This is a genomic window from Burkholderia ambifaria AMMD, assembly GCF_000203915.1.
GTDB classification, from domain to species: Bacteria; Pseudomonadota; Gammaproteobacteria; order Burkholderiales; family Burkholderiaceae; genus Burkholderia; species Burkholderia ambifaria.
This window is the reverse complement of the sequence record NC_008390.1, coordinates 1-57,671: the sequence shown is the minus strand read 5'-3', so window position 1 is coordinate 57,671 and position 57,671 is coordinate 1. Positions and strand designations below refer to the sequence as shown.

Annotated in this window: 48 protein-coding genes, 1 tRNA gene and 3 rRNA genes (1 of these 52 running past the window's edge); 36 read left to right on the top strand and 16 right to left on the bottom strand. The window is 64.6% G+C overall.

The features are described from left to right. Positions 1 to 117 carry the 5' end (the start) of a hypothetical protein gene (locus BAMB_RS00255; RefSeq protein ID WP_006759195.1) on the bottom strand. It extends 294 nt beyond the left edge of the window, so the window shows 117 of its 411 coding nt (coding positions 1–117); it begins with the start codon at positions 115 to 117; its stop codon lies beyond the left edge, outside the window. A 177-nt stretch (positions 118 to 294) separates the two neighbouring features. Here BAMB_RS00255 and gspG point away from each other — a divergent pair, with 177 nt between their 5' ends. From gspG to BAMB_RS00215, 8 genes are read left to right on the top strand one after another with little or no spacing between them, the layout of a single operon-like run. After that, on the top strand, positions 295 to 747 hold the full coding sequence (gene gspG / locus BAMB_RS00250; RefSeq protein WP_006751354.1) for a type II secretion system major pseudopilin GspG: 453 nt from the start codon (positions 295 to 297) through the stop codon (positions 745 to 747). 43 nt (positions 748 to 790) lie between these two features. Then, on the top strand, positions 791 to 1,339 hold the full coding sequence (locus tag BAMB_RS00245) for a GspH/FimT family pseudopilin (protein WP_011655583.1): 549 nt from the start codon (positions 791 to 793) through the stop codon (positions 1,337 to 1,339). Further along, positions 1,336 to 1,743 carry a type II secretion system minor pseudopilin GspI gene (gene gspI, locus BAMB_RS00240; protein WP_082089598.1) on the top strand — a complete coding sequence of 136 codons (408 nt, stop codon included), beginning with the start codon at positions 1,336 to 1,338 and terminating at the stop codon, positions 1,741 to 1,743. Before BAMB_RS00245 ends, gspI begins: the two co-directional genes overlap by 4 nt. After that, positions 1,721 to 2,425 (top strand): PulJ/GspJ family protein, encoded by a 705-nt coding sequence (locus BAMB_RS00235; protein ID WP_011655581.1) that lies wholly within the window; start codon positions 1,721 to 1,723, stop codon positions 2,423 to 2,425. Before gspI ends, BAMB_RS00235 begins: the two co-directional genes overlap by 23 nt. 2 nt (positions 2,426 to 2,427) lie before the next feature. Next, positions 2,428 to 3,549 carry a type II secretion system minor pseudopilin GspK gene (gene gspK / locus BAMB_RS00230; protein WP_011655580.1) on the top strand — a complete coding sequence of 374 codons (1,122 nt, stop codon included), beginning with the start codon at positions 2,428 to 2,430 and terminating at the stop codon, positions 3,547 to 3,549. Positions 3,550 to 3,573: 24 nt separating this feature from the next. Next, entirely contained in the window at positions 3,574 to 4,944 is a 1,371-nt protein-coding gene (gene gspL, locus BAMB_RS00225; RefSeq protein WP_011655579.1) for a type II secretion system protein GspL, read from the top strand. After that, entirely contained in the window at positions 4,941 to 5,447 is a 507-nt protein-coding gene (gene gspM, locus BAMB_RS00220) for a type II secretion system protein GspM (protein ID WP_011655578.1), read from the top strand. The genes gspL and gspM overlap by 4 nt, the downstream gene beginning before the upstream one ends. Positions 5,448 to 5,478: 31 nt before the next feature. Beyond that, complete coding sequence (locus BAMB_RS00215; protein WP_011655577.1) at positions 5,479 to 6,267, top strand: type II secretion system protein N; 789 nt, start codon at positions 5,479 to 5,481, stop codon at positions 6,265 to 6,267. Between the two features lie 30 nt (positions 6,268 to 6,297). Here BAMB_RS00215 and BAMB_RS00210 read toward each other — a convergent pair whose 3' ends face one another. Next, on the bottom strand, positions 6,298 to 7,860 hold the full coding sequence (locus tag BAMB_RS00210; protein ID WP_011655576.1) for an efflux transporter outer membrane subunit: 1,563 nt from the start codon (positions 7,858 to 7,860) through the stop codon (positions 6,298 to 6,300). A 281-nt stretch (positions 7,861 to 8,141) separates the two neighbouring features. Next, positions 8,142 to 8,426, bottom strand: coding sequence for a multidrug ABC transporter ATPase (locus BAMB_RS00205; protein WP_011655575.1), 285 nt, complete (start codon positions 8,424 to 8,426; stop codon positions 8,142 to 8,144). Between the two features lie 175 nt (positions 8,427 to 8,601). On the opposite strand from BAMB_RS00205, the gene BAMB_RS00200 reads away from it, so the two are divergent. After that, positions 8,602 to 9,090: a MarR family winged helix-turn-helix transcriptional regulator gene (locus BAMB_RS00200; RefSeq protein ID WP_006750437.1), complete on the top strand. Its 489-nt coding sequence runs from the start codon at positions 8,602 to 8,604 to the stop codon at positions 9,088 to 9,090. Positions 9,091 to 9,265: 175 nt separating this feature from the next. Next, positions 9,266 to 10,828: a DHA2 family efflux MFS transporter permease subunit gene (locus BAMB_RS00195; RefSeq protein ID WP_011655574.1), complete on the top strand. Its 1,563-nt coding sequence runs from the start codon at positions 9,266 to 9,268 to the stop codon at positions 10,826 to 10,828. 51 nt (positions 10,829 to 10,879) lie between these two features. On the opposite strand, the gene BAMB_RS00190 is transcribed toward BAMB_RS00195, so the two are convergent. Beyond that, positions 10,880 to 11,806 (bottom strand): LysR family transcriptional regulator, encoded by a 927-nt coding sequence (locus tag BAMB_RS00190; protein WP_006750435.1) that lies wholly within the window; start codon positions 11,804 to 11,806, stop codon positions 10,880 to 10,882. 140 nt (positions 11,807 to 11,946) lie between these two features. Between BAMB_RS00190 and BAMB_RS00185 the strand changes: the two genes are divergently transcribed. The 17 genes from BAMB_RS00185 to BAMB_RS00105 all read left to right on the top strand — a co-directional run bounded on the left by BAMB_RS00185 (position 11,947) and on the right by BAMB_RS00105 (position 29,760). Further along, on the top strand, positions 11,947 to 12,423 hold the full coding sequence (locus tag BAMB_RS00185; RefSeq protein WP_006750434.1) for a CidA/LrgA family protein: 477 nt from the start codon (positions 11,947 to 11,949) through the stop codon (positions 12,421 to 12,423). A 13-nt stretch (positions 12,424 to 12,436) separates the two neighbouring features. After that, positions 12,437 to 13,159: an LrgB family protein gene (locus tag BAMB_RS00180; protein WP_011655573.1), complete on the top strand. Its 723-nt coding sequence runs from the start codon at positions 12,437 to 12,439 to the stop codon at positions 13,157 to 13,159. Positions 13,160 to 13,332: 173 nt separating this feature from the next. Further along, entirely contained in the window at positions 13,333 to 13,869 is a 537-nt protein-coding gene (gene fliL, locus BAMB_RS00175; protein ID WP_011655572.1) for a flagellar basal body-associated protein FliL, read from the top strand. 22 nt (positions 13,870 to 13,891) lie between these two features. Beyond that, positions 13,892 to 14,890 carry a flagellar motor switch protein FliM gene (gene fliM, locus BAMB_RS00170; RefSeq protein ID WP_011655571.1) on the top strand — a complete coding sequence of 333 codons (999 nt, stop codon included), beginning with the start codon at positions 13,892 to 13,894 and terminating at the stop codon, positions 14,888 to 14,890. Next, positions 14,883 to 15,368, top strand: coding sequence for a flagellar motor switch protein FliN (fliN, locus tag BAMB_RS00165; RefSeq protein WP_011655570.1), 486 nt, complete (start codon positions 14,883 to 14,885; stop codon positions 15,366 to 15,368). Before fliM ends, fliN begins: the two co-directional genes overlap by 8 nt. Next, entirely contained in the window at positions 15,365 to 15,931 is a 567-nt protein-coding gene (fliO, locus tag BAMB_RS00160; protein WP_011655569.1) for a flagellar biosynthetic protein FliO, read from the top strand. Before fliN ends, fliO begins: the two co-directional genes overlap by 4 nt. Before the next feature lie 36 nt (positions 15,932 to 15,967). Continuing rightward, positions 15,968 to 16,729, top strand: coding sequence for a flagellar type III secretion system pore protein FliP (gene fliP / locus BAMB_RS00155; protein WP_011655568.1), 762 nt, complete (start codon positions 15,968 to 15,970; stop codon positions 16,727 to 16,729). A gap of 16 nt (positions 16,730 to 16,745) precedes the next feature. After that, positions 16,746 to 17,018 (top strand): flagellar biosynthesis protein FliQ, encoded by a 273-nt coding sequence (gene fliQ / locus BAMB_RS00150; RefSeq protein WP_006750427.1) that lies wholly within the window; start codon positions 16,746 to 16,748, stop codon positions 17,016 to 17,018. Positions 17,019 to 17,046: 28 nt separating this feature from the next. Then, positions 17,047 to 17,829, top strand: coding sequence for a flagellar biosynthetic protein FliR (fliR, locus tag BAMB_RS00145; protein ID WP_011655567.1), 783 nt, complete (start codon positions 17,047 to 17,049; stop codon positions 17,827 to 17,829). Between the two features lie 143 nt (positions 17,830 to 17,972). After that, a complete protein-coding gene (locus BAMB_RS00140; protein WP_006757432.1) occupies positions 17,973 to 18,977 on the top strand; it encodes an ABC transporter substrate-binding protein in 1,005 nt (334 codons plus the stop codon). A 121-nt stretch (positions 18,978 to 19,098) separates the two neighbouring features. Beyond that, positions 19,099 to 19,896, top strand: a complete 798-nt coding sequence (locus BAMB_RS00135) for an ABC transporter ATP-binding protein (RefSeq protein ID WP_011655566.1) — start codon at positions 19,099 to 19,101, stop codon at positions 19,894 to 19,896. Positions 19,897 to 19,945: 49 nt separating this feature from the next. Beyond that, a complete protein-coding gene (locus BAMB_RS00130; RefSeq protein WP_041491301.1) occupies positions 19,946 to 20,794 on the top strand; it encodes an ABC transporter permease in 849 nt (282 codons plus the stop codon). 73 nt (positions 20,795 to 20,867) lie between these two features. Next, positions 20,868 to 22,235, top strand: a complete 1,368-nt coding sequence (locus BAMB_RS00125; RefSeq protein ID WP_011655564.1) for a sensor histidine kinase — start codon at positions 20,868 to 20,870, stop codon at positions 22,233 to 22,235. Positions 22,236 to 22,247: 12 nt separating this feature from the next. Next, positions 22,248 to 22,925, top strand: a complete 678-nt coding sequence (locus BAMB_RS00120; RefSeq protein ID WP_011655563.1) for a response regulator — start codon at positions 22,248 to 22,250, stop codon at positions 22,923 to 22,925. 290 nt (positions 22,926 to 23,215) lie between these two features. After that, positions 23,216 to 24,346 (top strand): porin, encoded by a 1,131-nt coding sequence (locus tag BAMB_RS00115; protein ID WP_041491051.1) that lies wholly within the window; start codon positions 23,216 to 23,218, stop codon positions 24,344 to 24,346. A 372-nt stretch (positions 24,347 to 24,718) separates the two neighbouring features. Then, positions 24,719 to 26,725 carry a site-specific DNA-methyltransferase gene (locus BAMB_RS00110; RefSeq protein WP_227739470.1) on the top strand — a complete coding sequence of 669 codons (2,007 nt, stop codon included), beginning with the start codon at positions 24,719 to 24,721 and terminating at the stop codon, positions 26,723 to 26,725. Continuing rightward, entirely contained in the window at positions 26,725 to 29,760 is a 3,036-nt protein-coding gene (locus BAMB_RS00105) for a type III restriction-modification system endonuclease (RefSeq protein WP_011655560.1), read from the top strand. Before BAMB_RS00110 ends, BAMB_RS00105 begins: the two co-directional genes overlap by 1 nt. A 223-nt stretch (positions 29,761 to 29,983) precedes the next feature. Here the strand turns inward: BAMB_RS00105 and BAMB_RS00100 are convergent, their stop codons facing one another. The 4 genes from BAMB_RS00100 to egtB form a co-directional block, all read right to left on the bottom strand. Next, on the bottom strand, positions 29,984 to 30,358 hold the full coding sequence (locus tag BAMB_RS00100; RefSeq protein ID WP_011655559.1) for a hypothetical protein: 375 nt from the start codon (positions 30,356 to 30,358) through the stop codon (positions 29,984 to 29,986). Between the two features lie 237 nt (positions 30,359 to 30,595). After that, a complete protein-coding gene (locus tag BAMB_RS00095) occupies positions 30,596 to 30,898 on the bottom strand; it encodes a hypothetical protein (RefSeq protein ID WP_011655558.1) in 303 nt (100 codons plus the stop codon). 296 nt (positions 30,899 to 31,194) lie between these two features. Next, positions 31,195 to 32,208: an L-histidine N(alpha)-methyltransferase gene (egtD, locus tag BAMB_RS00090; RefSeq protein ID WP_011655557.1), complete on the bottom strand. Its 1,014-nt coding sequence runs from the start codon at positions 32,206 to 32,208 to the stop codon at positions 31,195 to 31,197. Further along, a complete protein-coding gene (gene egtB, locus BAMB_RS00085) occupies positions 32,192 to 33,421 on the bottom strand; it encodes an ergothioneine biosynthesis protein EgtB (protein WP_041491050.1) in 1,230 nt (409 codons plus the stop codon). The genes egtD and egtB overlap by 17 nt, the downstream gene beginning before the upstream one ends. A gap of 577 nt (positions 33,422 to 33,998) precedes the next feature. On the opposite strand from egtB, the gene BAMB_RS00080 reads away from it, so the two are divergent. Together BAMB_RS00080 and BAMB_RS00075 are read left to right on the top strand one after the other, a co-directional pair. Continuing rightward, positions 33,999 to 34,475: a carboxymuconolactone decarboxylase family protein gene (locus BAMB_RS00080; protein ID WP_006750405.1), complete on the top strand. Its 477-nt coding sequence runs from the start codon at positions 33,999 to 34,001 to the stop codon at positions 34,473 to 34,475. Further along, a complete protein-coding gene (locus tag BAMB_RS00075; RefSeq protein WP_011655554.1) occupies positions 34,475 to 35,356 on the top strand; it encodes a sigma-70 family RNA polymerase sigma factor in 882 nt (293 codons plus the stop codon). The genes BAMB_RS00080 and BAMB_RS00075 overlap by 1 nt, the downstream gene beginning before the upstream one ends. Positions 35,357 to 35,573: 217 nt before the next feature. On the opposite strand, the gene BAMB_RS00070 is transcribed toward BAMB_RS00075, so the two are convergent. Continuing rightward, positions 35,574 to 35,650, bottom strand: a tRNA-Val gene (locus BAMB_RS00070). Positions 35,651 to 36,222: 572 nt separating this feature from the next. Here BAMB_RS00070 and BAMB_RS00065 point away from each other — a divergent pair. Beyond that, positions 36,223 to 36,663: a hypothetical protein gene (locus BAMB_RS00065; protein WP_041491049.1), complete on the top strand. Its 441-nt coding sequence runs from the start codon at positions 36,223 to 36,225 to the stop codon at positions 36,661 to 36,663. Positions 36,664 to 36,758: 95 nt separating this feature from the next. After that, positions 36,759 to 37,118 (top strand): hypothetical protein, encoded by a 360-nt coding sequence (locus BAMB_RS00060; RefSeq protein ID WP_227739471.1) that lies wholly within the window; start codon positions 36,759 to 36,761, stop codon positions 37,116 to 37,118. Positions 37,119 to 37,588: 470 nt separating this feature from the next. On the opposite strand, the gene BAMB_RS00055 is transcribed toward BAMB_RS00060, so the two are convergent. Next, positions 37,589 to 38,350 (bottom strand): anti-sigma factor family protein, encoded by a 762-nt coding sequence (locus BAMB_RS00055; protein WP_011655551.1) that lies wholly within the window; start codon positions 38,348 to 38,350, stop codon positions 37,589 to 37,591. Then, on the bottom strand, positions 38,347 to 38,865 hold the full coding sequence (locus tag BAMB_RS00050) for a sigma-70 family RNA polymerase sigma factor (protein WP_011655550.1): 519 nt from the start codon (positions 38,863 to 38,865) through the stop codon (positions 38,347 to 38,349). The genes BAMB_RS00055 and BAMB_RS00050 overlap by 4 nt, the downstream gene beginning before the upstream one ends. 157 nt (positions 38,866 to 39,022) lie before the next feature. Here BAMB_RS00050 and BAMB_RS00045 point away from each other — a divergent pair, with 157 nt between their 5' ends. From BAMB_RS00045 to rrf, 5 genes are all read left to right on the top strand, one after another. After that, a complete protein-coding gene (locus BAMB_RS00045) occupies positions 39,023 to 40,114 on the top strand; it encodes a catalase family peroxidase (RefSeq protein ID WP_011655549.1) in 1,092 nt (363 codons plus the stop codon). Then, positions 40,114 to 40,644, top strand: coding sequence for a cytochrome b (locus BAMB_RS00040; protein WP_011655548.1), 531 nt, complete (start codon positions 40,114 to 40,116; stop codon positions 40,642 to 40,644). Before BAMB_RS00045 ends, BAMB_RS00040 begins: the two co-directional genes overlap by 1 nt. Positions 40,645 to 41,221: 577 nt before the next feature. Beyond that, positions 41,222 to 42,754 (top strand): 16S ribosomal RNA (locus BAMB_RS00035). A 399-nt stretch (positions 42,755 to 43,153) separates the two neighbouring features. Further along, positions 43,154 to 46,035 (top strand): 23S ribosomal RNA (locus BAMB_RS00030). A gap of 151 nt (positions 46,036 to 46,186) precedes the next feature. After that, a 5S ribosomal RNA gene (rrf, locus tag BAMB_RS00025) occupies positions 46,187 to 46,299 on the top strand. The 16S, 23S and 5S rRNA genes sit together here, the layout of an rRNA operon. A gap of 238 nt (positions 46,300 to 46,537) precedes the next feature. On the opposite strand, the gene BAMB_RS33025 is transcribed toward rrf, so the two are convergent. The 5 genes from BAMB_RS33025 to dnaA all read right to left on the bottom strand — a co-directional run bounded on the left by BAMB_RS33025 (position 46,538) and on the right by dnaA (position 57,469). Continuing rightward, a complete protein-coding gene (locus BAMB_RS33025) occupies positions 46,538 to 48,826 on the bottom strand; it encodes a DUF2357 domain-containing protein (RefSeq protein WP_011655547.1) in 2,289 nt (762 codons plus the stop codon). A 3-nt stretch (positions 48,827 to 48,829) separates the two neighbouring features. After that, on the bottom strand, positions 48,830 to 51,442 hold the full coding sequence (locus tag BAMB_RS00020; RefSeq protein WP_227739472.1) for an McrB family protein: 2,613 nt from the start codon (positions 51,440 to 51,442) through the stop codon (positions 48,830 to 48,832). A 493-nt stretch (positions 51,443 to 51,935) separates the two neighbouring features. Then, positions 51,936 to 54,410, bottom strand: a complete 2,475-nt coding sequence (gyrB, locus tag BAMB_RS00015; RefSeq protein WP_011655545.1) for a DNA topoisomerase (ATP-hydrolyzing) subunit B — start codon at positions 54,408 to 54,410, stop codon at positions 51,936 to 51,938. A gap of 206 nt (positions 54,411 to 54,616) precedes the next feature. Further along, the gene (dnaN, locus tag BAMB_RS00010; RefSeq protein WP_006750113.1) at positions 54,617 to 55,723 is read right to left on the bottom strand and encodes a DNA polymerase III subunit beta; all 1,107 of its coding nucleotides are present in this window, start codon (positions 55,721 to 55,723) and stop codon (positions 54,617 to 54,619) included. 168 nt (positions 55,724 to 55,891) lie between these two features. Further along, the gene (gene dnaA, locus BAMB_RS00005; protein ID WP_011655544.1) at positions 55,892 to 57,469 is read right to left on the bottom strand and encodes a chromosomal replication initiator protein DnaA; all 1,578 of its coding nucleotides are present in this window, start codon (positions 57,467 to 57,469) and stop codon (positions 55,892 to 55,894) included. Positions 57,470 to 57,671: the final 202 nt, after the last annotated feature.

Genomic DNA, 57,671 nt, shown 5'->3' with positions numbered 1-57,671 from the left:
GGCGGCGGCGGGCAGCGGCGCTTCGCGGGCCGACAGCGTGACGACCCAGTAGGTGGCCGTCGCGCACAAACCCGCGAAGAGGGCGAGGGAGAGGATCCGGATCGAGAGCGCGTTCATGCGCGCTATTGTACGGATGTATATGAAATTTGCGTTGGGTGAAAGCCCTCGGCAATGCGCGCCTTACAATGCGTGCTCCGCGCCCGGGGAATCGGAAGCTTGCCGTCAGGCAAACGTTCGCGATGCGCCGGGTGCGTCACTCAATCGACGATATTTTTTGGAAAGAGGTAGTCAGTCATGCAAACGTGGATCACTCGCCGTAATGCGGCCGTGCGCCGTCAGCGCGGTTTCACGCTGATCGAGATCATGGTGGTGGTCGCGATCCTCGGGATCCTGGCGGCACTGATCGTGCCGAAGATCATGAGCCGTCCCGATGAGGCGCGCCGTATCGCCGCGAAGCAGGACATCGGCACGATCATGCAGGCGCTCAAGCTGTACCGTCTCGACAACGGCCGCTATCCGACCCAGGAGCAGGGCCTGAACGCGCTGATCCAGAAGCCGTCCACCGATCCGATCCCGAACAACTGGAAGGACGGCGGCTATCTCGAGCGCCTGCCGAACGATCCGTGGGGCAACGGGTACAAGTACCTGAACCCGGGCGTGCACGGCGAGATCGACGTGTTCAGCTACGGCGCCGACGGCAAGGAAGGCGGCGAAAGCAACGATTCCGATATCGGTTCGTGGCAGTAAGTCGGCATCGACCGATCCGACGATCGTCCCCGTTCTTCATTTCATGCCCGCCCTTCGCACGCCCCTGCGCTCCGCTCGCGCTCGCCGCGCTGCCCGCGACCGCCGCGTGCGTCGCGGCGCGGCCGTGACCGCGGCACGCACGCGTGCACGCGGCTTCACGCTGCTCGAGATGCTGGTCGTGCTCGTGATCGCGGGCCTGCTGGTGTCGCTCGCGTCGCTGTCGCTCACGCGCAATCCGCGCACCGACCTGCGCGAGGAAGCGCAGCGCATCGCGCTGCTGTTCGAGACGGCGGGCGACGAAGCGCAGGTGCGCGCGCGCCCGATCGCGTGGCAGCCGACCGCGCACGGCTTTCGTTTCGACGTGAGTTCGCCCGACGGCTGGCGCACGCTGCGTGACGACCTGCTGCGCCCGCGCGACTGGGACGGTGGCGTCACGGGCGCCGAAATCGATTATCCGGGGTCGGACACGCACGCGAGCACCGTGGTGTTCGGCACCGAAAGCGTCGACATGCCGGTGCGCGTGACGCTGCATTCGGCGGTCGGCAGCGCGACGATCGTCGGCACCGGCAACGGCCGGTACGAGGTGCAATGACGATGCGTCGTCGCCCGCCCTTCCCGGCTTCCGGCTCCCGAGGCTTCACGATGATCGAGGTGCTGGTCGCGCTCGCGATCATCGCGGTCGCGCTCGCCGCGTCGATCCGCGCGGTCGGCACGATGGCGAACAACGCATCCGATCTCCACCACCGGCTGCTGGCCGGGTGGAGCGCCGACAACGCGCTCGCGCAGCTGCGGCTCACGCATGCGTGGCCGGAAGTCGGCGAGCAGAGTTTCGATTGTTCGCAAGGCAACGTGCAGATGGTCTGCACGCAGCGCGTGCGCACGACGCCGAACCCGGTGTTCCGGCGCGTGCAGATTTCGGTGAGCATGCCGGGGCATCCCGGCGTGCTCGCGCAAATGGTGACGGTGGTCGCGAATGAAACCAGCCGTCCGCTCTGACGCGCCGATGCGGCGTCGGCCCATGCGTTTCGCCGGCTCGCGCCGCGTGCGCGGCTTCACGCTGATCGAACTGATGATCGCGATCGCGATCCTCGCGGTGGTCGCGATCCTCGCGTGGCGCGGGCTCGACCAGATCATGCGCGGCCGCGACAAGGTCGCGTCCGCGATGGAAGACGAGCGTGTGTTCGCGCAGATGTTCGACCAGATGCGCATCGACGCGCGGCTCGCCGCGACCGACGACGAAGCCGGCCAGCCGGCGATCGGCGTCGCCGGCAATACGCTGCAGATCGTCCGCACGCTCGACTTGGCCGGCGCCGCGCCGCGGCTGCAGGTGGTCCGCTACCGGATCGCCGGCGGGCGCGTCGTGCGCTATGCATCGCCGCCGCTCGCCGATGCGAACCGCTTGCGCGACGTGCTGAAGGACAGCGGCGTCGACGGCTGGAGCTGGGTCGCGCTGATGGGCGGCGTCGGTGCGATCGACGCGAAGCTGTACGTGCCGCGCGTCGGCTGGACTACCAACCTGCAGACGGCCAACGACGCGCTGGCGCAGAACAACGATGCGCTGAAGGTGCCGCAGATCGGCAACGCGCCGCCGACACGCGCGGTGACGGGGCTGCAGGTCAGCATCGGCGCGACGTCGCTGCGCGTGCCCGTCACGCGCATCTTCCTCGTCGGGGAATGACGATGCGCGCGCGCCCTCCCCGTTCCCGCTTCGCCGGCCGCCCGCCCGCAAGCACGCCCGCCCGCCGCGAGCGCGGCGCGGCGATCATCACCGCGCTGCTCGTCGTCGCGCTGTCGGCGATCCTCGTGTCGGGGATGCTGTGGCGCCAGCAGGTGCAGATTCGCCGGATCGAGAACCAGCGCGTGATCGCGCAGGCGCAGTGGGTCGCGCGCGGCGCGCTCGACTGGACGCGCATGATCCTGCGCTCCGAGGGCGACACGGCGCCCGGCATCACCTATCTGGGCGGCATCTGGGCCGTGCCGATCGCGAAGACCAAGCTGTCGGACTTCCTCGGCCGGATCGGCGCGCCGAACGACAACGGCGGCGAAGACACCTACCTGTCCGGCTCGATCGAGGACGCGCAGGCGAAGTACAACCTGCGCAATCTCGTGTCGTCGCCGGCGCCCGGCGTGCTGCAGCTCAACGTGATGCAGCTGCAGGCGTTCCAGCGGCTGCTGACGACGCTCGGCTACGACGGCGCGTTCGCGAAGCGGATCGCGCTGCACATGCGCGCGGGCCTGATGCATTCGGCGACGCGCTTCCAGACGCCGACGCTGCCCGGCGCCGGTACGGCCGCGACCGCGCCGGTGGCCGGCGGCGACATGCAGGCCGGCAACTTCACCGACGAGCCGGGGATGTCGGACGGCGAGCGCGGCCCTGCGCCGCTCGTGATGTCGGGCGTCGACAACCTGCTCGACGTCGACGGTGTGACGCCCGAGATGGTCGCGCGGCTGCGCCCGTTCGTCACCGTGCTGCCGACCACGACGCCGGTGAATATGAACACCGCGCCGGCCGAGGTGATCGCGGCGCTGGTGCCGGGGATGAGCGTGTCGTCCGCGCAGGCGCTCGTGTCGCGCCGCGAGACCGTGTTCTTCCGCAACGTCGGCGACGTGCAGCTCGCGCTGCGCGGTGCCGGCGCGCCGAACGTGACGATCGACTCGAGCCTCGTCGACGTCAATTCCAGCTATTTCATCGTGCATGGCCGGATCCAGCACGATCGCGCGGAGGTGGATCGCACCTCGCTCGTGTATCGTGATCCGACCACGCACTCGACGCGGGTCGTGCGCGTCCGCGACCAGCTATAACGACGCCATCCGGGAGAGGAGCTCTTGAGCACGCTGATTGTTTCTTTGCCGCCGCGCGAGCCGGCCGTGCCGTTGCAGGAATGGCAGTGGCCCGAGCTGCCGTTCACGCTCGTGGACAAGGCCGGCCAGGTGCAGCGCGCGGGCCACGCCGCGCTCGCGCTGCTGCCGCGCGCGAACGAGACGCGGCTGATCGTCGCCGCGCGCGACGTGCTGCTGCTCGCCACGACCGTGCCGCCGCTCAAGGGGCCGAAGCTGCGCCAGGCGCTGCCCAACATCGTCGAGGATCAGCTGATCCAGGATCCGCTCGGCTGCCATATCGCGCTCGACCCGGTCGCGCTGCCCGATGGCCGTCGCGTGCTGGCCGTCGTCGACCGCGCGTGGTTCCGTACGATCTGCGACGCGTTCGCCGCGGCCGGCCATCGGCGCCTGAGCGCGGTACCCGCGACGCGCTGCCTGCCGGCGCCGCGCGAGCCGGCGCAAGCGCCGCTCGACGCGCCTGTCGACGGTGAGGCCGCCAAGGCCGACGCGATCACGCTCGCGACCGCACCGGCCGGCCGCCCGACGGCCGTGGCCGCGGTGCTCGGGCTGGCGACCACGGTCGAACCGGCGCTCGTCGAAGCCGGCGCGCTGCCGGTCGCGGCCGGTGCGCCGCGTCTCGAACTCGCGATCGCGCGCGGCGCGCTCGGCGAGGGTTTCGCGGCGCCCGCGTCGCGGGCCGCCGGCACGCTGGCCGCGCTCGCGGGCGGCGGCGACGTCGAACTGTACGAACTCGGCGAGCCGGGCGCGGAGCCGCGGCTCGCGTCGGTCGGCCGCACCGACGGCCCGCTGCTGCCGGGTGCGCAGCCGCTGCCGTTCGATACGTTCGCGCGGCGTGCGCTCGCCGAGCGCTTCGATCTCTGCCAGTTCGAATTCGAGTCGCAGCCGTGGCGCTTCGACCGCGCGACGATGAAGCGCCTGCGCGTGCCGATCGCCCTCGTCGCGGCAACGCTCGGCGTCGCGGTGATCGGGATGAACCTGCACTGGTGGAAGCTGTCGCGCGAGCGCGATGCGCTGTCCGCGCAGATCACCGAGACGCTCCTGTCCGCCTTCCCGAAGACCACGACTGTGCTCGATCCGCCCGCGCAGATGCAGCGCCAGCTCGATCAGCTGCGCCTCGCGGCGGGCGAGCTGTCGCCGAACGACTTCCTCGCGCTGTCGAGCGGGCTGTCGCGTTCGATGGGCGCGCTGCCGCTGAACGGCATCGCGTCGCTCGATTATCACGACCGGCGGCTCGACGTCGGCTTCAAGCCGGAGGTCAAGGTCGACCCCGATTTCCCGCAGCGTCTCGCGCGCAACGGGCTCGCTGGCGAAGTCGACAGCAGCACCGGCAAATGGACCATCCGGAGCCGCCCATGAAGACCGAACAACTGACCCAGACGCTGGCCCAGTTCTGGGGCGAGCGCTCGCAGCGCGAGCGGACGCTGCTCGGCTGGGGCGGTGCCGTGCTGGCCGTCGCGATCGCGTATTCGGTGCTGTGGTCGCCCGCGCAGGAAGGCCGCGCGCGCATCCGGCGCGAGCTGCCGACGATGCGCAGCGAACTCGCGCAGATGACCGCGCAGGCCAACGAAGCGAAATCGCTGACGGCCGCCGCGCAAGGCGTCGCGCCGACCGGCCTCGCGCTGAAGGATGCGCTCACCGCGTCGCTGTCCGATCACGGGCTGCAGGGCGCGCAGGTGCAGGTCGTCGGCAACGGCGTGCAGATCCAGTTGAAGAACGTGCCGTTCCCGGTGTGGACGCAGTGGCTCGACGACGCGCGCCGGCAGTTCAAGGTGCAGGTCGGCGAAGCCCACGTGACCGGGCTGAAGGAAGACGGCCAGGTCGACCTGACGGCCGTGATGCAACCCTCGACGCAGAAATGACGCAGTGGATGAAACCAGCGACGGTCGGCCGATGAGGCCGGGGATCAGGCGGCTTGCCGCCGCGGTGCCGTGGGTGGTGGCAGGCGGGCTCGCGACGGCGCTGACGCTCGTCGCGCTCGCGCCGGCCGCGTGGATCGCGCCGCAGGTCGCGCGTGCGACCGGTGCTCACGTGAACCTCGTCGATCCGGAAGGCTCGCTGTGGCACGGCTCGGGCACGCTGATGCTCGCGCCGGGCGCGGACCAGAGCGCGGCGACGCTGCTGCCCGGGCGGGTCCAGTGGACCACGCGCTTCTGGCCGCTGCTGACCGGCCGCGTGCAGATGCATATGCGGCAGACCGAGGCGATGCCCGACGCCGTCACGCTCGATGCGACGTGGCGCGGCGCGGTACTGTCGGCGGGCTCGATGGCCGTGCCGGCGTCGCTGCTCGCGGGGCTCGGCACGCCGTTCAACACGCTCGACTTGCAGGGCGACGTGCGGCTCGGCTGGACCGACTGGCGGATGATCGGCAACAACGCGTTCGGCCAGCTGACGGTGACGATCGATTCGATGAGTTCGCGTGTGTCTCGCGTGAAGCCGCTCGGGTCGTACCGCGCGGTGCTGCAGGCGAAGGGGGCGGACGCCGATCTCGACCTGTCGACCACGCAGGGCCCGCTGTTCCTCGACGGGCACGGCAGCTTCGGCCCCGGCCGCAGATCGTTTCGCGGCACCGCGCACGCGGCGCCCGAGCAGCAGGCGAACCTCGCGGGGCTGTTGAACCTGCTTGGCCGTCCGATCGGCAACAACCAGGTGTCGCTGATCTTCGGCGACGCGACGCGCTGAACGCGCGCGGCGCCCTCTCCTTTTCCCCGATTACTTCTGCGCGAGCGGCGCGGCGGCTGACGGTGAGGTCGCGGCCGGCGCCGCCGCACCGGACGCCGGCACCGGCACCGGCGCCGCCACGTCGCCCGTCTCGCGCGCCATGTCCGACGCATCCCACCCGCCGCCCAGCGCCTTCACGAGCCCGACGGACGACACCATCCGCTGGCCGGCGATCGTCGCGAGCTTCTGCTGCGCGGTAAACGCGGTGGTCTGCGCGCTCAGCACGTTCAGGTAGGCGACCGTGCCCGCCTTGTACTGGTTCGTGACGATCGCGAGCGCTTGCTCGGCGCTGTCGACGGCCTGCCGCTGCACGTCGACTTCCTGCGCGAGGATGCGCTGCGACGCGAGGTTGTCCTCGACGTCCTGGAACGCGGTGAGCACCGCGAGACGATATGCGGCGACGTCCTGGTCGTAGGTTGCGCGGGCGGCATCGGTCTGCGCGGCGCGCAGGCCGGCGTCGAACAGCGTGGCCGCGAGTTGCGGGCCGACCGTCCAGAACCGCGCGGGCAAGGTGAACAATTGCGACCACACCGAGCTCTGGAAGCCGCCGGTGGCGGACAGCGTGAGCGTCGGGAAGAACGCGGCGATCGCCACGCCGATCTGCTCGTTCGCGGAAGCTGCGCGGCGCTCGGCCGCCGCGATGTCCGGCCGCCGCTCGAGCAGCGCGGACGGCACGTCGACCGGCGTGATCGGCGGTTGCGCGGTGAGCGGGTTCGGCGGCAGCGAGAACGTCGATGCCGGCTCGCCGATCAGCGTCGCGATCGCATGCTCGTACTGCGCGCGCGCGACGCCGTTGTCGATCGCCGCGGCCTGCGCGCTCTGCAGCTGCGTCTGCGCCTGGATCACGTCCGCGCGCGCGGCGACGCCCTGCGCGTACTGATTCTGCGTGAGCCTCAGCGAGTCGCCGTACGACTTCACGGTGTCGTCGAGCAGTTTCTGCAGCGCATCGGACGTGCGCAGCTGGAAGTAGGTCTGCGCGAGCAGCGCTTGCTGCGACAGCCGCGCATTCGCGAGATCGGCCGCGGCGGCCGCTTCGCCGGCGCGCTGCGCGCTGACGCTGCGGCTCACCTTGCCCCACAGGTCGGGCTCCCAGCTCGCATCGAGACCGACGCTGTAGCTGTTGCTGATCGACGAACTGCTGCCGAAGCCCGACGCGCCCGACGACGTGGGCGTGCGCCCCGAGCGTGCGCGCGAGCCCGACGCGGTCAGCCCGACGGTCGGGAAATACGCGGCGCGCGCTTCGGCGACGAGCGCGCGGGCCTGCCGGTACGCGGCGGCCGATTGCGCGATGGTCTGGTTCGATGCGTTGAGCTTGCCGATCAGCGCGTCGAGCTGCGGATCGTTGTAGACGCTCCACCACGGGCCGCGGTCGGCCCGGTCGGCCGGCTGCGCGACCTTCCAGCCGGCCGGCGCTTCCTTGAAGGCGGCGGGGATCGACGTGTCGGGCCGGTGATAGTCGGGCCCGACGGCGCAGCCGGCGAGCAGCACGGCCGTCGCAACGGCGACGGCGGCGCTCAGCGGGCGAAAGGCGCGCGGGAGGGGGGCGTACGGCATCGTGGTTTTCCTGTCTGGGCGCGACGGCCGGCGAGCGGCGCCGCGCGATGCGGTCGTTGTGCCGCTGGCGGACAAATGGTAACTGACGGCGGGAAAGCCGCGCAGCCCTAAGGGTACGGCGCGCGGCGGCACGCATGTGTTACCGGCGCGGCCGGCCGGTTTACCGGCCATTACCATTACGGACTGCTTGCGGACGAAACAGGCAGGCGATGCGGCGCGCGCCAACCGGGCCGCGACGGGCGCGGCCGGCGTTCAGTCGGGATGGCGAAAGCGGCGTGGCTTCAGTGGCAGCGCACGGGCACCGCAACGGGATCGGCGGCGGACCGCCATGTCGACGGCTCCGTTGCCGCCGGCTGGCCCGTGCGGCGGGCGGCGTCCTTCGCGTTGCGCTGCCGGCGATGATCGAACCATGCGAACCCGAGCGCCGCGAGCGATCCGCCCGGTACCACCAGCATCGTCACGTACAGCGCGATCTTCCAGCCGCGGTGCGGCCCGGAGAACACATGATGAGCGGTATCGGTCAGGTTGCGGCGCAGCGCGCCGGCGGCATTTTTCAGGAACAGCATCGCGAACATCCTCGGGGGCCCGGCAGCGCGGGCAAAGCGGTCAGAACATAGTCTCCGGCAGTGCAACATGCACGTCGTAACTGGTTGACTGAAATAATATTGACTAAGCAATCATTTTTCAAGATACTGGGCGCGTTTTGACCTGAAACGCACTGTTTGCGGCGTGCGCAATCGCATGAACGGCGGCCTCTACGATCCCGACACCATCGCGCTGGAAACGAGCCTCGGTTATTACCTGACCAAGGCCCGGCAGGCGCTCGTCGAGCGAATGGACCGCGCGCTCGAGCCGCACGACCTCACTGCGCAGCAGATCGGCGTGATCCTGCTGCTGTCGCGCGGCTATGCGCGCACGCCGTTCGAGCTGTCGCGCAAGATGTCGTATGACAGCGGCTCGATGACGCGCATGCTCGACCGTCTCGAGCGCAAGGGCCTGGTCGCGCGCTCGCGCAGCGAGCAGGACCGCCGGATGATCGAGCTGACGCTGACCGAGCGCGGCGCCGAGGCGGCCCGCGCGCTGCCATCGCTGATCGCGACCGCGCTGAACGCGCAGCTCGCCGGCTTCTCGGCCGACGAACTCGCGACGCTCACCGGCCTGCTGCAACGGTTCATCGCCAACGGGCCCGGTGACGCCGGCTGCCCGAAACCCGACGAACCGGACTGCTGAGCGCGGGAGGCCCGATGTCTAGGTTAAGCATTCGCTTATTTCTCTGTCTGGGCAGAAGATGACAAGACACATGCTCCGTCTCTCCCCTCACCCGTTCCACCCGGCCGGGCCGCGCGGTATCGCGCGCCCGTGCGTTGTGCCGGCGCGTCGCGCGCGCCGCGTCTAGGAGATTCCGATGTCCGCCACCACGGCATCCGCCACGCCGCCTGCCGCCCAACCCGCGCCGCTCACCGGCGGCGCGCTTGCGCTCCTGACCGTCGGGCTCGCGCTCGGCACCTTCATGGAAGTGCTCGATACGTCGATCGCGAACGTCGCGGTGCCGACCATCTCGGGCAGCCTCGGCGTCGCGACGAGCGAAGGCACGTGGGTGATCTCGTCGTATTCGGTCGCATCCGCGATCGCGGTGCCGCTGACCGGCTGGCTCGCGCGGCGGGTCGGCGAGGTGCGCCTGTTCACGCTGTCGGTGCTCGCGTTCACGATCGCGTCGGCGCTGTGCGGCCTCGCGTCGAACTTCGAGACGCTGATCGCGTTCCGGCTGCTGCAGGGCCTCGTGTCGGGCCCGATGGTGCCGCTGTCGCAGACGATCCTGATGCGCAGCTACCCGCCGGCGAAGCGCGGGCTCGCGCTCGGGCTATGGGCGATGACGGTGATCGTCGCGCCGATCTTCGGCCCGTTGCTGGGCGGCTGGATCAGCGACAACTACACGTGGCCGTGGATCTTCTACATCAACCTGCCGATCGGCATCTTCTCGGCGGCCTGCGCGTACTTCCTGCTGCGCGGCCGCGAGACGAAGACGAGCCGGCAACGGATCGACGCGGTCGGCCTCGCGCTGCTCGTGATCGGCGTGTCGTGCCTGCAGATGATGCTCGACCTCGGCAAGGACCGCGACTGGTTCAACTCGACCTTCATCGTCGCGCTCGCGCTGATCGCGGTCGTGTCGCTCGCGTTCATGCTCGTGTGGGAGGCGACCGAGAAGGAACCGGTGGTCGACCTGTCGCTGTTCAAGGACCGCAACTTCGCGCTCGGCGCGCTGATCATCTCGTTCGGCTTCATGGCGTTCTTCGGCTCGGTCGTGATCTTCCCGCTGTGGCTGCAGACGGTGATGGGCTACACGGCCGGCAAAGCCGGCCTCGCGACCGCGCCGGTCGGGCTGCTCGCGCTCGTGCTGTCGCCGCTGATCGGGCGCAACATGCACCGGCTCGATCTGCGGATGGTCGCGAGCTTCGCGTTCATCGTGTTCGCGGGCGTGTCGGTCTGGAATTCGACGTTCACGCTCGACGTGCCGTTCAACCACGTGATCCTGCCGCGGCTCGTGCAGGGGATCGGCGTCGCGTGTTTCTTCGTGCCGATGACGACGATCACGCTGTCGAGCATTTCCGACGAGCGGCTCGCGAGCGCGTCGGGGCTGTCGAACTTCCTGCGCACGCTGTCCGGCGCGATCGGCACCGCGGCCAGCTCGACGTTCTGGGAAAACGATGCGATCTACCACCACGCGCGGCTGTCGGAATCGGTGAGCGTCTACGCGCAGAACACGACCGAATACCAGGGCGCGCTCGCGCAGCTCGGGATCGTCGGACAGACGGCCAATGCGCAGCTCAACCAGTTGGTCACGCAGCAGGGCTTCATGATGGCGACCAACGACTTCTTCCACCTGTCGGCCGGCGTGTTCATCGCGCTCGCGGCGCTGGTGTGGATCACGAAGCCGAGGAAGGGCGCGGGGCCGGCGATGGGGCATTGAGGGCGGCGCCCGATTCAGCACATCTGATTACGCCGAGCATCGCCCCGGCCTTCACTCCCGTGCCCGCAGCCCCCCGAAGGCCAGGTCGTCGCCCGACGCGATCGGCAGCGTCGCCCGCGCGACGTCGAGCCAGGCCCGTGCCGCGTGCGACAGGTAGCCCTTCTTCAGCCAGCCGAGCGCGATCGCCCACGTGATCTCCGGCTCGACGATCGGCCGGCACGTGAACTGCCGCGCATCGAGCCGCCGGCAGTATGGCTCCGGCAACAGCGCGATGCCCACGCCCGCGTGCACCAGCGCGGCCATGAAGTCCCAATGACCGCTGCGGCTCACGATCGACGGCGTGAAGCCGACCTGCCGGCACGCGTCGAGCACCGCATCGTGCAGCGCGAGGCTTTCCGCATAGAACACGAATGACTCGCGTGCGAGATCGGCGAGCGGCACGGCCGCGTCATCCTCCCAGCGTGACTCGCGCGGCGCGACGAGCCACAGCGGCGCGCGCACCATCGGCAGCCGCTCGAACGTGCCGGGATCGACCGGCTCCAGCAGCCCACCGAGTTCCAGTTCGCCCGACATCAGCGCGGCCTCGATCATCCGCGCGCCCTGCTCGAACAGCTTCAGCTCGATGTTTGGATAGCGCTGCTTGTACGCGGCGATGATCGGCGTGAACAGCGAGCCGCCGAGCGGCGGAATGCCGATCGTCAGCTCGCCGCGCCCGAGCGTGCCGAGATCGTTCAGCTCCGACTGCAGCTGTGCCTGCGCGGCGAGCACGTCCTGGCCGCGCTGGAACACGATCCGCCCCGCGTCGGTTAGCACCATCTGCCGGCCGTCGCGCAGCAGCAGCGGCGAGCCGATCTCGTCCTCGAGCGCCTTCACCATCTTGCTGATGGTCGGCTGCGTGACGAACAGCCGGTCCGCGGCCGCGGTGAAGCTCTGCTGACGCACGACCTCGACGAAGTACCGCAGTGCGCGCAATTCCATCGATTACTCCCCAGTTTGGTGCGGCGAACCCAAAGCGAATTCCGAATTGGAATGACAAGGATAGAGACAAGTCATTTTATTTATGGTTAGGGGAAACCCTATACTCACACCATCAACGGAACATCTGTATGGAGCCTGCCATGACCCACCCGACTACCACTGCCGCCGCCCGCCCCGCCGCCGCGGGCAACGTTGCGCGCACGGGCCGGATCGTGCTGCAGGCCGCCGCGCTCGGCGTGCTGTGGATGGCGGTCGACTGGGCCGTGCGCGCGGTCGGTCTGCCGGTGCCGTCCGGCGTGATCGGCCTCGCGGTGCTGCTCGTGCTGCTGTTCTCGGGCCGCGTCGCGCCCGCCTGGGTCAAGGACGGCGCGAACTGGCTGCTGTCCGACATGCTGCTGTTCTTCGTGCCGGCCGCCGTCGCGGCGGTCCAGTACGGCGGGCTGTTCCGCGAGGACGGCTGGCGCATCGCGCTGGTCATGCTCGCCGGCACCGCGTTCGTGATGGTCGCGGTGGCCGTCGCCGTCGACCTCGCCGCGAAGCTCGAACGCCGGCTGGCCGCGCAGCGCGTGTTCGCCCAACGCCGCCGCGCGCGCCTCGCCACCGTGTCCGCCCACTGAGCCGGAGCCCGCGATGCCTGCGCTATTGTCCAGCCTGTCCGTCGACCACGTGAATACGGCGATTTCCGTCGGCTGCTTCGTGCTGACGGTCGTCCTGTATTTCGCGTCGAAGCGGCTCTACGCGTACAAGAAGACGCTGCTGTTCTCGCCGCTCGTGTTCGTGCCGGGCGTGCTGGTGCTGCTCGTGTTGCTGACCGGCATCCCGTATTCGGTCTACTTCCGCGACACGCGCTGGCTGATGTGGCTGCTCGGCCCGGCGACGATCGCGTTCGCGGTGCCGATCTACGAATATCGCGAGCTGATCCGTCGCCACTGGCTGTCGCTGTCGGTCGGCGTGGCGGTCGGGATCGGCGCGGGCGTGTGCGGATCGCTGCTGCTCGCGAAGCTGCTGCACCTGTCGCCCGAACTGCAGCGCTCGCTGATGACGCGCTCGGTGTCGACCCCGTTTGCGCTCGCCGTGTCCGACAAGATCCATGCGCCGAAAGACCTCACCGCGCTCTTCGTGATCGCGACCGGCATCTGCGGGATGCTGCTCGGCGAGATCGTGCTCGCGCTGGTGCCGATGCGCACACGGCTCGCGCGCGGCGCGCTGTTCGGCGCGGCCGCCCACGGCGTGGGCACCGCGAAGGCGCGCGAGATCGGCAATGAGGAAGGCGTCGTGTCGAGCCTCACGATGATGATCGCGGGCGTCGCGATGGTGCTGATCGCGCCGCTGCTGTCGCTGCTGCCGATCTGACACCGTACGGGCGGGCGCCGCAGCCCGCCCTCCCCATGCACCGCAGCCGCGCGGGCCAGTCGTCGCCCCGCCATTCCAGCCCTGCCGCGCGCCCGCACCCGCCGACAATCGGCTGAGATAGCCGCAATTCCCCCCTCTTTTCCGCCCATCGGGCTCGGCCCGGATGCCGAACAATGCATGCTACGAGACATCACGCACGCATTCACATGGCCTCCACGACTGCAAACCCGACTGCCGACAAGCCGGCTTCCTCCGGCAAGTTCAAGCGCATCGCGCTCATCGCCGTCATCGCGCTGGGCGCGGCCGCCGCCGCCGCGGGCGGCATGTACGTGTTTCTGAGCAAGGCAGGCGTCGGCCACGCGAGCGCGCCCGCCGAACCGGCGCCGCTCGCCGCGCCGGTGTTCTTCCCGCTCGACCCGCTGACCGTGAACCTGCAGTCCGACGACGGCGTGCAGCATTACCTGCGTGTCGGCCTGTCGCTGAAGCTCACCGACCCGAAGGCGCAGGAGCAGCTGACCGCGCGCATGCCGGAGATCCGCAGCCGGATCCTGCTCGCGCTGTCGAACAAGCATCCCGAGGATCTCGCGACACCGGAAGGCAAGCATTCGCTCGCGAAGGAACTGCGCGAGCTGATCGAGCAGCCGACGCAGCCGGGCAACCAGCGCGCGAAGGTCGACGACGTGCTGTTTACCGAATTCGTCGTCCAGTAACGCGGCCGCAAAAGGAGCGCGCATGGGCCACCAGGAGTTCATGTCCCAGGAGGAGGTCGATGCCCTCCTCAAGGGCGTCACGGGCGAAACCGACACGGTCGACGAGCAGCGCGACCTGTCGAGCGTCCGCCCCTACAACATCGCGACGCAGGAGCGGATCGTCCGCGGCCGAATGCCCGGCCTCGAGATCATCAACGACCGCTTCGCGCGCCTGCTGCGGATCGGCATCTTCAACTTCATGCGGCGCACGGCGGAAATCTCCGTGAGCCAGGTGAAGGTGCAGAAGTACAGCGAGTTCACCCGCAACCTGCCGATCCCGACGAACCTGAACCTGGTGCACGTGAAGCCGCTGCGCGGCACGTCGCTGTTCGTGTTCGACCCGAACCTCGTGTTCTTCGTCGTCGACAACCTGTTCGGCGGCGACGGGCGCTTTCACACGCGCGTCGAGGGCCGCGACTTCACGGCCACCGAGCAGCGGATCATCGGCAAGCTGCTGAACCTCGTGTTCGAGCACTACGCGACCGCGTGGAAGAGCGTGCGGCCGCTGCAGTTCGAATTCGTGCGCTCGGAGATGCACACGCAGTTCGCGAACGTCGCGACGCCGAACGAGATCGTGATCGTCACGCAGTTCTCGATCGAGTTCGGGCCGACGGGCGGCACGCTGCACATCTGCATGCCGTACTCGATGATCGAGCCGATCCGCGACGTGCTGAGCTCGCCGATCCAGGGCGAGGCGCTCGAGGTCGACCGCCGCTGGGTGCGCGTGCTGTCGCAGCAGGTGCAGTCGGCCGAGGTCGAGCTGAGCGCGAATCTCGCGGAGATTCCGTCGACCTTCGAGAAGATCCTGAACCTGCGTGCGGGCGACGTGCTGCCGCTGGAGATCGAGGACACGATCACCGCGAAGGTCGACGGCGTGCCGGTGATGGAATGCGGCTACGGCATTTTCAATGGTCAATATGCGTTGCGCGTGCAGAAGATGATCAGCGCGAGCGACACGATGAAGGAAGGTGGATATGAGTGAGCTGAACCAGACGCCCGAACTCGACGCGCAGGCCCTCGCCGACGCGGCGCTCGCGGAATCGGCCGTGCAGGCGGCACCTGCGGCGGCGCAGGAAGATCAGGGCCTGGACGACTGGGCCGCCGCGCTTGCCGAGCAGAACCTGCAGCCGGTGCAGGCGGGCGCGACCGGCGCCGGCGTGTTCCAGCCGCTGTCGAAGGCCGCGGCCAGCTCGACGCACAACGACATCGAGATGATTCTCGACATCCCGGTCAAGATGACCGTGGAACTCGGCCGTACCAAGATCGCGATCCGCAACCTGCTGCAGCTCGCGCAGGGGTCGGTCGTCGAGCTCGACGGCATGGCCGGCGAGCCGATGGACGTGCTCGTGAACGGCTGCCTGATCGCGCAAGGCGAGGTCGTGGTCGTCAACGACAAGTTCGGCATCCGGCTGACCGACATCATCACGCCGGCCGAACGCATCCGGAAGCTGAATCGATGAACGTCGTCGCGCCCGGCCGCCGCGTGCGCGTCGCGACCTCGGTGGCGGCTGCCGTCGCCATTGCGGCGTCGCTCGCATGCGTGCCGGCCGGCGCCGCCGACATGAACGCGGTGAACAACGCCGGTTCCATCGCGTCGAGCGTGATGGTCGGCTCGGCCGTCCCGTCGCTCGGCGTCGGCGCGGTGCTGCAGACGCTCGTCGGGCTCGCGGTCGTGATCGGCCTCGTGTTCGGCTGCGCGTGGCTCGCGCGCCGCTTCGGGTTTCAGCCCGCACGGCGCGGCGGCCCGCTGAAGGTCGTGTCGAGCGTCGGGCTCGGCGCGAAGGAAAGCGCGACGATCGTCGAGATCGGCGACACCTGGCTCGTGCTCGGCGTCGCGCCGGGCAACGTGCGGCTGCTGCATACGCTGCCGGCCGGCTCGGCGGTGGCGCCGGCACCGGCCGACCTTCCCGCCGGTACGCGTTCCGCCGATCGCGGCCAGCCCGGCACGTTCGGCGCGCGGTTTCGCGACGCGCTCGCGGGCGAAGCCGCGAAGCGCTTCGGGCGCGGCAAGGACACCCGCTGACATGGCGTCGCGCCCTCTTTCCGTATCTGCATTCCGATGAAACACGAATTCCTGCGTCGCGCGGCGCGCTTCGCGCCCGCGCTGATCCTCGGCCTCGCCCCCGCGCTCGCCTGCGCGCAGGCGGCCGGCCTGCCCGCGTTCAACACGAGCCCGGGCCCGAACGGCGGCACCACCTATTCGCTGAGCGTGCAGACGATGCTGCTGCTCACGATGCTGTCGTTCCTGCCGGCGATGCTGCTGATGATGACGAGCTTCACGCGCATCATCATCGTGCTGTCGCTGCTGCGCCAGGCGCTCGGCACCGCGACGACGCCGCCGAACCAGGTGCTGGTCGGCCTCGCGATGTTCCTCACCTTCTTCGTGATGTCGCCGGTGCTCGACCGTGCGTACGCCGACGGCTACAAGCCGTTCTCCGACGGCTCGATGCCGATGGAGCAGGCAGTGCGGCGCGGCGTCGCGCCGTTCAAGACCTTCATGCTGAAGCAGACCCGCGAGACCGATCTCGCGCTGTTCGCGAAGATCTCGAAGGCCGCGCCGATGCAGGGCCCCGAAGACGTGCCGCTGTCGCTGCTGGTGCCCGCGTTCGTCACGAGCGAGCTGAAGACCGGCTTCCAGATCGGCTTCACGATTTTCATCCCGTTCCTGATCATCGACATGGTCGTCGCGAGCGTGCTGATGTCGATGGGGATGATGATGGTGTCGCCGTCCACCGTGTCGCTGCCGTTCAAGCTGATGCTGTTCGTGCTGGTCGACGGCTGGCAGCTCCTGATCGGCTCGCTCGCGCAGAGCTTCACGTAAGCGGAGGACACGCGCGATGACCCCCGAACAGGTAATGACGCTGGCGCACCAGGCGATGATGGTCGGCCTGCTGCTTGCCGCCCCGCTGCTGCTGGTCGCGCTCGCGGTCGGCCTCGTCGTGAGCCTGTTCCAGGCCGCGACGCAGATCAACGAATCGACGCTGTCGTTCATCCCGAAGCTGCTCGCGGTGGCCGCGACGCTCGTGATTGCCGGCCCGTGGATGCTGACGACGATGCTCGACTACCTGCGGCAGACGCTGCTGCACGTCGCGACGCTCGGCGCCGGCTGACCGGCCCGCCCGGCACCGTTCCGCCGCAATGTTCTCGGTTACCTACGCGCAGCTCAACGGCTGGCTGACCGCCTTCCTGTGGCCGTTCGTGCGGATGCTCGCGCTCGTCGCGACGGCGCCCGTGGTCGGCCATGCGGCGGTGCCGGTGCGCGTGAAGATCGGCATCGCCGCGTTCATGGCGCTGGTCGTCGCGCCCACGCTCGGCGCGATGCCGGACGTCACCGTGTTCTCCGCGCCGGGCATCTGGATCGTCGTCACGCAGTTCCTGATCGGCATCGCGCTGGGCTTCACGATGCAGCTCGTGTTCGCGGCCGTCGAGGCGGCCGGCGACTTCATCGGGCTGTCGATGGGGCTCGGCTTCGCGACCTTCTTCGACCCGCATTCGAACGGCGCGACGCCGGTGATGGGCCGCTTCCTGAACGCGATCGCGATGCTCGCGTTCCTCGCGGTGGACGGCCACCTGCAGGTGTTCGCGGCGCTGGCCGCGTCGTTCCAGACGCTGCCGGTGTCGGGCGACCTGCTGCACGCGCCCGGCTGGCGCACGCTCGCCGCGTTCGGCGCGACGGTGTTCGAGATGGGGCTACTGCTCGCGCTGCCGGTGGTCGCGGCCCTGCTGATCGCGAACCTCGCGCTCGGGATCCTGAACCGCGCGGCGCCGCAGATCGGCATCTTCCAGATCGGCTTTCCGGTCACGATGCTGGTCGGGCTGTTGCTCGTGCAACTGATGATCCCGAACCTCGTGCCGTTCGTGTCGCACCTGTTCGACATGGGGCTCGATGCGATGGGGCGGGTGTTGCTGGGGTGGCGCTAGTCCGCTGGCGCCTCCGCTTGCTGGAAAACCCCTAACGGAATCGCCCGCCCACGAAAGGTTGCAGAAGGTTTCGCCTCCCTATACTCGTTAAGACGATGCAGCAAGCATCGCGCCATACGAATACAACGAAGGAGACGACCCCGATGCGACCCATCCTGCGCACCCTCGCCGTTGCGGCCAGCCTGAGCTGCGCGCTCGCCGCTCACCCCGCACTTGCCGAAGACGGCGGCAAGATCACGATCATGGTCGGCGGGATCGCGAAGCTGATCTACCTGCCCGCGCGGCTCACGCAGGAGCTCGGCAACTTCAAGGCCGAAGGGCTCGACGTCGAACTGCTGTCGCAGCCGGCCGGCGTCGACGCCGAGAACGAGTTGCTGGCGGGCGCCGTGCAAGGCGTCGTCGGCTTCTACGACCATACGGTCGACCTGCAGAGCAAGGGCAAGGACGTGAAGGCGATCGCCGTGTTCTGCCAGGTGCCGGGCGAAGTCGAGATGGTGTCGACCAAGGCCGCGCCCACCTTCAAGTCGATGGCCGACGCGAAGGGCAAGACGCTCGGCGTGACGGGCCTCGGCTCGTCGACCAGCTTCCTCACGCAATACCTGGCACTGCAGCGCGGCGTGCCGTCGACGCAGTACACGATGCTGCCGGTCGGCGCCGACGCGAGCTTCATCGCCGCGATCAAGCAGGGCCGGATCGACGCCGGGATGACGACCGAGCCGACCGTGTCCGCGCTCGAGAAGATGGGCGACGCGAAGGTGCTGGTCGACATGCGCACCCTCGAAGGCACGCGCGCCGCGCTCGGCGGCACCTACCCGGCCGCGAGCCTGTACGTGCAGTCGGCCTGGGCCGATTCGCACAAGGCGGAAGCCACCAAGCTCGCGCACGCGTTCGCGAAGACGATGCAGTTCATCCACACGCACAGCGCCGAGGAAATCGCCGCGAAGATGCCGGCCGACTACCAGAAGGACAAGGGCCTGTACGTGTCCGCGCTGAAGGCGTCGCTGCCGATGTACACCGCCGACGCGAAGATGCCGGCCGACGGCCCGGCGACCGTGCTGAAGGTGCTGTCGGCGTTCAACCCGTCGGTGAAGGGCAAGCACATCGACCTGGCGCGCACCTACACCAACGATTTCGTCAACGCGAAGTAATCGATCCCGGTACCGGCGCCCGCGGCGGCGATCCCGCCGCCGTGCATTCCCCGTTCCGGCCCGGCTGACCGGCCCGGCGCTGCCACGATGCGGCGCCCTCTTCACCCGCAGGACGAATGCGATGAACCAGGCAGTTTCCCCGAGCACGCCGGCGATCGAGTTTCGCAATGTGTCGTGCCGCTTCATTTCGCCGGAAGGCAAGGCCACCGTCGCGCTGCGCGACTTCAGCATGAGCGTCGCGCGCGGCGAGTTCATCGCGATCGTCGGGCCGACCGGCTGCGGCAAGTCGACCACGCTGAACCTGATCACCGGGCTGCTCAAGCCGGTGTCGGGCGAGGTGCGCGTGGTGGGTCGCCCGGTCGACGGGATCGACCCGCGCATCGGCTTCGTGTTCCAGGCCGACGCCGTGTTCCCGTGGCGCAACGTGATCGACAACGTCGCGGCAGGCCCCCTGTTTCGCGGCCGCTCGAAGGACGTCGCGTACACGCAGGCCGAGGAATGGATCCGCAAGGTCGGCCTCGACAAGTTCACGAAGCACTACCCGCACCAGCTCTCCGGCGGGATGCGCAAGCGCGTCGCGCTCGCGCAGACCTTCATCAACCAGCCGGAAATCCTGCTGATGGACGAGCCGTTCTCCGCGCTCGACATGCAGACGCGCACGCTGATGCAGGACGAACTGCTGCAGCTGTGGTCGGCGAACAAGGGCTCGGTCGTGTTCGTCACGCACGATCTCGAGGAGGCGATCGCACTCGCCGACCGCGTGTTCGTGCTGACCGCGCGCCCCGCGACGCTCAAGCGCGTGTACGAGATCGACCTGCCGCGCCCGCGCGTCATGTCGGAAGTGCGCTACGACGCGCGCTTCGTCGAAATTTCCAAGGACATCTGGCACGACCTGCGCGAAGAAGTGCAGATCGGCTGACCGCACGGCAGCCATGGCAACACACAGCAAGGACAGGAGCATGACCGACATGACGCTTCCCACTACCGCCCTTACGGCGACGACGCTCGAGGACGACGAGCGCGCCGCGCAACGCCGGCTGCGCCGCCGGCGCAACCTGATCGTCACGTTGCGGATCGCCGTGCTAGTCGTCGTGCTCGGCGGCTGGGAGCTCGCCGCACGGCTGAAGTGGATCGACCCGTTCTTCTTCTCGATGCCGTCGCTGATCTTCGAGCAGATCCAGGACTGGTTCGTGAACGGCACGTCGCAAGGCCCGCTGCTCACGCAGGTATGGGTCACGCTCGAGGAAACCGGGATCGGCTTCGTGATCGGCTCGGTCGCCGGCGTGATCTGCGGGATCGTGCTCGGCCGCAACAAGCTGATGGCCGACGTGTTCGGCCTGTACATCCAGATCGCCAACTCGATTCCGCGCGTCGTGCTCGGTTCGATCTTCGTGATCGCACTCGGCCTCGGGATGGCATCGAAGATCGCGCTGGCCGTCGTGATGGTGTTCTTCGTCGTGTTCGGCAACGCGTTCCAGGGCGTGCGCGAAGCCGACCGCTACCTGATCGCGAACGCGCAGATCCTCGGCGCGTCGCGCCGGCAGATCACCACGGCGGTCGTGATTCCGTCCGCGCTCAGCTGGATTCTCGCGAGCCTGCACGTGAGCTTCGGCTTCGCGCTGGTCGGTGCGGTCGTCGGCGAATTCCTGGGTTCCAAGCAGGGTATCGGCCTGCTAATCTCCACCGCCCAGGGCGCATTCAACGCAAGCGGCGTGTTCGCGGCGATGATCGTGCTCGCCGTGGTCGCGCTGGCCGCCGACTACCTGCTGACCTGGATCGAGAAGCGGCTGCTGAAGTGGCGCCCCGCGGCGTTCTGAGCCGCGCACGCATCGGACGACACACCCGAACCGCGCCGGTTGCCCCGGCGCAGTTCGGCATTGAGGAGAAGGAATGGCGCACAGCCTGCGCGGGCGGCTCCTGTGGTGGCTGCTGCTGCCGCTGGCGGCTTTCGTGCTGATCGCGGGCGCGATGTCGTACGACACCGCTCGGCGCACGGCCGCGCTCGTGCAGGACAGCGCGCTCGTCGCGTCGGCGCGCACCATCGGCGAGGACGTGGAATGGCGCAACGGGCTGCCGGTCGCCGACGTGCCGCCGGCCGCGCTGGAGATCTTCGAATCGCCGTCGCGCGACTCGGTGTTCTACAAGGTGATCGACGGCCACGGCCGGCTGCTCGCGGGCAACCCGGCGCTCGAGGTCCCTGCCCGGCACGGCGTCGAGCCGACGCTGTACGCCACGACGCTCGACGACCTGCCGCTGCGCGCGGCCGCCTACGATCGGCAGCTGTACGACGAGGGGCAGGTCGAGACGGTCACGGTGGTCGTCGCGAAGACGACGCGCTCGTACGACGCGATGGTCGCGACGATCTGGCGGCCTCAGCTCATGCGCCTGTCGCTGATGCTGGTGCTCGCGATCGTGCTCGTCTATCTCGGCCTCACGCTCGAGCTGCGCCCGCTGATGCAGCTGAAGGACGACGTCGCGGACCGCGGGCCGATGGAGCTGGAGCCGATTCGCCCGGAGCGGCTGCAGCACGAGCTGCGGCCGATCGTCGACGCGATCAACCAGTGCATCGCGCGGCTCAATACGCACACGGCCACGCAGCGCCGCTTCATCGCCGACGCCGCGCACCAGCTGCGCACGCCGATCGCGGTGCTCGACACGCAGATCCAGTACGCGCAGCAGCGCGGCAACGGCGATCCGGACCTCGCGTCGGTGCTCGACAGCATGCAGCGCAGCAGCCGCAAGATGGCCGACGTGACCGACAAGCTGCTGCTCCTCGCGCATGCGGAAGCGACGCCGCCGACGCTGCTCACGCATCGCGTCGATCTCGCCGCCGTGGTGTCGAGCGTGCTGGAGGAAACGATCGTGCTCGCGCAGCGGCGCGCCATCGACCTCGGCGCCGATCTCGGCGAACGGCTCGACGTCGCGGGCAGCGACAGCCTGCTGACCGCGCTGGTGATGAACCTCGTCGACAATGCGGTGCGCTATACGCAGCCGGGCGGCTGCGTGACGGTCGTCGCGCGGCGCGGCGGCGACACGGTCGTGCTCGACGTGGTCGACAACGGCCCCGGCATTCCCGCCGAAGCGCGGCCGCACGTGTTCAAGCGGTTCTACCGCGTGGCGGCCGACACCGAAGGCTCGGGCCTGGGGCTCGCGATCGTCCGCGAGATCGCGCAGGCGCACGGCGGCAGCGCGATGCTCGCGCCGGGGCCCGGCAATCGCGGTATCGTCGTGACTGTGCGGCTGCCCGCCTTTGATTGAAGAGATGCCGTCATGAAACTCCTGCTGGTCGAAGACAACGCCGAACTCGCGCACTGGATCGTGAACCTGCTGCGCGGCGAGGATTTCGCGGTCGACTGCGTCGGCGACGGCGAGCGCGCGGACACGGTGCTGAAGACCGAGCGTTACGACGCGGTGCTGCTCGACATGCGGCTGCCCGGCATCAGCGGCAAGGAAGTGCTCGCGCGGCTGCGGCGCCGCAACGACAACGTGCCGGTGCTGATGCTGACCGCGCACGGTTCGGTCGACGACAAGGTCGACTGCTTCGGCGCGGGCGCCGACGATTACGTGGTGAAGCCGTTCGAATCGCGCGAGCTGGTTGCACGGATCCGCGCGCTGATTCGCCGGCAGGCGGGCGTCGCCACGACGCAGCTCGTGTGCGGCGATCTCGTCTATGCGTTCGGCACGCGCGAATTCCGCTGCGGCGACGCGGTGCTCGCGCTGCGCCGCCGCGAACACGTGATTCTGGAGACGCTGATGCTGCAGCAGAACAAGACGGTGTCGAAGGCGCGGCTGATGGACAGCGTGTTCGCGCTCGACGACGAACCGAGCGCCGATGCGATCGACATCTACATCCACCGGCTGCGCAAGCATCTGGCAGGCAGCACGACCGAGATCATCACGCTGCGCGGGCTCGGCTATATCCTGCGCGCGAAGAGCGCGCACGACTGACGGGGGCTATTGCCCTGCTGCCGCTGACAACTTATTCGTAGCACGAAACGTATCGCAGGCCCGCCCGGCTGTCCGTCGGGCTCGCGCTCGCCCGTCTGCCTGCCTCGATCCGCGATTATTGCGCTTTCGGTGTTTTCACCGATCCGATTCTTTCCTCCGGGAAAGCGGCGTGAAGGATTGCACCCTCTACGATGCTATGCGTCGGCCTCTCGCTGTGGTCGGCGACATTCGGCATACATTACGTACTGCCAACGAACAGATTTCAATGCGGCAGCTCGGAGGAGACGATCTTGAAACGAAAAACCCTTGCCCTTTCCATCGCGGCGGCTGGCCTGTGCGCCGGCACCCACGCGCATGCGCAATCGAGCGTGCAACTCTACGGGCTGATGGACCTGAGCTTTCCGACCTACCGGACCCACGCCGACGCGAACGGCAAACATGTGATCGGAATGGGCAACGAAGGCGAGCCGTGGTTCAGCGGCAGCCGCTGGGGCCTCAGAGGCGCTGAAGACATCGGCGGCGGCACGAAGATCATCTTCCGCCTCGAAAGCGAATTCGTGGTCGCCAACGGCCAGATGGAAGACGAAGGCCAGATCTTCGACCGCGACGCCTGGGTCGGCGTCGAGGACGAACGTTTCGGCAAGCTGACGGCCGGCTTCCAGAATACGATCGCGCGCGACTCAGCGGCGATCTACGGCGACGCATACGGCTCCGCGAAGCTGACCACCGAGGAAGGCGGCTGGACCAACTCGAACAACTTCAAGCAGATGATCTTCTACGCGGCCGGCCCGACCGGCACGCGCTACAACAACGGCCTCGCGTGGAAGAAGCTGTTCAGCAACGGCATCTTCGCGAGCGCCGGCTATCAGTTCAGCAACTCGACCGCGTTCGCGACGGGTTCCGCCTACCAGCTCGCGCTCGGTTACAACGGCGGGCCGTTCAACGTGTCGGGCTTCTATAACCACGTGAACCACAACGGCTTCAGGAACCAGACGTTCTCGGTCGGCGGCAACTATACGTTCAGCATCGTGCGCCTGAACGCCGGCTACTTCCGCTACAACGGCGACCAGGGCTCGCTCGGCCAGCGTCACGACGATTCGTGGACCGTGTCGGTGAAAGTCGCGCCGAAGGGCGCGCTCGACTACGAGCTCGGCTACCAGCAGATGCGGGTCAAGAACGCCGCGAACAACGCCGACGGCTTCACGCCGAACGCGAACCTCGGCACGTTCAGCCTGACCAACGGTGTCGGCAACGGCTTCAAGGAGACGATCTACGGGTCGGTGTTCTACCACCTGAGCAAGCGCACCGAGGTGTACCTGGCCGGCGACTACATGCGCCTGCACGGCGGCTACACGGTGGCGTCGACGTTCGGCGCGCAAAACCAGCTCGAACTCACGTCGGGCATCCGCACGCGCTTCTGACCTCGGGACGGCCATCCGGGCAGGGCCGTCAGGCCCCGCCTGACCCCCCATCGGGGATGCTCCATGCGGGCACGCCGGCGCACTGCGCCGACCGTGCCCTTTTTTTCGTCGTTTTCGGCCCTCGTTTTCAGCCCGCACGGCAGGCCGCGCCAGACGCCCGCCAGCCACTGCCACGACACCCCTTCCGAAACCGCTTGCGGCCCGCGGGACGGGCGATCGCGGCCAATACGCGCACGATCGCCTCGCATCGGTGCTTGACCTGCGCCGACCGACTCGCTAGCGTTTCGGGTTTGCCCGGGCGGCCATTGCCGCCGGTGCCGTGAGTGCGCCCGACGTCCTGGCGCACGCGGCCGGGCTCCGATGGAAAAAACGATGCAGAAACTCGATGCGGAGAGCCCGCAGGCGATGTCGACGGATTTCATCGCCGACAACGTCGCGCGCCTGAAGGCGCTGTTCCCCGAACTCGTGACCGAAGGCCCGGACGGCGCGTCGGTCGACGTCGACGTGCTGAAGGCGCTGGTCGGCGAGCGCACCGTCGGCGCCGCCGACGAGCGCTACGGCTTCCACTGGCACGGCAAGCGCAGCGCGCGCCAGGCCGCGCTCACGCCGTCGACGGGCACATTGCGCCCCTGCCCCGACGACAGCGTCGCCTGGGACGACACGCGCCATCTCGTGATCGAGGGCGACAACCTCGACGTGATGAAGCTGCTGCACAAGAGCTACGCGGGCAAGGTGAAGCTCGTCTACATCGACCCGCCGTACAACACCGGCAGCGATTTCGTCTATCCGGACGACTTCAGCGACAGCATCCGCCACTACCTGGCGATGACGGGCCAGACCGACGGCGGCGTGAAGCGCAGCACCAATACCGAGGCGAACGGCCGGTTCCATACCGACTGGCTGAACATGATGTATCCGCGCCTGAAGCTCGCGCACGCGCTGCTGTCCGACGAAGGGCTGATCGCCGTGCACATCGACGAGCACGAGGTGCATGCGCTCGTGCTGATGCTGCGCGAGATCTTCGGCGAGGAGAACGAGCTCGGCGTGGCCGTGTGGGACAAGCGCAATCCGAAGGGCGACGCGCGCGGCGTCGCGTACCAGCACGAATCGCTGGTGCTGTTCGCGCGCAACGCCGAGACGCTGCTCGAACAGGCGCCGCTGAAGCGCCCGAAGCGTAACGCGCAGCGCATGCTCGACGCCGCGCACGACGCGGTGTACCGCAGCGGCAACGCGAAGGACGCGCAGAAGGCGTACCGCGCGTGGATGAAGGCGCAGACCAACCTGTCCGGCGGCGAGGTGATGTACGACCGGCTGTCGGCTGACGGGCGCGTGTACCGCCTCGTGTCGATGGCGTGGCCGAACAAGAAGAAGGCGCCGGAAGAGTATTTCACGCCGCTGATCCACCCGGTCACCGGCAAGCCGTGCGCGATGCCGGCCCGCGGCTGGCGCAATCCGCCCGCGACGATGCAAGCGCTGATCGAGCGCGGCCAGATCGAATTCGGCCCGGATGAAACCACGCAGCCGCAGCGGATCTACTACCTCGACGAGAACATGTACGAGAACGTGCCGTCGGTGCTGCCGTTCGCCGGCTCCGACGACGCGCTGCTGAAGACGCTCGGCATCCCGTTCGACCAGCCGAAGCCGGTCGATTTCGCGGCGGCCGTGATCGGCTGGTGCACGCGCGGCGACGACATCGTGCTCGACTGCTTCGCGGGCTCCGGCTCGACCGGCCACGCGGTGATGCAGGTGAACGCGACCGACGGCGGCGCGCGCCGCTACATCCTCGTGCAACTGCCCGAGACGCTCGACCGGCGCGACAAGACGCAGCTCGCGGCCGCCGATTTCTGCGCGAAGCTGAAGAAGCCGACGACGCTCGCCGAGATCACGAAGGAACGCCTGCGCCGCGCCGCGCAGCAGGTCGCGCGCGACTATCCGGAAAGCTATGGCGACCTCGGTTTCCGCGTGTACCGGCTCGACACGACCAACGTGATCGAATGGGATCCGCGCCGCGACGACTTCGACCACGCGCTGTTCGCGTCCGTCGAGCACGTGAAGACCGGCCGCAGCGAGGACGACCTGCTCGCCGAGCTGACGCTGAAGCTCGGCCTCGACCTGTGCACGCCGGTCGAGCATCACTGGGTCGCCGGCAAGACCGTGCATCTGATCGGCCGCTCGATCGTCGCGTGCTTCGATGCGCGCATTTCGCGCGACGACGCGGGCCCGCTCTCGGACGGCATCGTCGAGCTGCTCGATGCGACCGGTGCGACGCGCGACGTCACGTGCCTGTTCCGCGACAGCGGCTTCGTCGACGACGTCGCGAAGCTCAATCTCGCCGCGCTGCTCGAGCAGCACGGCGTGAAGCGCGTGCGGAGCCTGTGATGCGGCTGCATTTCGAAGCGGATCTCGACTACCAGCGCGAGGCGATCGACGCCGTCTGCGACCTGTTTCGCGGCCAGGAATCGTATCGCGGCGACTTCAGCGTGCTCGCGAACGCCGCGCCCGGCACGACGGCCGCCGCGCAAGGCTCGCTCGGCTTCGCGGTGTCGGAGCAAGGCGTCGGCAACCGGCTGTCGCTGACCGACGACGCGCTCGCGCGCAATCTCGCCGACGTGCAGCTGCGCGGCGGGCTGCCGCCGTCCGGCCTGCCCGGCTCGCGCGACTTCACCGTCGAGATGGAGACCGGCACCGGCAAGACCTACGTTTACCTGCGCACGATCTTCGAGTTGAACCGCCGCTACGGCTTCACGAAGTTCGTGATCGTCGTGCCGTCGATCGCGATCAAGGAAGGCGTGCACAAGACGCTGTCGATCACCGAGGACCATTTCCGCGCGCTGTATGCGGGCGTGCCGTACGACTACTTCCTGTATGACTCCGCGAAGCTCGGCCAGGTGCGCCACTTCGCGGCGAGCGCGGCGATCCAGATCATGGTGATGACGGTTGCCGCGATCAACAAGAAGGAGATCAACAACCTCTACAAGGACAGCGAGAAGACCGGCGGCGAGAAGCCGATCGACCTGATCCGCGCGACGCGGCCGATCGTGATCGTCGACGAGCCGCAGAGCGTCGACGGCGGGCTCGAGGGGCGCGGGCGCGAAGCGCTCGCCGCGATGGCGCCGCTTTGCACGCTGCGCTATTCGGCGACGCACGTCGACCGTCATCACATGGTGTACCGGCTCGACGCGGTCGATGCGTACGAGCGCAAGCTCGTCAAGCAGATCGAGATCGCGTCGGCGATCGTCGAGGATGCGCACAACAAGCCGTACGTGCGGCTCGTCGGCGTGTCGAACCGGCGCGGCGCGATCAGCGCGCGCATCGAGCTGGACGTCGCGACCGCGGCCGGCGTGAAGCGCCAGATCGTGTCGGCGACCGACGGCGACGATCTCGAACGCCTGACGAAGCGCGCGCTGTATGCAGGGCTGCGGGTCGGCGAAGTCCATGCGGTGAAGGGTGCCGAGTACGTCGAGCTGCGCCATCCGGAAGGCGAGGCGTTCCTGTCGCTCGGCGAGGCGTTCGGCGACATCGACACGCTCGCCGTGCAGCGCGAGATGATCCGCCGCACGATCCGCGAGCATCTCGACAAGGAATTGCGGCTGGCCGAGCGCGGCGTGAAGGTGCTGTCGCTGTTCTTCGTCGATTCGGTTGAGCGCTATCGCCGCTACGACGAGAACGGGATGCCCGTGAAGGGCGACTACGCGCTGATCTTCGAAGAGGAATATGCGCGCGCGGCCCGCGTGCCGGCTTACCGTGCGCTGTTCGACGGCGTCGACGTCGCGCTCGAGGTCGAGCGCGCGCACAACGGCTACTTCTCGATCGACCGCAAGGGCGGCTGGACCGACACGAGCGAGAGCAGCGCCGCCGCACGCGAGAACGCGGAGCGCGCGTACGGCCTCATCATGCGCGAGAAGGAAGCGCTACTGTCGTTCGACACGCCGCTGAAGTTCATCTTCTCGCACTCGGCGCTGAAGGAAGGCTGGGACAACCCGAACGTGTTCCAGATCTGCACGCTGCGCGATATCCAGACCGAGCGCGAGCGCCGCCAGACGCTCGGCCGCGGGCTGCGCCTTGCCGTCGACCAGGACGGCGAGCGCGTGCGCGACCCGGGCGTGAACACGCTGACCGTGATCGCGACCGAGCGCTACGAGTCGTTTGCCGAGAATCTGCAGAAGGAAATCGAGGCCGATACGGGCATTCGCTTCGGGATCGTCGAGGAACACCAGTTCGCGGCGCTGCCGGTGCAGGAAGGCGACGGGCCCGCGCATGCGCTCGGCATCGAGCTGTCGCGCGTGCTGTGGACGCATCTGCACGAGCAGGGCTACGTCGACGCGCAGGGCAAGGTGCTCGATCGGCTCAAGGACGCGCTGCGCCAGAGCGCGCTCGTGCTGCCCGAGGCGTTCGAGACGCTGCGCGCGCCGATCGTCGCGACGCTGCGCAAGCTGTCGGGCCGCTTCGCCGTGCGCAATGCGGACGAGCGGCGCGCGATCGCGTTGCGCCGCGACGCGTCGGGCAAGGCCGTCGTGTTCGGCGACGACTTCCGCGCACTGTGGGACCGTATCCGCCACCGCACCGTGTACAGCGTCGAGTTCGACAACGCGAAGCTCGTGCGCGACTGCACGGCCGCGCTGCGCGACGCGCCGGACATCGCGCGCGCCCGGCTGCAGTGGCGCAAGGCCGAGATCGACATCGGCAAGGCCGGCATCGAGGCGGTCGAGGTGGCCGGCGCGGGCACGGTGCTGATCGACGAAGGCGAGCTGCCGCTGCCCGATCTGCTCACCGAGCTGCAGGACCGCACGCAGCTCACGCGCCGCTCGCTCGCGACGATCCTGGCCGACAGCGGCCGGCTCGACGATTTCCGCGTGAATCCGCAGCAGTTCATCGCGCTGGCCGCCGACGCGATCAACCGCTGCAAGCGGCTCGCGCTGGTCGCGGGCATCGCGTACCGCAGGCTCGGCGAGCGCAACGTGCATGCGCTCGAATCGTTCGAGAGCGAGGCGCTGACCGGGTATCTGCGCAACCTGCGTCCCGATGCGCGCAAGTCGATCCACGAGGCCGTCGTGTGCGAGACCGACGCGGAACGTGCGTTCGCCGATGCGCTGGAAGCACACGACGGCGTGAAGCTGTACGCGAAGCTGCCCGCGTGGTTCCGCGTGCCGACGCCGCTCGGCAGCTATCACCCGGACTGGGCCGTGCTCGCGGAGCAGGATGACGGCGAGCGGCTGTATTTCGTCGTCGATACGCCGAATGCCGATGGCGACGTGACGAGCGAGCACGAGCGCGCGAAGCTCGCGTGCGGTGAAGCGCATTTCCGTGCGTTGGTGGATGGGGAAGATGCCGCGCGATTCGTGCGCGTCAGGCAGGCGGATGCGTTGTTCGAGCCTGCTGCAACCGTCGCCCCGCTGGCGAGCGCGGGACGCTGAAACGAAGGGCGGCGATGAGCCGCCCTTTTTTCATGGGCCGGGCAGCGATGCCGATGCTCATCGCTGCGGGAGCTGAGCCGCCCGTCATTCGCATGAAAACGATCTGTATCCTCGCGCGTTCCTGCGTGAGGTTACGGCTGGTTGCAAATCGGGGTCGATGCCTGGCGCGGCCGGCATGAAAAAAGGGCGCCGAAGCGCCCTTCCGTGCCATGCAGCGCTGCGCTTACAGCGTGTGGCCGAATGCCTTGCGATGCGCGTGATGCGTGGACGTCGATGCATGCGCGGTATGGCCGTGCGTTTGGCTGTGAGCATGGCCCGGCTGCGTACCCGCACGATCGGCGATCGTGTCGGAACGATCGGCGGCTCGCGCGAGGCCCTTGTCGCGGTCGCCTGACTGGAAGCCGTTCGAGTTGCTCAGCGCTTGGCCGCTCATGTGGCCACCGGACATGCCGCCCGCGTTGCCGCCGGAGCCGCCCGCGCCATGACCGCCGCCGTTGCCGCCACCACCACCATTGCCGCCGGCCGCCGCATTCGCGGAAACGGCACCGAGTGCGAGCAGCGCGGCTGCCAGCACCGACAGATATCGTTGCGTTTTCATTGTTGGCTCCCTGGAGCGCGTTCGAGTGATTGCATTCTACGAACGCGCGGTTTGCGTGGTGCTCGACGTTGTAAATGATCGTAACGATGCGCGCGAGCGCCAATTCGTCAGATCAATTGGCCCGGTATCGGCCGCATCGGCGAACCGCGCGGCCGGCCGTCATCAAACGGGCGTCATGCGATCACGCTCATGATGCGTCGTCGTCGTGATCGCGTTCTCGTGAACCGGTTAGCGGGTTCAGTTCCAGCCACCGCGCCAGCCGCCGCGGTCATGCCAGCGGCGCTCACGCCACTCGTGCTCGCGCCATTCACGGCGGCGCCATTCGTGTTCTCGCCATTCGCGCGCACGCCAGTCGTCGTCACGGTAACCCACCGGCGCGTACACGACCGGCGGCGGCGGCGCCACATAGACGGGCGCCGGCGCCGCATAGGCGCCCGGCACGCCGATGCCGACCGACAGGTCGACGTGGGCCGATGCGACGCCTGAAGCTGCCAGCGCCGCTACACCGAGAACTGCACCGAGAATAAGTTTCTTGCTCATCTCGCGACTCCCTGCACGTGTCGTGCTTCATGTGAATACGGTTCGGAGTCTAGGCACCCTGTGCCGACACAGGTGAAACCGGTCTGCGAGAGCGGTAACGGGCGATTACGGGTGGCCGCGAAGCCTTGCGGGACAAGGATGACGAGTGATTCGACACGCCGTTGCAAAGGCGCGTCGAATCGATAAAGGCGGGAAGTTTTGCCGATTCGCGTCGCGGCGACACGGGCAGCACACGCACCGCACGCACGCCGTGCGCGCGGTCCGCAACGACTCAACAACCCAACAACCCAACAACCTCAAGCGCGGATATCGTCGACGCTGCGCAGCCAGTGCACGCTGAACAGGTTGTCCGCATCGGTCCACACGGTGTCGGGCTCGAAGCCCGCACGCCGTGCGATCGCATGGAAGCCGTCGATCGTGAACTTGTGCGAGTTCTCCGTGTGGATGCGCTCGCCGGCGTCGAAGCGGAACACATGGCCGCGCACATGCACCGTCTGCGCGATATCGCTGACGAGATGCATCTCGATGCGCTGCCGCTCGCGATCGTAGAACGCGCAGTGCGAGAACGCGTCGAGATCGAAGTCCGCGCCAAGTTCCGCATTCGCGCGGGCGAGCAGGTTCAGGTTGAACTGCGCGGTCACGCCCTGCGCGTCGTTGTACGCGTCGTGGAGCGTGCGCTCGTCCTTCACGAGATCCGCGCCGACCAGCAAGCCGCCGCCGCGCAACAGCCGCGCGGCGTCGCGCAGGAACGCGTCGGCTTCCTCCGGCGAGAAGTTGCCGATCGTCGAGCCGGGGAAGAAGCCGATGCGCCGGCGCGGCGTTTCGGTCAGCTCCGCGAGTTGTTCGGCCTTCGTGTAGTCGGCCGCGATCGGCGCGACGTCGAGCCACGGATACGCGGCACGCAGCCGCGCCGCGGCGCCGTGCAGGTAGTCGGCCGAGATGTCGATCGGCACGTAGCGCGCAGGCGCGTTCGCGTAGTTGTCCGCGCATGCGTCGAGCAGCACGCGGATCTTCTCGAGCGAGCCCGCGCCGAATTCGACGATGTCCGCATGCGGGCCGACGCGCCGCACGATCTCCGCCGCGCGGTCGCGCAGGATGCCGAGCTCTGTGCGCGTCGGGTAATACTCGGGCAGTTCGCAGATGCGATCGAACAGCGCGGAGCCGGCCGCATCGTAGAAGTATTTCGGCGAAATGCTGCGCGGCGTGCGCGACAGTCCGTCGATCAGGTCGCGCTCGAACGCGCTCGGCCGCGAATCGCGGGCGGGTTGCAGGCCACCGCTCGTGGCCGTCAGGTCAGACGTCTCGCGCAAGTCGCACTCCCGTGAATTGCCAGCGCGCGGCCGGCGGAAAGAAATTGCGGTACGTCGGCCGTTCGTGCCCCGGCGGCGTCGCGATGCTGCTGCCGCGCAGGACCTGCTGGCCGACCATGAACTTGCCGTTGTATTCGGCAGCCACCCCGGCGAGCGGCCGAAAGCCCGGATACGGCTCGTAGGACGAACGCGTCCACTGCCACACGTGCCCGAGCATCTGCTGCATGCCGTCCGAACCGAACGCGGCTTCCCATTCGAACTCCGTCGGCAAGCGTGCGCCGGCCCATTCCGCATAGGCGGCCGCTTCGTAAAAACTCACATGGCAGACGGGCGCATCTGGCGCGAGCGGTTCCACGCCGTGCAGGCCGAACGCGCGCCATGCATGGACGGATTTGGCATCGCCGTCGTCGTCGGGCATCCAGTACGGGGGCGCCGACCACCCTTCCCGCTGCACCGTTGCCCATCCGTCGGACAGCCAGTATTCGGGGCGTTCATAGCCGCCGTCGGCGATGAAGGCCGCGAATTCCGCATTCGTCACGAGACGGTTCGCGATCTCGCACGGTCGCACCAGCGCCGTATGACGCGGCCGTTCGTTGTCGAACGAGAACGCGTCGCCGTCGTGGCCGATCTCGACGAGCCCGCCCGGCTGATGCAGCCAGCGCAACGGGCCTGCGTCGCCCGCAGCCAGCGCGGCGTGCGTGGCGGCGCCGTCGCGTGGCCGGAAGGCAGGCTTCAACGGGTTGCACGAGAACGCATGCAGCATGTCCGTGACGATCAACTCCTGATGCTGCTGCTCGTGATGCAGGCCCAGCTCGATCTCGGGCGCGATCGCGGCGAGCAACGCCGGATCGGCATCGTCGAGCGCGCGCAGCATCGCTTCGTCGACGTACTGCCGGTACGCATGCACGTCATCGAGCGACGGACGCGTGAGCAGCCCGCGCTGCGGCCGCGGATGGCGCGGGCCGAGCGCTTCGTAATAGGAATTGAAGAGAAACTGGAAGGCTGCGTCGAACGGCGCGTAGCCGGGCACGCGGCGCATCAGCACGACGGTTTCGAAGAACCAGGTCGTATGCGCGAGATGCCATTTCACCGGACTCGCGTCGGGCATCGACTGCACGGCCTGGTCTTCGGCGGATAGCGTCGCGGTCAACGCGATGCTATGGGCGCGCACGTCCTGGTAACGGCGCTGAAGCTGGGATGCAAGGAGGCTCATCGGTTTACCGTTCACGTCGCGATTCGCTGCGTTGCGTTGCCGGAAAAAGGAAAGCCTTGCGCTCGAATGCGCGCGGCTGACGTGCGACCTTCGTTGCTGCGTCGTCGGGCAGCCGGCGCGCGCGCCGGGCCGCTGATGCGGCATCACTTCTTCTGCCCGTGCAGAACAGTATGGGCCAGAAATGTGAACGTCGCGAATCGGATTTCGGGCGAAACAAAGGCGAAAGAAAAATGAAAGAATTTACCCCGTCTGGCTCGGCGGCATTGACGAACCGTCGACGCCCGTCATCGCGGGGCTCGGCCACTCTAACGCAATGTGCATGCCTGCGCATGCGCGCTACCGACACCTCATGACAGCCCTGCGGCGCAGATGAAAGGTCGATGGCGCGGCTTCGCCTGAGCAACGGGCGTCATGCGGGCGATGTCGAATCCCGATTCGCGCGCGGGTGTCGCGGGCATCGGCGCCACGTTCGACTCCGCATGCTTCCCCGCTTTTGAAAAATTTTTTGCGTCGATGTCACGCGCGCGGGGTGCTCGCTCGTCATATCACCGGAACCCACACGAAAGGAGAAGGAACCATGACTGCGAAACTCAATCCGTTTGCCGCCGCCCCTGCGCTGATGAAGAGCTGGATGACCGTGTCGGTCGCTGCCGCCGGGAGCCTCGAGCCGACGCTGATCGAGCTGGTCAAGATCCGCGCATCGCAGATCAACGCGTGTGCGAACTGCCTTAACATGCACACCGTCGAGGCGCGCGAGCAAGGCGAGACCGAGCAGCGCATCAACCTGCTGGCCGCCTGGCGCGAAGCGCCCTGTTACACCGACCGCGAACGCGCGGCGCTCGGCTGGACCGACGCGCTCACGCGTCTGTCGGAGGGCCACGGCGCGCACGAGGCCGCGTATGCGGCGCTGAACGACCACTTCAGCCAGGAGGAACAGGTGAAACTTACGCTGATGATCAACGTGATCAACGGCTGGAACCGGCTTGCCGTCGGCTTCGGGCTGTGGATCGATCCGGCCGAGGCGAAGGCCGCGGCCGCGAAGATGGTGGCTTGATGACGAGCGTCGATCCGGCCACGGGCAATGCCGAAGACCGGGCCGATGCAGCGGCGAGCTTCGACCCGCTGCGTCGCACGCTGATTCGCGTTGCGTACCGGATGCTCGGTTCCGTCGCGGACGCCGAGGACATCGTGCAGGAGGCGTTCATCCGCTGGATGGACGTCGATCGCACCGAGGTGCGCGTGCCCGAGGCGTTCCTGCGCCGCATGGTGATGCGCATGTGCCTCGATCAGTTGAAGTCCGCGCGGCACCAGCGCGAGACCTATATCGGCCCGTGGCTGCCCGAGCCGGTCGTCGAGCAAGATGAACAGGAGGACGTCACCCTGCCGCTGATGCTCGCGCTCGAACGGCTGTCGCCGCTGGAGCGCGCGGCGTTCCTGCTGCACGACGTGTTCGGCCTCGAGTTCGACGAGATCGCGACCACGATCCAGCGCGACCCGGCCGCATGTCGGCAGCTTGCCGCGCGCGCACGCACGCATGTGCGCGAGGCGCGGCCGCGGTTTCATGTCGAGAAGCAGCGCGGGATCGAGCTGGCCGAGGCGTTCTTCGCGGCGTCGCGCAGCGGCGACATGCGCGCGCTCGGCGCAATGTTGGCCGAAGACGTGAGCCTGCATTCGGACGGCGGCGGCAAGCGCGCGGCCGCGGGCAAGCCGGTGTTCGGCTTCGAACGCGTGATGAAGGTGCACGAATACCTGGCCGAGCTGTTCGCCACGCATGCGTCGAAACTCGTGCGCGCGGGGTTCATCAACGGGCTGCCGGGGTTCGTCACGCTGGAGGCCGACGGCGAACTGCAGACGACCGCGCTCGACATCGACGACGGGAAGATCGTCGCGATCTATGTCGTACGCAATCCTGACAAATTGAAGCATCTGCATTGACGGTGGCCGGTGGGCGCGTTGCGCCCGCTTGCCCTGCTCTGCGCGCTGCTTTGTCGATTGCCTGCTACGTTCCGCACGATGCATCTTGCGTGTGCATACGCAGTTTCGGCCGCAAAAAGAAAAACGCCACGCGAGGTTGCCGCGTGGCGTTTGTATGTTTGGCGAGCCGGATTGCCTGTAGGCAATTCGCGCTGCCGGACCCCTTCATTTTGTTCGTTGGTAGGCTCGATTGGATTCGAACCAACGACCCCCACCATGTCAAGGTGGTGCTCTAACCAACTGAGCTACGAGCCTAAGAAGCCGCGAATTATAGAGAGGGTTTTGGAGGAGCACAAGCCCCTTCGTGAAAATTTTTTGAACCGGGGATGCGGGCGCAGACGATCGGCCGTTACCTGGTGCTGCGAGCACGTGGGCTCCACGTCTTCATGTCACAGCAAAACGTGTCGATGCGCTGTGAGGTTATCCACATTCCCCTCTGGATAACCATCCGACAAGCCTCTGGATTCACAGTGGAACGATTGAGGATATGTCGGCGCGGCTGTGAATCGGCGAAAAGTTGTTCTGTGCTGCACAGAGCTTTGAGTGTGCATTGCCTGTGGTTATGCATTCCGCTTCGCGCTGAAAATTCAGGACGTTACGGTGGTTATCCACTGTGAGGCCGCGTGCTTGTTAACTATCACTACGTATGTATACGAACTCTGTTAACACCATTGGATAAGCACAGTCCGGCGACTGTGATCCAAGCAGGCCATGAGCTACCTGCAGCAAGCAGACAACCAAATCGGCGGGCTGTGATGCCTGCGGTCAATGTGCGGACGGTCATGTCTGTAGAATCGCCGGCATTCACGATGCGACGAGTTGTCGGCATGACATTGGCGATCCGGGTTGACTGGCAAAGCGGTGTGGTTCACGCCGACAGCATGCGTATTGAGGTCGGCGACGACGGGCGGTTGAGCGAGGGCGTCCGGCGCTTGTGTTCGCCGGTGCAGGAGCTGGAGAACGGTGCGGTGCGTTATCGCATATCGCAGAAGATCACCTTCGGTGGACATGCGGGCGAATGCTTGATCGACGTGGTTGGAGGGCGTCTGACGAGCGTGTTGATCCTGTTCGATACGATTCGCTTCCTCGATGCGAGCATCACAGAGTCGAAGATCGTTCGGTCGATCGCGAAGTCGTCGGGACTGGCTGTGGTGAGCGCGCATCCCACAGAGGCACGACTCGAACCGTGTTCATGGGGCGTGGCGGAGTTTCGCTACGATCCCAGGCAAGGGGACTTGAGTTTGGAGATGCTGTTTCGTGGTGAGTGAATCATGTCGGCTGGTCAAGGTGTTGTAGTTGGTGGCCGATACGAATCCACCGATGGAGGCAGCACCGGCTGAGTCGGCGTGGTCGAGGATTGCTCGTGCGACAGTTTGTGTTTCAGGAAACAGGTGACGAGATGCCGATGATGAATTGCCCGTCTCACGGATATGTCGGCGGTGAGCTTGTGACACGAGCGGTGTCCGATCTCGTCAGGGATCGCAGCCGCTGGAGCAACAGCCGTCGGATTGTGCTGTTGACCCTGTTGCGCGACGAAATCGAGTATCCCGGCTACATGCTCGAATCCGAAGAGACGAAAGTGCTTGCGCTGGGCGGTAAGTACGAGGGAGGGGGCATCTACCGCTTCAACGACGACGAGTCGATGGAAGCAGCCATCGGATTGCTGACCGCAACGTGCGTTGAGTGCCTGAGGGAATTAATGGCCGTGCAGAAAGAAGGGTAGTTGAACAGGATGTCTCGGGGAGAAGGATGGCCAAACCGACCGGTGCCCCGTCGAGCTCGATACCGCGACGCTGTTCGGTCTGGCCAACGAAGCGCTCACGCGTGTGAACAACCTGAACGCAATCAAATCGAAACCCTGTGCACCGGCTCGGCGAGGGCGGTGTGGATATCGCCACCCAAAGCCACTCTAAATCCTGTGCAACCCAAAGGTGAGCGATTCGACAAGGGAGGGTATGCGAAGCCGTTGCAGCCGATGTGGATATCCAGCGCCGAAACGACGCCAAACCCTGTGAGACCGAAACCGAAGAGCGCCCGCCCATCCACGAACGCATCGAGACGATCTGCGCGGTGTGGATAACCAATACGAAAACGAATCCCAATGCTGTGAACCCGAACGGTGAGCGTGAGCGCTTTCGGGCTGGCTGAGCCGCCGGGGCCGGCTCGCGGACCACGGGCCGCGCATTGTCTCGCTCAAATCTGCTGATCGAGCGCCCGCACAACGGCTTGTTCGCCGAGATTGACCGCCGGCCCCACCACCGCAAAATTAATCCCATTCACCGACCCATACCGCGCCAGCAACGACCCATCCACGCGTTGCCCGGCCGGCAGCAGCCGATGTTTCGATTCCGCTGGCCGGAGATAGAAGCTGAGCGTCCGTCCGGCATTGTCCTCATAGAGCACCATCGCGGCCGCGGCCCCGCTGTCCGTCGTAAACAACCGCCCGCCAACCGGCTTGAACCCCGCCGCACTCAAATCCGGCAGCTTCGCCGAAGCGCCCACGCGTCTGGTGAGCCACCCCTGCAAATCGCCCGCACTCGTCGGCCGGAAATCCACCTTCGCGACCTGGTCGACCACCATCATTCGGTAAGCCTCGAGCGCATCGCTCATCGGCGCGATCGGCGGCTGCGCGTTCCACCCGCGCGCTTGCCACCCGCCGAACGTCCCCAGCCCGATGCAGAACACGAACGAAGCCGCCATCGCGAACCGCATCCGCGAGCGCTCCGCCCGCCGCGCACGAATCGCCGCCGGATCGAGTTCAGGATTCTCACCCGGCATCCGCACACTCTCGAGCGCGGCCCGCAACCGCTGCGCATCCTGCTGCCAGCGCTTCACCTGTTCCGCACTCTCCGGATGCAGCGCGAGATATCGCTCGACCGCGGCACGCGCATCGTCGTCGAGCTGGCCGTCGACATAGGCCTGGAGATCGTGTTCGTCGGGACGGAGGTTGTTCATTTCATCAACCGGAGAGAAGGAGCGGGAAGCTCGCCGTCGCTGAGCTGGCGCAGCGCCTGACGCGCGCGGGAGAGTCGCGACATCACGGTGCCGATGGGCACGTCGAGCAGGTCGGCGACTTCCTGATACGTGAAGCCCTCGACCGCGACGAGCAGCAGCAGGCTGCGCTGCTCGTCGGACAGGCGGCCGAACGCTTCGAGCGTCGCGCGCGCGGCCACCTCGCGTTCGGCCGACGGCCAGTGCAGCTCGTCGTCGTCGCGAATGCGGCCGAGCATCCACGCGTAACGCTTCGCGCTGCGCTTGCCGTCGAGAAATTGCCGGTAAAGGATCGTGAAGAGCCAGCTGCGCAGCGACGCGTCGTCGCGGCGGCTCGTCCAGCGCGACAGCGCGCGCTCGAGCGTCGACTGGACGAGATCGTCTGCCGCATGAACGTCGCGCGCCAGCCAGAGCGCGAAGCGTCGCAGCCTGGGAATGAGTTCGCGCAACGCGTCGTCGTCGGGGGCGTTTGAGGGCATGGCCGGGGCGCTAGCCGATAAGCGTGGAGATTCCGCGTAGGACGCCGGTCGGCGCCACTTATTCCGTCAGCATACGAAAAATTTCTTCATGGAATAAAGCGGCGCGTGCGGCGTCCTATGCCTGTTCGACAATGATCTGACGATCGGGAGTGCATCCATGAAGCAATCTTCCTCTTCTTCGCCGCCGCGCGAGCCCGGGCGCGGGTGGTGGCGCTGGGCCGTGATTGGCGGCGCGGTGGCCGGCGTGACCGTGGCGTTCGGGTATGTCGGCGGCTGGCTCGCGCCGACGCGGCTGACCCCGCACCGAATCGTCGACGCGCTGCAGACGGCCGGCGGCGGCGCGCATCCGGGTTTCCGGCGCAATCACGCGAAGGGCGTGTGCGTGACCGGTTACTTCGAAAGCAACGGGGCCGCGAGCGCGTATTCGGTCGCGCCGTTCTTCAAGGCGGTGCGCACGCCGGTGGTCGGGCGGTTCGCGCTGCCGGGCGGGAATCCGTATGCGCCTGACAGCAGCGTGCCGATCCGTAGCCTCGCGCTGAAACTCACCGCACCGGACGGCCAGCAATGGCGGACCGGGATGAACGCGATGCCCGTGTTTCCGGTAGCCACGCCGAAGGCGTTCTACGCGCAGTTGCTCGCGACCCGCCCGGATCCGGCCACGGGCAAACCCGATCCGGCGAAGGTGAAGGCGTTTTTCGGCGCGCATCCGGAGACGGCTGCATTCCGCGAGTGGGTGAAGGGTGCGAAGCCGAGCGCGAGCTACGTCACCGAAAGTTATTACGGGCTGAACGCGTTCTACTTCGTGGACGCAGCGGGCAAGCGCCAGGCGGTGCGGTGGCGCGTCGTGCCGGAGCAGACGGCCGGCGCCGGCGACGTCGCGACGGCCGCGGATCCGAACGTGTTGCAGCAGGACCTGACGCATCGCATCGCGGACGGTGCGCAGAAGTGGAAGCTGCTGGTCACGCTGGCGGCGCCCGGCGATCCGGTGGACGACGCGACGAAGGTCTGGCCCGCGCAGCGCACGACGATCGACGCGGGCACGCTCGTGCTCGACCGCGTGGAGCCGCAGGACAGCGGGCCGTGCCGCGATGTGAATTACGACCCGACGGTGTTGCCGCAGGGGATTCAGGTGTCGGGGGATCCGTTGCTGGCGGCGCGGTCGGCGGCTTATGCGGATTCGTATCTGCGCAGGACGAGTGAAGAGGCCGGCGTGGCCGGCGCGGCGCGGTTGAGTGCGGAGGGACGGTGATGAAGGCGACGACGACGTTTAGCTTGCCGGCGAGGGTGCTGCATTGGGTGATGGCCGCGATGATTCTCACGATGCTGTTTATCGGGGTGGGAATGGTGGCGTCCGTTTCCGAGCGGCATGATTTCCTGGTGGCTTTGCATAAGCCGCTGGGGGTTGCGGTGCTGGTACTGGTTTGTGTGCGGATCGTGGTGCGCTTCGTGTCGAAGCCGCCGGCGTTGCCCGCGGATCTGCCCGTCTGGCAGAAGGTGGCCGCGCATGGGTCGCATCTCGTGCTGTATGCGCTCATGGTTGCGATGCCGCTGATCGGCTGGGCGATGCTGTCGGCTGGCGGGTATCCGGTGACGCTGGGCGGCGGCGTGCAGTTGCCGGCGCTGGTTTCGGCCGATCCGGTGGCGTTTGCCTGGCTCCGGGTCGCGCACCGACTGCTGGCTTACCTGTTCTTCGCTACGTTCGTCGCGCACTTTGCGGCCGCGCTGTATCACGGCTTGATCCGGAGGGATGGGGTGGTGAGGGCGATGGTGGGGCGGTGAGCGACGGAGGGTTGCGTTCGATGCGGCAGGGCTGTTCACGGGCAACCGAGGCAGCTTCTGCCGAGTCGCTTCTATAAGTATCGGGGGACGGCTCAACGGCTCCCCGACACCGCTTGTAAAAAAATTTTCACAAAAGGGTTGCAGAGACGAGGGCGGGTGCATAGAATCACGCCTCTTTCGCGCTAACGGAAACACGGCGCGGGGAGAAAGAAGGGAAGCGGTGCAATTGAGATTGGTTTTAGCGATCTCGGCGCACATTGAGTTGAATCCCAGCCGTCGCAACGAATTAGTTAAATAAGTTGTTGACGAGTTGAAAAAAACAATTCATAATCTCGCTTCTCTGCTGCTGAAAACGCAGCGCTGCTGAGAAACAGAAGGTTTCTCGCAGAAATGCTCTTTAAAAATTAACAGCCGATAAGTGTGGGCGCTTGATGGCAGCGAGCTGATCCTCGGATCAGATAGCGAAAGTATCAAGAGTCTCACACTAAAGTAAGTCAGGTTTATGAAGTGATTCATATTCCTGTCAGCTTTGAGTGAGCGACCGGTTCTTAACCGAACCGAAAACAGTAACAGGTTTAAACTGAAGAGTTTGATCCTGGCTCAGATTGAACGCTGGCGGCATGCCTTACACATGCAAGTCGAACGGCAGCACGGGTGCTTGCACCTGGTGGCGAGTGGCGAACGGGTGAGTAATACATCGGAACATGTCCTGTAGTGGGGGATAGCCCGGCGAAAGCCGGATTAATACCGCATACGATCTATGGATGAAAGCGGGGGACCTTCGGGCCTCGCGCTATAGGGTTGGCCGATGGCTGATTAGCTAGTTGGTGGGGTAAAGGCCTACCAAGGCGACGATCAGTAGCTGGTCTGAGAGGACGACCAGCCACACTGGGACTGAGACACGGCCCAGACTCCTACGGGAGGCAGCAGTGGGGAATTTTGGACAATGGGCGAAAGCCTGATCCAGCAATGCCGCGTGTGTGAAGAAGGCCTTCGGGTTGTAAAGCACTTTTGTCCGGAAAGAAATCCTTGGTTCTAATATAGCCGGGGGATGACGGTACCGGAAGAATAAGCACCGGCTAACTACGTGCCAGCAGCCGCGGTAATACGTAGGGTGCGAGCGTTAATCGGAATTACTGGGCGTAAAGCGTGCGCAGGCGGTTTGCTAAGACCGATGTGAAATCCCCGGGCTCAACCTGGGAACTGCATTGGTGACTGGCAGGCTAGAGTATGGCAGAGGGGGGTAGAATTCCACGTGTAGCAGTGAAATGCGTAGAGATGTGGAGGAATACCGATGGCGAAGGCAGCCCCCTGGGCCAATACTGACGCTCATGCACGAAAGCGTGGGGAGCAAACAGGATTAGATACCCTGGTAGTCCACGCCCTAAACGATGTCAACTAGTTGTTGGGGATTCATTTCCTTAGTAACGTAGCTAACGCGTGAAGTTGACCGCCTGGGGAGTACGGTCGCAAGATTAAAACTCAAAGGAATTGACGGGGACCCGCACAAGCGGTGGATGATGTGGATTAATTCGATGCAACGCGAAAAACCTTACCTACCCTTGACATGGTCGGAATCCTGCTGAGAGGCGGGAGTGCTCGAAAGAGAACCGGCGCACAGGTGCTGCATGGCTGTCGTCAGCTCGTGTCGTGAGATGTTGGGTTAAGTCCCGCAACGAGCGCAACCCTTGTCCTTAGTTGCTACGCAAGAGCACTCTAAGGAGACTGCCGGTGACAAACCGGAGGAAGGTGGGGATGACGTCAAGTCCTCATGGCCCTTATGGGTAGGGCTTCACACGTCATACAATGGTCGGAACAGAGGGTTGCCAACCCGCGAGGGGGAGCTAATCCCAGAAAACCGATCGTAGTCCGGATTGCACTCTGCAACTCGAGTGCATGAAGCTGGAATCGCTAGTAATCGCGGATCAGCATGCCGCGGTGAATACGTTCCCGGGTCTTGTACACACCGCCCGTCACACCATGGGAGTGGGTTTTACCAGAAGTGGCTAGTCTAACCGTAAGGAGGACGGTCACCACGGTAGGATTCATGACTGGGGTGAAGTCGTAACAAGGTAGCCGTATCGGAAGGTGCGGCTGGATCACCTCCTTTCCAGAGCTTCTCGCAAAATTGAGCGCTCACGCTTATCGGCTGTTGATAAAGACAGAAAGACTGTCTGTTAGCGGTTTAATCGGTTATAATGCCGGCCGCTTTCGATAATCCTCAATGACAAACATTCGAATGAAGTTTGGTTCGAGTTTTTCTCATTGGCGATTGAGTCAGTCAGAGTGATATGAGTAACACCATATCGGCTGTCGTTCTTTAACAATCTGGAAGAAGTAAGTAATTTGGATAGCGGAAGCGTCTTGAGATGGACGTGGAAACTATCCGGGTTGTGATTGTATCGATGTATCTCAAGATGATTCGAACTCTATGTTTGACTCAATTGGAATACGGCACAACGCGAGAACTCAACCTGTAGCGACTGTCGATGAGACAGACTCGTTATAGGGTCAAGCGAACAAGTGCATGTGGTGGATGCCTTGGCGATCACAGGCGATGAAGGACGCGGTAGCCTGCGAAAAGCTACGGGGAGCTGGCAAACGAGCTTTGATCCGTAGATGTCCGAATGGGGAAACCCACTCCTTTTGGAGTATCCATGGCTGAATACATAGGCCATGCGAAGCGAACGCGGTGAACTGAAACATCTAAGTAACCGCAGGAAAAGAAATCAACCGAGATTCCCAAAGTAGTGGCGAGCGAAATGGGATGAGCCTTGTACTCTTTATTTGTATTGTTAGCCGAACGCTCTGGAAAGTGCGGCCATAGCGGGTGATAGCCCCGTAGGCGAAAACAGTATGAAAGAACTAAGTGTACGACAAGTAGGGCGGGACACGTGAAATCCTGTCTGAAGATGGGGGGACCATCCTCCAAGGCTAAATACTCGTGATCGACCGATAGTGAACCAGTACCGTGAGGGAAAGGCGAAAAGAACCCCGGGAGGGGAGTGAAATAGATCCTGAAACCGCATGCATACAAACAGTCGGAGCCTCGCAAGGGGTGACGGCGTACCTTTTGTATAATGGGTCAGCGACTTACGTTCAGTAGCAAGCTTAACCGTATAGGGCAGGCGTAGCGAAAGCGAGTCCGAATAGGGCGTTCAGTTGCTGGGCGTAGACCCGAAACCAAGTGATCTATCCATGGCCAGGATGAAGGTGCGGTAACACGTACTGGAGGTCCGAACCCACTAACGTTGAAAAGTTAGGGGATGAGCTGTGGATAGGGGTGAAAGGCTAAACAAACTTGGAAATAGCTGGTTCTCTCCGAAAACTATTTAGGTAGTGCCTCGTGTCTCACCTTCGGGGGTAGAGCACTGTCATGGTTGGGGGGTCTATTGCAGATTACCCCGCCATAGCAAACTCCGAATACCGAAGAGTGCAATCACGGGAGACAGACATCGGGTGCTAACGTCCGGTGTCAAGAGGGAAACAACCCAGACCGCCAGCTAAGGTCCCCAAATATAGCTAAGTGGGAAACGAAGTGGGAAGGCTAAAACAGTCAGGAGGTTGGCTTAGAAGCAGCCACCCTTTAAAGAAAGCGTAATAGCTCACTGATCGAGTCGTCCTGCGCGGAAGATGTAACGGGGCTAAGCTATATACCGAAGCTGCGGATGCGAGCTATGCTCGCATGGTAGGAGAGCGTTCCGTAAGCCTGCGAAGGTGCGTTGAAAAGCGTGCTGGAGGTATCGGAAGTGCGAATGCTGACATGAGTAGCGATAAAGGGGGTGAAAGGCCCCCTCGCCGTAAGCCCAAGGTTTCCTACGCAACGTTCATCGGCGTAGGGTGAGTCGGCCCCTAAGGCGAGGCAGAAATGCGTAGCTGATGGGAAGCAGGTCAATATTCCTGCACCATTGTTAGATGCGATGGGGGGACGGATCGCGGAAGGTTGTCCGGGTGTTGGAAGTCCCGGTCGCTGCATTGGAGAAGGCACTTAGGCAAATCCGGGTGCGTAATTCAAGGGTGTGGCGCGAGCTCCTTAGGGAGCGAAGCAATTGGAAGTGGTTCCAAGAAAAGCCTCTAAGCTTCAGTCTAATGATGACCGTACCGCAAACCGACACAGGTGGGCGAGATGAGTATTCTAAGGCGCTTGAGAGAACTCGGGAGAAGGAACTCGGCAAATTGGTACCGTAACTTCGGGATAAGGTACGCCCTTGTAGCTTGATGCGCCTGCGCGCAGAGGGTGAAGGGGTTGCAATAAACTGGTGGCTGCGACTGTTTAATAAAAACACAGCACTCTGCAAACACGAAAGTGGACGTATAGGGTGTGACGCCTGCCCGGTGCCGGAAGATTAAATGATGGGGTGCAAGCTCTTGATTGAAGTCCCGGTAAACGGCGGCCGTAACTATAACGGTCCTAAGGTAGCGAAATTCCTTGTCGGGTAAGTTCCGACCTGCACGAATGGCGTAACGATGGCCACACTGTCTCCTCCCGAGACTCAGCGAAGTTGAAGTGTTTGTGATGATGCAATCTACCCGCGGCTAGACGGAAAGACCCCATGAACCTTTACTGTAGCTTTGCATTGGACTTTGAACCGATCTGTGTAGGATAGGTGGGAGGCTATGAAACCGGAACGCTAGTTTCGGTGGAGCCGTCCTTGAAATACCACCCTGGTTTGTTTGAGGTTCTAACCTTGGCCCGTGATCCGGGTCGGGGACAGTGCATGGTAGGCAGTTTGACTGGGGCGGTCTCCTCCCAAAGCGTAACGGAGGAGTACGAAGGTACGCTAGGTACGGTCGGAAATCGTGCTGATAGTGCAATGGCATAAGCGTGCTTAACTGCGAGACCGACAAGTCGAGCAGGTGCGAAAGCAGGTCATAGTGATCCGGTGGTTCTGTATGGAAGGGCCATCGCTCAACGGATAAAAGGTACTCTGGGGATAACAGGCTGATACCGCCCAAGAGTTCATATCGACGGCGGTGTTTGGCACCTCGATGTCGGCTCATCTCATCCTGGGGCTGTAGCCGGTCCCAAGGGTATGGCTGTTCGCCATTTAAAGAGGTACGTGAGCTGGGTTTAAAACGTCGTGAGACAGTTTGGTCCCTATCTGCCGTGGGCGTTGGATATTTGAAGGGGGCTGCTCCTAGTACGAGAGGACCGGAGTGGACGAACCTCTGGTGTACCGGTTGTCACGCCAGTGGCATCGCCGGGTAGCTATGTTCGGAAGAGATAACCGCTGAAAGCATCTAAGCGGGAAACTCGCCTTAAGATGAGATATCCCTGGGGACTAGATCCCCTTGAAGGGTCGTTCGAGACCAGGACGTTGATAGGTCAGGTGTGTAAGCGCAGTAATGCGTTCAGCTAACTGATACTAATTGCCCGTAAGGCTTGATCCTATAACAAGTCTGCCTTGTAGATCGGCGCCGTGCGCAAGCACGCCGCGATCCAAAGCGACAAGTTGGATTCTCGTGTGTGATACACACAACTCAAAATTACTGCTTCTTCCCAGATTGGTCGCGTTGCGAAGCAACGTGACAACCCTCTTTGCCTGATGACCATAGCAAGTCGGTCCCACCCCTTCCCATCCCGAACAGGACCGTGAAACGACTCTACGCCGATGATAGTGCGGATTCCCGTGTGAAAGTAGGTAATCGTCAGGCTCCCTAAGCCAGAAACCCCCGCCCGAAAAGGCGGGGGTTTTTGCATTGGCGCGGCGGAAAGAGCGACGCACATCGGGCAACTCCTGTTTGAGCGAGGAAGAATGGACCGAGTGGCTTGAAGCGATCCGAACGAAGGATGCCCGATATCGAGAGCGGATGAAGAACGAGTATGTGGGGGCTGGCGGTCACGAGACAACTGGCTAGGGCTAGTTGTCTCGTCATTGCGGCTTTCGAGTGACTACTCGCCCTTAGCTAGCGACATGACATCACTCCACGAGATGCCGATGGGCTCGCCGTACGCCACTCCCTGACTTCTAACGTAAGCATCGATAGAGTGGGACGATAGTCGGCCAAGCCAGTGATCGCGGGTGAGCCATTGGATCTGGACACACCAATAGTTCCCACGAGGAGCAGGATAGCCAGCCGCAGCCATTCCAGCTTCAGTTATTTCCTCTGCGTCAGAAACGATGCGAGCAAGCGCGACCTCATGCGTTGAAGGGCAGTAAAGGAGTAGAAGCTGACTGCTCAGTAGGGCTGCGCCGGGATGAACACCTCCACGCCGACCTTCAGCTCGAAGGTTGTATGACTTACGTCCTCGGATCCAGCCCCAGTGTTCATGGCTTTTTACGAAGCCCAAAAGGACGCTCGCATCAGGGGGCGGGGAAGCTGCCGCTTGAGCCGATCGCCGAAGTTGCGATGTGCTATATGTTTCCATCTGCCAGAATCGGCCGCGCTCATGCCTTGTTAGACGCGTTGCGACGTGATCGAGCACATCGCTGATAAATCGTCGAAGTGCCGATGTACCGCTTGCGATGCCGGTGTCGGTTGGCCGTAGCACGAACGCACCTAATCCCGGCAGGAGCTCGTGATACTCCGGGTATTTCAGGCCGTCTCCTTCATCGTCTCCGCCCGGATACAGCACATATGCACCTGCAGTTCGATGTATCGCGTCGCGGTACGCGTGCATCTTCAATAGATCTTCACGTAGAACGCCGCCACGCTCCAACCGAGCAAGCGATTCCGAGCCAGAGGTATTCGCTTCTTCGCCATCGGTGCCGAAAATTTCTCGAACGAAATCGACCCTATACTTCGCGTCGAAATGAAGCACGATAGGTTCAAATGACGCAGGCTCATCGTCGGCGGGACTGATCAACAACGAATAGTCCGGACGCATTGGTCTCGTCCACGACGCGATACCTGCCATGCCTCGGCGATAGGTTCGATTGAAGCAGAGTTCAATTCGCATACGTCGATCCAAGCGATTGACCTCTCCGGAAAGAACAGTCTCTACGCCTCTGCGAATGCCAACAGTCAAACCATCTGGTCGGGCCTGCACCAACGGACTCAAGTCGAACGCCTGACCCACGAGGTCCGCTACGACCTGCGAAAGCTGGATGAACGCCCAGTACTCGTAAAGCGTCGCGACATCGCGCTGGCCTGCGCCATAGACGTCCGGCGACGATTGCCAAGAGAGACGCGCTGCAAATTCAGTCTCCACATAGGCTTTGAAGATATCCCGATAGCCTTCGCGCTTCTGGAGTACCTGATCGTCGGCTGGGAATCTTGTGAGTCGCCCAACATCGGTAAACAGGTCGCAATGCAGCACCTCTTCCAACTGAGACATTACGCCAGAAATTTCGCGTTGCCCGCGCGTCGTCGCTGGGCTCGCCGCGGCTTTTGAAAGACCTCGCTCGATATCGCCAAGTATCCGAAGCCAATGCTCTAGAGCGAATTTAACAAAGCGATTTGAGGTCGTGTCGTGGGTCGCTTCCGTTTGTGCCCGTTCAAAGTAGGACGGGACGGACTTGAGAGACCCGTCTGGCCAAGCCGATCTAGATCCGCCTTTGGCGAATTGCCGCAGCACACATGAGTCCGCTCGTATCCCGGCGCCAGCACGCACCATGTCGCTTGTCGTTTCCCATGCGGTGTGCGGACGCCGAACGATCTCGCGAAGCGCTCCTTGGAAGTTTTCGCTTTCGAACAAGGCACGCAAAAATGTGAAGCGCTGATAGAGTGTAACGACGTCACGTGTCTCGTCGAGTTCGAAGCTTGCATCGCTCACCGCGAAACGGTCCATCACGAGCTCAGTCATTCGCTCAGCAATATCCCGCAGCATCCAGCGATACTCTGAGAGGTACGAGAGTTTGCGCGATCGGACCTCAAGCTCCATCTGTCCGAGTGTTCTGGCGTCGGTACGAAGCACGACGCGTATGGTGCCAGTTGCAAGTCCGGGCCGTAGTCGACCAGACGCTCCGTCCGTGGTATCAGGTTGGAAAATCTCTTCGGGATCGGCGATCAGCGAGCTACCGTTCGACCCGAGGATTTCCCAGGTGTATCGATATTCCATGCCCTCCAGAAGCTCAACCATACCTGCAGCAGCAGTTTCCGTTGAAATGCTATCGTCGGAGCACCAAAGCGTTGCTAAAGGAGCGGCCGAGCGGCGGGGTAACACCGCAATGCGCAATTTTGCGGTGATGTTCCCCGTCGAATCGCGAAGAAATGCGATAGCTTCTGAGGCGGCACGCACGACTTATTCCGTAAAGCTAGCAAATTGATTGGCACGCAGGCTTCGAAGCATGCGGACGGTCTTAGCATAGGCGATGGGAAGTGTTGCACCTTGCCCTGGCATTTCATCGATCACAAATGTCGGAAGCTTGTCATCGGTCAGAATTGAATCCGGCAGGTCCCGACAGAACTGCGCCAGCGCCAGGAGAGGCAATTCGAGGCGTCTGCGCGATCCATGCAATCTCGGCAGTACCTTTTGCATGACAATCCGGTCCACGATCGATGCCAAGCCGTTGATCCCAGCCTCTTGTGCCAAGGCCGCAAATCGTATTGCCTCGTAGAAGACACGATGGCCGAACTCGAGGTTGTACCGACTGAGGAGTTCGTGCAATTGCCGCAGGCGTTGGTTCAGCTCGTTGAGCGTGTCGCTCTGGCGATCTCGATGCCAGTTGTCATCCTGCGCGATGCTCAGCAATCCCCTCACCAGCTCCTGATCGCCGGCAACGCACGGGTGCGGCTTGATCGCGTCGATCGAGAGATCACTTGAGTGAACGCGGAACTCGAAAGTGTTGGCGCGATCGAGTACTTTTGGCGAGAACATGTAGGTCGTTTCGTCGATGTTGACGGTGCCGACGATCCAGAGATTTCCCGGTAGCGGCAGCTGCTTTTCTGCGTTGGCCTTCAGTCGCCAGCAGTCATCCGCTCCCTTGTGAAGGTTTGGAATACACGGTTGGCCGGACTCCATACCTGACAGTACATCGGCGAAGTAGCGCTCGACGTGTGCGAGGTTCATCTCATCCAAAAGTAGCAGGTACGGATGCTGTGGATCTGCTGCCGCCTTCAAGATGAACTCCAACGGTGCGGGAACGGACCAGGCCCGGCGCCCATCGAGCTCACGCTTAAGGGCGTCTTCGTATCCGAACAACGCTTCTGCGCCTGTCCAGTCGGGCCGGACTGCGGCGACGTGAAGCCGGTCCTCGCCTAGCCACTCACCGAATCGAATGGCAATTTGTGTCTTACCCGAACCGGACAGTCCAGTCAGAATGACTAACGGTTTCGTGACCAGACTTGAAATGAAGGACGCAACAAGTCCATGGTGGTGATCACCGAACTTTACGCCACTAGCAACTAGAGCGTTGCTGAATGCATCGATTGCTGCGCGAAGATCCGCTCTGACAGGAAGTGGTTCGTCCGACTGCTCTAGATCAATTGCATCCGGTAGTTCCCCCGCATCGTCGCTGGCGAGCACTTGGTTATAGATGTCGATTACATCGTCCAAATCCTGTTGCAGCTCGGCCATTGGCAATGGTTGCGTGAGGTCGTACGTCGAGCGAACGATGGATGCGTCGTAGCGATCCGGCACTCGACCATATCGTCCCTTAAACCATTCCCTTACCGTTTGAGCTCCGGCCAGTTCGCCCCAGCTCAATCGGGACGCCCCCTCTTCGCTTACTCCATAGCACAGCAATAGTTGCTGCTGCTCAGCATACAGAAGCAGGACGGGGTAAATGCCTTGATTGACTGATTGTCCATCGCCAAGAAACGCGATCCAGGGAATCCGGGCAAAGTTGCCTTTGCCGAAACTCACTCGAACTTTGAGATCCCGGTATACGCTGAGGTAGCCCTTTGTCCCGAGTTCCTTCCCATCACTCGCCTGTTTGAGAAAACGATTAAGGAGCCCCGGAATGCCGTTTGACGATTCCTCCTTAGGTTCAACTTCGAAATCGAGACGTCGCAGCAACCGGAAGGCGGACGAAGCTTCGCCGCCGGAGAAAGCTGCACGATCTAGTGGCTCGCCCGTTGCTTGTTTAACAGCCAGAGACAGGACCAACTTAGGCGGATAGCGCTTGCCGTCATAAACAAGATCGTAGCCAGTGGATTCCGCGTCCGTTGGCACACCTTCTTGGTCGATTTCGTGCAGAGCCAACCGAATGTGCTCCGCCGTTACGTTCTCTGTTGCTGCGGCGAATGTCTCGCTGCGCCACTCTCCTTTCAACGGGGGCACGTAATAGTCAAGCTGGGTCGTGCCGCGCTCCGTTTCAAGGCGTTTCCGAATAGCTTGCAGTTCGCGATCCAGTTGAACAGGATCCATGCGATTAACTACACGGCGCTCGTGCTTTGAGTAGTGGCGAACAATAGTCTTGCGATCGTTCTGCCCAAAGATCCGTTCGAAGTCGTCGGGGAATAGCAGGAAGAGCAGCATGTGACGAAACTGTCTTGCTTCCCAATCTGGGACCTGGCGAAGCCATTCATCGAATGCCCATCGCTCCCCGATCAACTCCAGTTGACGAATGTTGGTTAGTTCATTGAAGCGACGGAGGAAGTTGATTAGGAAGGCGAGCTCGCGCCATTGATTTTGATTGAAGCCGGGACCAGCGCTACCGACGCCTGCGAGCACGTCGTCATCTAGCCAGCGCGAGTCCGCCGGTAACGGTTCGCCGGACCACGACCAAATAGCCTGGATAGTCTTGCGTTTGTGGGCTGCTGTCAGGCTACTCGGGCAGAGGTACAGCAACCACATCATTTCGGCGACCAGCTGCTTCGCGGAGTTCGCGGCCGGTGCGAGCTGACTCTCCAATTTCTCAAGAAACTTTCCGTCTCCGAGATCGGGGTTACGTACGAAGTGCTCGTCGAGCAAGTCGAGAGCTTGTGATGTCCAAAGCGGTTGATTGGTCAGGACGGAGCGACCGCCTAGGAGCGCCGTGTCGCGCCAGTGTATGGCCGCATCTAAGATGGATTTAGGGTCGTCGTCCCCGCAGTACCTGCTCATAAATCGCCCCGTGGTTTTTCGTATGTGTAGAGTTGGTCGATTGTATCGATAGATCGTTGGGACTGGGTTGTCACCGCGCCAGTACCGACATGGTGTGGCATGATTTGCCGTGAAATTTGGGGCAGCAGAGTTGCAATGGTCAACGACTAGAAAGCAAAAAGTCCACCGCGAGGGTGGACTAAGTTCTTGATTTATTTGGCGCGGCGGGATTGGTCCGAACGCCCGACCTACGGATCAATAGTTCGCAGATGAGATAGATATGTGGTCACCGAGCCCATACGAGGGCGCGATAACTTATTAGCCGCACAATTGGAGAATTGTGCGGCCTATGGCACTTTCCCGTCCTATCTACGAAAGCGAATCAAACGTCAATATTCCCCGCCCGCAACGCATTGCTCTCGATAAACGCCCGCCGCGGCTCGACCTCATCCCCCATCAGCGTAGTAAAGATCCCATCCGCAGCAATAGCATCCTCGATCTGCACCCGCAGCAGTCTTCGCACAGCCGGATCCATCGTCGTTTCCCACAGCTGCCCGGGGTTCATCTCCCCGAGCCCCTTATACCGCTGCTTCGAAACATTCCGCTCGGCATCGGCAAGCAGCCACTTCATCGCGCTCTTGAAGTCCGACACAGCCATACTGCGCTCACCGCGCTTGATGACCGCACCTTCCCCAATAAGCCCCTTGAACGTATCCGCGGTGGTCACAAGCTGCTGATAATCCGCCGTGTGCTGGAATTCCTGGTCGATGACCGAAACCCGCACATTCCCGTGATGCGTCCGCTCGACATGCAGCGACCGTTGCTCACGCACCGGGTCATACGAAGGCACAACACGCACGTCGTTCTTGAGCGCGTCATCATGCAACGCGGCATGCAGCGCCTTAGCCGAAGCCTCCGTCGAAGCCTCATTGGAGAGATCGATCGCCACCCCATCCATGACCGCTTCCAGCGCGGCCGGATCATACAACCGGCTCAACCGCTCGATCACGCTCTTCGACAGCAGGTACGACCGCGCCAGCTCCCCGAGCGCATCGCCCGAAATCGCCGCTGCGTTCTCGCCAGGCACCAGCTCCGACCCTTGAAGCGCCAACCGCAGCATATGCGCGTTCAGCTCCGTATCGTCCTTCAGATACCGCTCGTCCTTGCCCGCCTTGATCTTGTAAAGCGGCGGCTGCGCGATATACACATACCCGCGCTCGATCATGTCCGGCATCTGGCGATAGAGGAACGTGAGCAGCAGCGTCCGGATGTGCGCACCGTCGACGTCCGCGTCGGTCATGATGATGATGCGGTGATAGCGCAGCTTGTCGAGGTTGTAATCGTCCTTGCCGATGCCGCAGCCCAGCGCGGTCACGAGCGTGACGATCTGCTCCGACGACAGCAGCTTGTCGTAGCGCGCCTTCTCGACGTTCAGCACCTTGCCGCGCAGCGGCAGGATGGCCTGGAACTTCCGGTCACGCCCTTGCTTCGCCGACCCACCTGCCGAGTCGCCCTCGACGATGTAGATTTCGCACTTCGCCGGATCTTTCTCCTGGCAGTCCGCGAGCTTGCCCGGCAGGCCGACGCCGTCGAGCACGCCCTTGCGGCGCGTCATTTCGCGCGCCTTGCGCGCGGCATCGCGCGCACGCGCAGCTTCGACGATCTTCCCGCAGATGATCTTCGCGTCGAGCGGCGTTTCGAGCAGGAACTCTTCCAGCGCCTTCGCAACGACTTCTTCAACCGGCGCCCGCACTTCGGACGACACCAGCTTGTCCTTCGTCTGCGAGCTGAACTTCGGCTCCGGCACCTTCACCGACAGCACGCACGACAACCCTTCGCGCATGTCGTCGCCGGTCGTCTCGACCTTCGCCTTCTTCGCGATTTCGTTATCGGTGATGTACTTGTTGATGACGCGCGTCATCGCGGCCCGCAGGCCGGTCAGGTGCGTGCCGCCGTCGCGCTGCGGAATGTTGTTCGTGAAGCACAGCACGTTCTCGTTGTAGCTGTCGTTCCACTGCATCGCAACTTCGACGCCCACGCCATCCTTCTCGCCGTTGGCGTGGAAAATGGTCGGGTGCAGGTTGGTCTTCGTCTTGTTGATGTACTCGACGAAGCCCTTCACACCGCCGGCGAACGCGAAATCGTCTTCCTTGCCCGAACGCAGGTCGGTCAGGCGGATCCGCACGCCGTTGTTCAGGAACGAGAGCTCGCGCATCCGCTTCGCGAGGATGTCGTAGTGATATTCAACGGTGCCGAAGATCGTCGGATCGGCCATGAAGTGCACTTCGGTGCCGCGGTTCTCGGTGTCGCCGGTCACCAGCATCGGCGACACTTCCACGCCGTCCACCTTCTCGAGCACGCGCTCCTGCGCGACGCCGCGATGGAACTCCATGAAATGCTTCTTGCCGTTGCGGCGCACGGTGAGGCGCAGCCAGCTCGAGAGCGCGTTCACGCACGACACGCCCACGCCGTGCAGGCCGCCGGACACCTTGTAGCTGTTCTGGTCGAACTTGCCGCCGGCGTGCAGCTCGGTCATCACGATCTCGGCGGCGCTGCGCTTCGGCTCGTGCTTGTCGTTCATCTTCACGTCGGTCGGAATCCCGCGGCCGTTGTCGGTCACCGAAATCGAGTTGTCGGCGTGAATCGTCACGTGGATGTCGTTGCAGTACCCGGCCAGCGCTTCGTCGATCGAGTTGTCGAGCACCTCGAACACGAGGTGGTGCAGACCGGTGCCATCCGACGTGTCGCCGATGTACATCCCGGGGCGCTTGCGCACCGCTTCCAGACCTTCGAGGATCTGGATCGACGAAGCGCCGTAGCTGCTGTTATCGGGTTGCGAATTGTGCTGTTCACTCATGGATATCTTCCGGTTCTGCGAGGCCACTCTCGTGGCGGCGCGGTGCGTTTCAGCGAGGGAAAGCGCGGGGCCGCCCAGGCCGGCCGCTCCAGTTTCCTGGCCCGTCCGAGGTGCCGAAAAGGCACCAAAGGGACGGGTTGTCGGTTCGCCATAAAAACGCCAAAGGGGCTTGCCGCCCCCTGGTGTGTGTTGCGATGTCGAGCGCGTCAGATGCGCATCGGCATCACGACATACTTGAACTCTTCGTTCTCGGGCACGGTGATCAGCGCGCTCGAGCTGGCGTCGCCGAGGCTCACCTGCACGGTGTCGACCTTCAGGTTCGCAAGCACGTCGAGCAGATACGTGACGTTGAAGCCGATGTCGACGGTATCGCCCTGGTACGCGATTTCCAGTTCTTCCTGCGCCTCTTCCTGATCGGCGTTGGTCGACATGATCTTCAGCTGGCCCGGCGCGATGATGCAGCGCACGCCCTTGAATTTGTCGGACGTCAAAATCGCCGCGCGTTGCAGCGAACGCTGCAGCTCTTCACGGCCGATCTCGAACGTGTTCTTGTGCGCCTTCGGGATCACGCGCTGGAAGTCGGGGAACTTGCCCTCGACCAGCTTCGACACGAGCTCGACCTGGCCGAACGTGAACTTGGCCTGGGTTTGCGCGATGTCGATGGTGACGGTGTCGTCGATGTCTTCGAGCAGGCGCTGCAGCTCGAGAATCGTCTTGCGCGGCACGATCACTTCCTGGCGGCCGAACGTGCCGCCTTCGAGCTTCATCGACGAGAACGCGAGGCGGTGGCCGTCGGTGGCCACGGCCATCAGCTGGTCGCCGTCGACGACGAGCAGCATGCCGTTCAGGTAGTAGCGGATGTCCTGCTGCGCCATCGCGAAGTGCACCATGCCGAGCAGCTGGCGGAACGACTTCTGCGGGACGGTCAGCGTTGCGCCGAAATCCTTCGCCTGCGCGACGGTCGGGAACTCGTCGGCCGCGAGCGTTTGCAGTGCGAAGCGGCTCTTGCCCGATTGAACGGTGAGGCGCTTGTCGGCGAGCGACAGCGTGACCTGGCCGTCAGGCATCGCGCGCAGGATGTCGAGCAGCTTGCGGGCCGCGACGGTGGTGGCCACCTGGTCGCCGCCGACGCCGAAATCGGCGCGCGTGGTGATCTGCAGCTCCAGGTCGGTCGACAGGAAAGAAACGTCCGGGCCGTTCTTGGTGATCAGCAGGTTGGCGAGGATCGGCAACGTATGGCGGCGTTCGACGATGCCGCTGACCGTTTGCAGCGGCCTGAGGAGTGTGTCTCGTTCGGTCTTGACCAGTTGCATAGAGTTCCTTCGTTGAGTAACGGCCTGCAGCGCAGCAGCCACGCAGCGCCCCGCCAGCCGGGCTCTTGGCCGGCCTCCGCCGGGGCGGTCAAACCTGTATTGTGCCTCAAAACCGAACCGCCCCCCTTAATTTGGGGCGGATGCCGAATTATCAAGCGCGCCGCGCGCTCAGCCCTTCAGCGTCTGTTCCAGCACGTGCAGCTCGTGGTTGAGCTGCGCATCCTTGCTGCGCTCGTCGGCGATCTTGCGCACGGCGTGCAGCACGGTGGTGTGGTCGCGCCCGCCGAACAGCTCGCCGATCTCGGGCAGGCTCTTCTGCGTGAGTTCCTTCGCCAGGTACATCGCGATCTGCCGCGGCCGCGCGATGTTCGCGGGACGCTTCTTCGAATACATGTCGGCGACCTTGATGTTGTAGAAGTCGGCGACGGTCTTCTGGATGTTCTCGACCGAAATCTGCCGGTTCTGCACGGTCAGCAGGTCCTTCAGCGCTTCCTTGGTCAGCTCGATCGAGATCTCGCGGCCGTGGAACTTCGAATACGCGAGGATCTTGCGCAGCGCGCCTTCGAGTTCGCGCACGTTCGAGCGCAGGTGCTTCGCGACGAAGAACGCGACGTCTTCCGACAGGTTCACGCCTTCCGACTGCGCCTTGCGCATCAGGATCGCGACGCGCATTTCGAGCTCGGGCGGCTCGATCGCGACGGTGAGGCCCGAGTCGAAGCGCGAGATCAGGCGATCGTCGATGCCCGAGATCTCCTTCGGATACGTGTCGCTGGTGATGATCACCTGCGCCTTGTTCGCGACGAGCGCCTCGAACGCGTAGAAGAATTCCTCTTGCGTGCGCGACTTGCCGGAGAAGAACTGAATATCGTCGATCAGCAGCAGGTCGAGCGAGTGGTAGTAGCGCTTGAAGTCGTCGAACGCCTTGCGCTGGTATGCCTTCACCACGTCGGACACGTATTGCTCGGCGTGGATGTAGCGGATCCGCGCACCGGCCTTGTCGAGCAGCAGCTGATTGCCGATCGCGTGGATCAGGTGGGTCTTGCCGAGGCCGACGCCGCCGTACAGGAACAGCGGGTTGTACGAGATGCCGGGGTTATCGGCGACCTGGATCGCGGCGGCGCGTGCGAGCTGGTTCGCCTTACCGGTCACGAAGTTGTCGAACGTGAGCACCGGGTTCAGCTTCGAACGTTCGTACATCGAATCGGCTTCACCGCCGTTCGCGGGCGCGGCGCCGGGGCCCGGACGCCACGTGCGGCGCCCGGCGGCCGCTTCGTGCGCGGGCAGGCTCGGCAGGTCGATGTCGGCGTCATCGGCGTTCAGGTGGTGCGCGGCGGCCGCCGACGCCGTCATCGGCACGTCGGCCGGCGCGCTGGGCGCGGCACCGGCATTCGCGGCCAGATTGGCGGCGATCGCGGCGACCGTCGCGGCGGGGCCATTCGGTGTCAGCGGCGCGCGCTGGGCGGCCGGCGCGGCGTGCGCGGCGGCGCTGCGCATGCCGGCTTTCGGATCGAGGACGAACTGGACTTCGATCGGCGCATTCCAGAAATCGCGGGCCAGATCGGAGATCCGGCCCGAAAACTGGCTCTTGACCCAGTCCAGCTTGAAGCGGTTCGGCGCGGCGATGGACAGCGTGTTCGCCGACGCATCGAAGGCCACCGGGGCCAAGGGTTTGATCCACGTCACGTACTGCTGGGGCGTCAGCTCGCGCTCCAGCAGTGCGGAACAGTGTTGCCAGAAATCGTTCATCAAGTAGCTGTCGTTTTTTGCATGCACAGCGCGGCTCGCCGGCGCCCTTGTCGCGGTAGCGCAACAAGGCCCGAAGCGGTCGTGCGAGCGTGCGTCGGACGCCTGCGTCACAGTGTGGAGGGGCAGGCGCGGGCCGAAGCGGCGTGCGGGATTCTTGGAGATAAGGCGAGATTCTAACGCCAAACGCGGCCACAGCGGGACT

Excerpts from the sequence above, each read along its gene's own strand:
- gspG (WP_006751354.1), top strand. The coding sequence starts at position 295 with ATGCAAACGTGGATCACTCGCCGTAATGCGGCCGTGCGCCGTCAGCGC.
- BAMB_RS00245 (WP_011655583.1), top strand. The coding sequence starts at position 791 with ATGCCCGCCCTTCGCACGCCCCTGCGCTCCGCTCGCGCTCGCCGCGCT.
- gspI (WP_082089598.1), top strand. The coding sequence starts at position 1,336 with ATGACGATGCGTCGTCGCCCGCCCTTCCCGGCTTCCGGCTCCCGAGGC.
- BAMB_RS00235 (WP_011655581.1), top strand. The coding sequence starts at position 1,721 with ATGAAACCAGCCGTCCGCTCTGACGCGCCGATGCGGCGTCGGCCCATG.
- gspK (WP_011655580.1), top strand. The coding sequence starts at position 2,428 with ATGCGCGCGCGCCCTCCCCGTTCCCGCTTCGCCGGCCGCCCGCCCGCA.
- gspM (WP_011655578.1), top strand. The coding sequence starts at position 4,941 with ATGAAGACCGAACAACTGACCCAGACGCTGGCCCAGTTCTGGGGCGAG.
- BAMB_RS00215 (WP_011655577.1), top strand. The coding sequence starts at position 5,479 with ATGAGGCCGGGGATCAGGCGGCTTGCCGCCGCGGTGCCGTGGGTGGTG.
- BAMB_RS00210 (WP_011655576.1), bottom strand. The coding sequence starts at position 7,860 with ATGCCGTACGCCCCCCTCCCGCGCGCCTTTCGCCCGCTGAGCGCCGCC.
- BAMB_RS00205 (WP_011655575.1), bottom strand. The coding sequence starts at position 8,426 with ATGCTGTTCCTGAAAAATGCCGCCGGCGCGCTGCGCCGCAACCTGACC.
- BAMB_RS00200 (WP_006750437.1), top strand. The coding sequence starts at position 8,602 with ATGAACGGCGGCCTCTACGATCCCGACACCATCGCGCTGGAAACGAGC.
- BAMB_RS00195 (WP_011655574.1), top strand. The coding sequence starts at position 9,266 with ATGTCCGCCACCACGGCATCCGCCACGCCGCCTGCCGCCCAACCCGCG.
- BAMB_RS00190 (WP_006750435.1), bottom strand. The coding sequence starts at position 11,806 with ATGGAATTGCGCGCACTGCGGTACTTCGTCGAGGTCGTGCGTCAGCAG.
- BAMB_RS00185 (WP_006750434.1), top strand. The coding sequence starts at position 11,947 with ATGACCCACCCGACTACCACTGCCGCCGCCCGCCCCGCCGCCGCGGGC.
- BAMB_RS00180 (WP_011655573.1), top strand. The coding sequence starts at position 12,437 with ATGCCTGCGCTATTGTCCAGCCTGTCCGTCGACCACGTGAATACGGCG.
- fliL (WP_011655572.1), top strand. The coding sequence starts at position 13,333 with ATGCATGCTACGAGACATCACGCACGCATTCACATGGCCTCCACGACT.
- fliM (WP_011655571.1), top strand. The coding sequence starts at position 13,892 with ATGGGCCACCAGGAGTTCATGTCCCAGGAGGAGGTCGATGCCCTCCTC.
- fliN (WP_011655570.1), top strand. The coding sequence starts at position 14,883 with ATGAGTGAGCTGAACCAGACGCCCGAACTCGACGCGCAGGCCCTCGCC.
- fliO (WP_011655569.1), top strand. The coding sequence starts at position 15,365 with ATGAACGTCGTCGCGCCCGGCCGCCGCGTGCGCGTCGCGACCTCGGTG.
- fliP (WP_011655568.1), top strand. The coding sequence starts at position 15,968 with ATGAAACACGAATTCCTGCGTCGCGCGGCGCGCTTCGCGCCCGCGCTG.
- fliQ (WP_006750427.1), top strand. The coding sequence starts at position 16,746 with ATGACCCCCGAACAGGTAATGACGCTGGCGCACCAGGCGATGATGGTC.
- fliR (WP_011655567.1), top strand. The coding sequence starts at position 17,047 with ATGTTCTCGGTTACCTACGCGCAGCTCAACGGCTGGCTGACCGCCTTC.
- BAMB_RS00140 (WP_006757432.1), top strand. The coding sequence starts at position 17,973 with ATGCGACCCATCCTGCGCACCCTCGCCGTTGCGGCCAGCCTGAGCTGC.
- BAMB_RS00135 (WP_011655566.1), top strand. The coding sequence starts at position 19,099 with ATGAACCAGGCAGTTTCCCCGAGCACGCCGGCGATCGAGTTTCGCAAT.
- BAMB_RS00130 (WP_041491301.1), top strand. The coding sequence starts at position 19,946 with ATGACGCTTCCCACTACCGCCCTTACGGCGACGACGCTCGAGGACGAC.
- BAMB_RS00125 (WP_011655564.1), top strand. The coding sequence starts at position 20,868 with ATGGCGCACAGCCTGCGCGGGCGGCTCCTGTGGTGGCTGCTGCTGCCG.
- BAMB_RS00120 (WP_011655563.1), top strand. The coding sequence starts at position 22,248 with ATGAAACTCCTGCTGGTCGAAGACAACGCCGAACTCGCGCACTGGATC.
- BAMB_RS00110 (WP_227739470.1), top strand. The coding sequence starts at position 24,719 with ATGCAGAAACTCGATGCGGAGAGCCCGCAGGCGATGTCGACGGATTTC.
- BAMB_RS00105 (WP_011655560.1), top strand. The coding sequence starts at position 26,725 with ATGCGGCTGCATTTCGAAGCGGATCTCGACTACCAGCGCGAGGCGATC.
- BAMB_RS00100 (WP_011655559.1), bottom strand. The coding sequence starts at position 30,358 with ATGAAAACGCAACGATATCTGTCGGTGCTGGCAGCCGCGCTGCTCGCA.
- BAMB_RS00095 (WP_011655558.1), bottom strand. The coding sequence starts at position 30,898 with ATGAGCAAGAAACTTATTCTCGGTGCAGTTCTCGGTGTAGCGGCGCTG.
- egtB (WP_041491050.1), bottom strand. The coding sequence starts at position 33,421 with ATGAGCCTCCTTGCATCCCAGCTTCAGCGCCGTTACCAGGACGTGCGC.
- BAMB_RS00080 (WP_006750405.1), top strand. The coding sequence starts at position 33,999 with ATGACTGCGAAACTCAATCCGTTTGCCGCCGCCCCTGCGCTGATGAAG.
- BAMB_RS00075 (WP_011655554.1), top strand. The coding sequence starts at position 34,475 with ATGACGAGCGTCGATCCGGCCACGGGCAATGCCGAAGACCGGGCCGAT.
- BAMB_RS00065 (WP_041491049.1), top strand. The coding sequence starts at position 36,223 with ATGACATTGGCGATCCGGGTTGACTGGCAAAGCGGTGTGGTTCACGCC.
- BAMB_RS00055 (WP_011655551.1), bottom strand. The coding sequence starts at position 38,350 with ATGAACAACCTCCGTCCCGACGAACACGATCTCCAGGCCTATGTCGAC.
- BAMB_RS00050 (WP_011655550.1), bottom strand. The coding sequence starts at position 38,865 with ATGCCCTCAAACGCCCCCGACGACGACGCGTTGCGCGAACTCATTCCC.
- BAMB_RS00045 (WP_011655549.1), top strand. The coding sequence starts at position 39,023 with ATGAAGCAATCTTCCTCTTCTTCGCCGCCGCGCGAGCCCGGGCGCGGG.
- BAMB_RS00040 (WP_011655548.1), top strand. The coding sequence starts at position 40,114 with ATGAAGGCGACGACGACGTTTAGCTTGCCGGCGAGGGTGCTGCATTGG.
- gyrB (WP_011655545.1), bottom strand. The coding sequence starts at position 54,410 with ATGAGTGAACAGCACAATTCGCAACCCGATAACAGCAGCTACGGCGCT.
- dnaN (WP_006750113.1), bottom strand. The coding sequence starts at position 55,723 with ATGCAACTGGTCAAGACCGAACGAGACACACTCCTCAGGCCGCTGCAA.
- dnaA (WP_011655544.1), bottom strand. The coding sequence starts at position 57,469 with ATGAACGATTTCTGGCAACACTGTTCCGCACTGCTGGAGCGCGAGCTG.